The 55,034-nt window shown below is 62.8% G+C and carries 56 protein-coding genes and 1 riboswitch; of the genes, 28 read left to right on the top strand and 28 right to left on the bottom strand.

Features of this window, described 5'->3' with window-relative positions; all coding sequences use genetic code 11:
* Positions 1-173: 173 nt before the first annotated feature.
* Both ACQ5BM_RS21150 and ACQ5BM_RS21145 read right to left on the bottom strand, forming a co-directional pair.
* Entirely contained in the window at positions 174-692 is a 519-nt protein-coding gene (locus ACQ5BM_RS21150) for an acyloxyacyl hydrolase (RefSeq protein WP_429815474.1), read from the bottom strand.
* 155 nt (positions 693-847) lie between these two features.
* A complete protein-coding gene (locus tag ACQ5BM_RS21145; protein WP_429815471.1) occupies positions 848-2,266 on the bottom strand; it encodes a PLP-dependent aminotransferase family protein in 1,419 nt (472 codons plus the stop codon).
* Positions 2,267-2,348: 82 nt separating this feature from the next.
* Here ACQ5BM_RS21145 and ACQ5BM_RS21140 point away from each other — a divergent pair, with 82 nt between their 5' ends.
* A complete protein-coding gene (locus ACQ5BM_RS21140) occupies positions 2,349-2,603 on the top strand; it encodes a DUF1127 domain-containing protein (protein ID WP_429815469.1) in 255 nt (84 codons plus the stop codon).
* Between the two features lie 145 nt (positions 2,604-2,748).
* Here the strand turns inward: ACQ5BM_RS21140 and ACQ5BM_RS21135 are convergent, their stop codons facing one another.
* From ACQ5BM_RS21135 to purC, 4 genes are all read right to left on the bottom strand, one after another.
* Complete coding sequence (locus ACQ5BM_RS21135; protein WP_429815466.1) at positions 2,749-3,156, bottom strand: hypothetical protein; 408 nt, start codon at positions 3,154-3,156, stop codon at positions 2,749-2,751.
* Positions 3,157-3,211: 55 nt separating this feature from the next.
* A complete protein-coding gene (gene purQ, locus ACQ5BM_RS21130) occupies positions 3,212-3,883 on the bottom strand; it encodes a phosphoribosylformylglycinamidine synthase subunit PurQ (RefSeq protein ID WP_173516609.1) in 672 nt (223 codons plus the stop codon).
* 170 nt (positions 3,884-4,053) lie between these two features.
* Positions 4,054-4,296: a phosphoribosylformylglycinamidine synthase subunit PurS gene (gene purS / locus ACQ5BM_RS21125; RefSeq protein ID WP_034794427.1), complete on the bottom strand. Its 243-nt coding sequence runs from the start codon at positions 4,294-4,296 to the stop codon at positions 4,054-4,056.
* A 17-nt stretch (positions 4,297-4,313) separates the two neighbouring features.
* Positions 4,314-5,078: a phosphoribosylaminoimidazolesuccinocarboxamide synthase gene (gene purC, locus ACQ5BM_RS21120; protein WP_173516607.1), complete on the bottom strand. Its 765-nt coding sequence runs from the start codon at positions 5,076-5,078 to the stop codon at positions 4,314-4,316.
* A gap of 230 nt (positions 5,079-5,308) precedes the next feature.
* Here purC and ACQ5BM_RS21115 point away from each other — a divergent pair, with 230 nt between their 5' ends.
* Positions 5,309-5,623: a DUF1476 domain-containing protein gene (locus ACQ5BM_RS21115; RefSeq protein ID WP_429815461.1), complete on the top strand. Its 315-nt coding sequence runs from the start codon at positions 5,309-5,311 to the stop codon at positions 5,621-5,623.
* A gap of 43 nt (positions 5,624-5,666) precedes the next feature.
* Here the strand turns inward: ACQ5BM_RS21115 and ACQ5BM_RS21110 are convergent, their stop codons facing one another.
* Positions 5,667-8,201, bottom strand: a complete 2,535-nt coding sequence (locus ACQ5BM_RS21110; RefSeq protein WP_429815458.1) for an EAL domain-containing protein — start codon at positions 8,199-8,201, stop codon at positions 5,667-5,669.
* 204 nt (positions 8,202-8,405) lie between these two features.
* A complete protein-coding gene (locus tag ACQ5BM_RS21105; RefSeq protein ID WP_173516604.1) occupies positions 8,406-8,960 on the bottom strand; it encodes an RBBP9/YdeN family alpha/beta hydrolase in 555 nt (184 codons plus the stop codon).
* Between the two features lie 101 nt (positions 8,961-9,061).
* Between ACQ5BM_RS21105 and ACQ5BM_RS21100 the strand changes: the two genes are divergently transcribed.
* Together ACQ5BM_RS21100 and ACQ5BM_RS21095 are read left to right on the top strand one after the other, a co-directional pair.
* On the top strand, positions 9,062-9,223 hold the full coding sequence (locus ACQ5BM_RS21100; protein WP_429815455.1) for a hypothetical protein: 162 nt from the start codon (positions 9,062-9,064) through the stop codon (positions 9,221-9,223).
* Entirely contained in the window at positions 9,220-10,035 is an 816-nt protein-coding gene (locus ACQ5BM_RS21095; RefSeq protein WP_429815453.1) for a DUF2189 domain-containing protein, read from the top strand. Before ACQ5BM_RS21100 ends, ACQ5BM_RS21095 begins: the two co-directional genes overlap by 4 nt.
* Positions 10,036-10,141: 106 nt before the next feature.
* On the opposite strand, the gene ACQ5BM_RS21090 is transcribed toward ACQ5BM_RS21095, so the two are convergent.
* From ACQ5BM_RS21090 to ACQ5BM_RS21060, 7 genes are all read right to left on the bottom strand, one after another.
* Positions 10,142-10,447 carry a PilZ domain-containing protein gene (locus tag ACQ5BM_RS21090; RefSeq protein WP_429815452.1) on the bottom strand — a complete coding sequence of 102 codons (306 nt, stop codon included), beginning with the start codon at positions 10,445-10,447 and terminating at the stop codon, positions 10,142-10,144.
* A gap of 259 nt (positions 10,448-10,706) precedes the next feature.
* A complete protein-coding gene (purB, locus tag ACQ5BM_RS21085; protein ID WP_429815449.1) occupies positions 10,707-12,008 on the bottom strand; it encodes an adenylosuccinate lyase in 1,302 nt (433 codons plus the stop codon).
* Between the two features lie 62 nt (positions 12,009-12,070).
* On the bottom strand, positions 12,071-12,628 hold the full coding sequence (locus tag ACQ5BM_RS21080) for a hypothetical protein (RefSeq protein ID WP_429815447.1): 558 nt from the start codon (positions 12,626-12,628) through the stop codon (positions 12,071-12,073).
* Positions 12,625-13,368 carry a DUF2259 domain-containing protein gene (locus ACQ5BM_RS21075; protein ID WP_429815444.1) on the bottom strand — a complete coding sequence of 248 codons (744 nt, stop codon included), beginning with the start codon at positions 13,366-13,368 and terminating at the stop codon, positions 12,625-12,627. Before ACQ5BM_RS21075 ends, ACQ5BM_RS21080 begins: the two co-directional genes overlap by 4 nt.
* A complete protein-coding gene (rpe, locus tag ACQ5BM_RS21070) occupies positions 13,365-14,042 on the bottom strand; it encodes a ribulose-phosphate 3-epimerase (protein ID WP_429815442.1) in 678 nt (225 codons plus the stop codon). Before rpe ends, ACQ5BM_RS21075 begins: the two co-directional genes overlap by 4 nt.
* 75 nt (positions 14,043-14,117) lie before the next feature.
* Entirely contained in the window at positions 14,118-15,125 is a 1,008-nt protein-coding gene (locus ACQ5BM_RS21065; RefSeq protein WP_429815440.1) for a P1 family peptidase, read from the bottom strand.
* Positions 15,122-16,210: a branched-chain amino acid ABC transporter substrate-binding protein gene (locus tag ACQ5BM_RS21060; RefSeq protein WP_429815438.1), complete on the bottom strand. Its 1,089-nt coding sequence runs from the start codon at positions 16,208-16,210 to the stop codon at positions 15,122-15,124. Before ACQ5BM_RS21060 ends, ACQ5BM_RS21065 begins: the two co-directional genes overlap by 4 nt.
* A 330-nt stretch (positions 16,211-16,540) precedes the next feature.
* On the opposite strand from ACQ5BM_RS21060, the gene ACQ5BM_RS21055 reads away from it, so the two are divergent.
* The 7 genes from ACQ5BM_RS21055 (at position 16,541) to ACQ5BM_RS21025 (ending at position 22,306) form a co-directional block, all read left to right on the top strand.
* Positions 16,541-16,990, top strand: coding sequence for a flavin reductase family protein (locus ACQ5BM_RS21055; RefSeq protein WP_429815951.1), 450 nt, complete (start codon positions 16,541-16,543; stop codon positions 16,988-16,990).
* 127 nt (positions 16,991-17,117) lie between these two features.
* Positions 17,118-18,047 (top strand): AAA family ATPase, encoded by a 930-nt coding sequence (locus tag ACQ5BM_RS21050; RefSeq protein WP_429815435.1) that lies wholly within the window; start codon positions 17,118-17,120, stop codon positions 18,045-18,047.
* Between the two features lies 1 nt (position 18,048).
* Positions 18,049-19,305: a vWA domain-containing protein gene (locus tag ACQ5BM_RS21045; RefSeq protein WP_429815432.1), complete on the top strand. Its 1,257-nt coding sequence runs from the start codon at positions 18,049-18,051 to the stop codon at positions 19,303-19,305.
* Between the two features lie 23 nt (positions 19,306-19,328).
* Entirely contained in the window at positions 19,329-19,661 is a 333-nt protein-coding gene (locus tag ACQ5BM_RS21040; RefSeq protein ID WP_429815429.1) for an XdhC family protein, read from the top strand.
* Between the two features lie 2 nt (positions 19,662-19,663).
* On the top strand, positions 19,664-20,371 hold the full coding sequence (locus ACQ5BM_RS21035) for an XdhC family protein (RefSeq protein ID WP_429815427.1): 708 nt from the start codon (positions 19,664-19,666) through the stop codon (positions 20,369-20,371).
* A complete protein-coding gene (locus ACQ5BM_RS21030; protein WP_429815424.1) occupies positions 20,368-21,984 on the top strand; it encodes an NTP transferase domain-containing protein in 1,617 nt (538 codons plus the stop codon). Before ACQ5BM_RS21035 ends, ACQ5BM_RS21030 begins: the two co-directional genes overlap by 4 nt.
* Positions 21,985-21,988: 4 nt before the next feature.
* Positions 21,989-22,306, top strand: coding sequence for a TfoX/Sxy family protein (locus ACQ5BM_RS21025; protein WP_429815421.1), 318 nt, complete (start codon positions 21,989-21,991; stop codon positions 22,304-22,306).
* 67 nt (positions 22,307-22,373) lie between these two features.
* Here ACQ5BM_RS21025 and ACQ5BM_RS21020 read toward each other — a convergent pair whose 3' ends face one another.
* The 5 genes from ACQ5BM_RS21020 to ACQ5BM_RS21000 all read right to left on the bottom strand — a co-directional run bounded on the left by ACQ5BM_RS21020 (position 22,374) and on the right by ACQ5BM_RS21000 (position 27,263).
* The gene (locus ACQ5BM_RS21020; protein ID WP_429815419.1) at positions 22,374-22,805 is read right to left on the bottom strand and encodes an NUDIX domain-containing protein; all 432 of its coding nucleotides are present in this window, start codon (positions 22,803-22,805) and stop codon (positions 22,374-22,376) included.
* A gap of 8 nt (positions 22,806-22,813) precedes the next feature.
* The gene (locus tag ACQ5BM_RS21015; protein ID WP_429815416.1) at positions 22,814-24,322 is read right to left on the bottom strand and encodes a DEAD/DEAH box helicase; all 1,509 of its coding nucleotides are present in this window, start codon (positions 24,320-24,322) and stop codon (positions 22,814-22,816) included.
* A 200-nt stretch (positions 24,323-24,522) separates the two neighbouring features.
* Entirely contained in the window at positions 24,523-25,857 is a 1,335-nt protein-coding gene (locus tag ACQ5BM_RS21010; protein ID WP_429815414.1) for a M23 family metallopeptidase, read from the bottom strand.
* Between the two features lie 102 nt (positions 25,858-25,959).
* Complete coding sequence (locus ACQ5BM_RS21005) at positions 25,960-26,787, bottom strand: ferritin-like domain-containing protein (protein WP_429815412.1); 828 nt, start codon at positions 26,785-26,787, stop codon at positions 25,960-25,962.
* Positions 26,788-26,795: 8 nt separating this feature from the next.
* Positions 26,796-27,263, bottom strand: coding sequence for a peroxiredoxin (locus tag ACQ5BM_RS21000; RefSeq protein WP_429815409.1), 468 nt, complete (start codon positions 27,261-27,263; stop codon positions 26,796-26,798).
* A gap of 409 nt (positions 27,264-27,672) precedes the next feature.
* Between ACQ5BM_RS21000 and ACQ5BM_RS20995 the strand changes: the two genes are divergently transcribed.
* A complete protein-coding gene (locus ACQ5BM_RS20995; RefSeq protein WP_429815407.1) occupies positions 27,673-31,065 on the top strand; it encodes a DUF3971 domain-containing protein in 3,393 nt (1,130 codons plus the stop codon).
* Positions 31,066-31,218: 153 nt separating this feature from the next.
* Here ACQ5BM_RS20995 and tyrS read toward each other — a convergent pair whose 3' ends face one another.
* Positions 31,219-32,472, bottom strand: coding sequence for a tyrosine--tRNA ligase (gene tyrS / locus ACQ5BM_RS20990; RefSeq protein ID WP_429815405.1), 1,254 nt, complete (start codon positions 32,470-32,472; stop codon positions 31,219-31,221).
* 98 nt (positions 32,473-32,570) lie between these two features.
* Between tyrS and ACQ5BM_RS20985 the strand changes: the two genes are divergently transcribed.
* Together ACQ5BM_RS20985 and ACQ5BM_RS20980 are read left to right on the top strand one after the other, a co-directional pair.
* Positions 32,571-33,698, top strand: coding sequence for an anhydro-N-acetylmuramic acid kinase (locus ACQ5BM_RS20985; RefSeq protein WP_429815402.1), 1,128 nt, complete (start codon positions 32,571-32,573; stop codon positions 33,696-33,698).
* A gap of 137 nt (positions 33,699-33,835) precedes the next feature.
* A complete protein-coding gene (locus ACQ5BM_RS20980) occupies positions 33,836-35,041 on the top strand; it encodes a diguanylate cyclase (RefSeq protein WP_429815399.1) in 1,206 nt (401 codons plus the stop codon).
* Between the two features lie 65 nt (positions 35,042-35,106).
* Here ACQ5BM_RS20980 and ACQ5BM_RS20975 read toward each other — a convergent pair whose 3' ends face one another.
* Positions 35,107-35,784 (bottom strand): alpha/beta hydrolase, encoded by a 678-nt coding sequence (locus ACQ5BM_RS20975; protein ID WP_429815396.1) that lies wholly within the window; start codon positions 35,782-35,784, stop codon positions 35,107-35,109.
* A gap of 224 nt (positions 35,785-36,008) precedes the next feature.
* Between ACQ5BM_RS20975 and ACQ5BM_RS20970 the strand changes: the two genes are divergently transcribed.
* From ACQ5BM_RS20970 to ACQ5BM_RS20930, 9 genes are all read left to right on the top strand, one after another.
* Positions 36,009-37,175, top strand: a complete 1,167-nt coding sequence (locus ACQ5BM_RS20970) for a cysteine desulfurase family protein (protein WP_429815393.1) — start codon at positions 36,009-36,011, stop codon at positions 37,173-37,175.
* 152 nt (positions 37,176-37,327) lie between these two features.
* On the top strand, positions 37,328-38,797 hold the full coding sequence (gene sufB / locus ACQ5BM_RS20965) for a Fe-S cluster assembly protein SufB (protein WP_429815391.1): 1,470 nt from the start codon (positions 37,328-37,330) through the stop codon (positions 38,795-38,797).
* 78 nt (positions 38,798-38,875) lie between these two features.
* Positions 38,876-39,631 (top strand): Fe-S cluster assembly ATPase SufC, encoded by a 756-nt coding sequence (gene sufC, locus ACQ5BM_RS20960; protein ID WP_173516581.1) that lies wholly within the window; start codon positions 38,876-38,878, stop codon positions 39,629-39,631.
* Between the two features lie 22 nt (positions 39,632-39,653).
* Entirely contained in the window at positions 39,654-40,934 is a 1,281-nt protein-coding gene (sufD, locus tag ACQ5BM_RS20955) for a Fe-S cluster assembly protein SufD (RefSeq protein ID WP_429815388.1), read from the top strand.
* Positions 40,935-41,063: 129 nt separating this feature from the next.
* Positions 41,064-42,305 (top strand): cysteine desulfurase, encoded by a 1,242-nt coding sequence (locus ACQ5BM_RS20950; RefSeq protein ID WP_429815385.1) that lies wholly within the window; start codon positions 41,064-41,066, stop codon positions 42,303-42,305.
* Positions 42,306-42,374: 69 nt separating this feature from the next.
* Complete coding sequence (locus tag ACQ5BM_RS20945) at positions 42,375-42,755, top strand: SUF system Fe-S cluster assembly protein (RefSeq protein ID WP_173516578.1); 381 nt, start codon at positions 42,375-42,377, stop codon at positions 42,753-42,755.
* Positions 42,756-42,850: 95 nt separating this feature from the next.
* On the top strand, positions 42,851-43,243 hold the full coding sequence (sufA, locus tag ACQ5BM_RS20940) for a Fe-S cluster assembly scaffold SufA (RefSeq protein WP_429815383.1): 393 nt from the start codon (positions 42,851-42,853) through the stop codon (positions 43,241-43,243).
* A gap of 92 nt (positions 43,244-43,335) precedes the next feature.
* On the top strand, positions 43,336-44,841 hold the full coding sequence (locus ACQ5BM_RS20935) for a sensor histidine kinase (RefSeq protein WP_429815381.1): 1,506 nt from the start codon (positions 43,336-43,338) through the stop codon (positions 44,839-44,841).
* Between the two features lie 10 nt (positions 44,842-44,851).
* A complete protein-coding gene (locus tag ACQ5BM_RS20930) occupies positions 44,852-45,280 on the top strand; it encodes a response regulator (protein WP_429815378.1) in 429 nt (142 codons plus the stop codon).
* A gap of 163 nt (positions 45,281-45,443) precedes the next feature.
* Here the strand turns inward: ACQ5BM_RS20930 and gcvP are convergent, their stop codons facing one another.
* From gcvP to gcvT, 3 genes are read right to left on the bottom strand one after another with little or no spacing between them, the layout of a single operon-like run.
* The gene (gene gcvP / locus ACQ5BM_RS20925; protein WP_429815375.1) at positions 45,444-48,308 is read right to left on the bottom strand and encodes an aminomethyl-transferring glycine dehydrogenase; all 2,865 of its coding nucleotides are present in this window, start codon (positions 48,306-48,308) and stop codon (positions 45,444-45,446) included.
* The gene (gene gcvH, locus ACQ5BM_RS20920) at positions 48,308-48,670 is read right to left on the bottom strand and encodes a glycine cleavage system protein GcvH (RefSeq protein ID WP_429815373.1); all 363 of its coding nucleotides are present in this window, start codon (positions 48,668-48,670) and stop codon (positions 48,308-48,310) included. Before gcvH ends, gcvP begins: the two co-directional genes overlap by 1 nt.
* A gap of 16 nt (positions 48,671-48,686) precedes the next feature.
* Positions 48,687-49,826, bottom strand: a complete 1,140-nt coding sequence (gcvT, locus tag ACQ5BM_RS20915) for a glycine cleavage system aminomethyltransferase GcvT (protein WP_429815370.1) — start codon at positions 49,824-49,826, stop codon at positions 48,687-48,689.
* Between the two features lie 141 nt (positions 49,827-49,967).
* Positions 49,968-50,055: riboswitch (glycine riboswitch) on the bottom strand.
* Positions 50,056-50,277: 222 nt separating this feature from the next.
* Here gcvT and ACQ5BM_RS20910 point away from each other — a divergent pair.
* The gene (locus tag ACQ5BM_RS20910) at positions 50,278-50,667 is read left to right on the top strand and encodes a hypothetical protein (protein WP_429815368.1); all 390 of its coding nucleotides are present in this window, start codon (positions 50,278-50,280) and stop codon (positions 50,665-50,667) included.
* A 95-nt stretch (positions 50,668-50,762) separates the two neighbouring features.
* On the top strand, positions 50,763-51,749 hold the full coding sequence (locus ACQ5BM_RS20905; protein ID WP_429815366.1) for a DUF1775 domain-containing protein: 987 nt from the start codon (positions 50,763-50,765) through the stop codon (positions 51,747-51,749).
* 22 nt (positions 51,750-51,771) lie between these two features.
* On the opposite strand, the gene ACQ5BM_RS20900 is transcribed toward ACQ5BM_RS20905, so the two are convergent.
* Positions 51,772-52,128, bottom strand: a complete 357-nt coding sequence (locus tag ACQ5BM_RS20900) for a hypothetical protein (RefSeq protein ID WP_429815364.1) — start codon at positions 52,126-52,128, stop codon at positions 51,772-51,774.
* Between the two features lie 209 nt (positions 52,129-52,337).
* Between ACQ5BM_RS20900 and ACQ5BM_RS20895 the strand changes: the two genes are divergently transcribed.
* On the top strand, positions 52,338-52,790 hold the full coding sequence (locus tag ACQ5BM_RS20895; protein WP_429815361.1) for a nuclear transport factor 2 family protein: 453 nt from the start codon (positions 52,338-52,340) through the stop codon (positions 52,788-52,790).
* Here the strand turns inward: ACQ5BM_RS20895 and ACQ5BM_RS20890 are convergent.
* Positions 52,754-53,068, bottom strand: a complete 315-nt coding sequence (locus ACQ5BM_RS20890; RefSeq protein WP_429815359.1) for a chaperone modulator CbpM — start codon at positions 53,066-53,068, stop codon at positions 52,754-52,756. The two genes, ACQ5BM_RS20895 and ACQ5BM_RS20890, sit on opposite strands and share 37 nt — an antisense overlap.
* Positions 53,065-53,985, bottom strand: coding sequence for a DnaJ C-terminal domain-containing protein (locus ACQ5BM_RS20885; protein WP_429815356.1), 921 nt, complete (start codon positions 53,983-53,985; stop codon positions 53,065-53,067). The genes ACQ5BM_RS20890 and ACQ5BM_RS20885 overlap by 4 nt, the downstream gene beginning before the upstream one ends.
* Before the next feature lie 267 nt (positions 53,986-54,252).
* Between ACQ5BM_RS20885 and ACQ5BM_RS20880 the strand changes: the two genes are divergently transcribed.
* Both ACQ5BM_RS20880 and ACQ5BM_RS20875 read left to right on the top strand, forming a co-directional pair.
* Entirely contained in the window at positions 54,253-54,495 is a 243-nt protein-coding gene (locus ACQ5BM_RS20880; protein ID WP_429815353.1) for a hypothetical protein, read from the top strand.
* Between the two features lie 320 nt (positions 54,496-54,815).
* The gene (locus tag ACQ5BM_RS20875) at positions 54,816-54,941 is read left to right on the top strand and encodes a hypothetical protein (protein ID WP_429815351.1); all 126 of its coding nucleotides are present in this window, start codon (positions 54,816-54,818) and stop codon (positions 54,939-54,941) included.
* The last annotated feature ends 93 nt before the right edge of the window (positions 54,942-55,034 follow it).

The following is a 55,034-nucleotide window of genomic DNA, read 5'->3' as shown; positions in this document are numbered from 1 at the left end:
TTCGGGCGGCGCGCAATCCACTTACGAGGAATATGGCGCGTGCGAACCGCAACAGAAACAGGGGGCGCTTTGCGGCTTCTTTAGCCTATGCTGCGGCGCGGCGCGACAGAAAAATACGGGCGATCAACAGTGGCTGACGCCCGTAGAGGGAGCTTTCCGGAAGGCAGCCAGCGTCAGAACTTGTAGCCGAGCGCGAGGCCGGCACGTGTCAGGCCATTGTTCGGACCGTCGCACAGATTGGCATGCGAAGCATGTTCCACGGTCGCCGAGACGTTCCAGTGCTCATCGAGACGGACGCCGGCGGCGGCGTATTCGCGGAAGAGGAAGCGGCAGCCGAGCTGAGGACCGGAACCATTCGGATTGTCGAGGTCGCCATCATGAACCGTGCCGCCGGCGCCAAACTCGACGAAAAGGCGCTTCGTCATGTCGAAGGTCCAGCTCAACCCAGCATAGGCCTGATTGACACCGTTGGACGAGGTCGCAACCGCTGCGCCCGCATGGATGCGCGGCCGCAGCAGCTTATCGCCGAAGTCGGTCGCCCCATCGGCGTCAAACGGGTCGAAATAGACGGTGAACGACGGAAACACTCCGTCCTCCTGCTTGTCGCCGGCGGCGATCGACGTTGTGACGCCGAACCGCATTTCGTCGAAAACGCCGTCCGCGGCAAAGGCCGGAGCGGCGAAGGTCAACATGGTCGTAGCGAGAAGAAGATATGCAATGCGAGGCGACGAGGCGGGGCTGAACGGTAGCGGCATGCGGAATCCTTACAAGCGAATCATGTGCGCAAAACTGCTAAAGTAGTATGTTGCTCAACCTTGCCTGAAAGTCACCCCGTGGATTTCTATAGTCACTCGAAACTGTCGTAACCCGCGCGCCCGCTGTCGAGCAGCCGCTTCAGCGTCTGAAAACCCGCTCTCACCTGGGCCCGGTCCGGCGGTGATGAAAAGCCGATGCGAATGCGGTGGAAAACGCGGTCGGTGCGTCCGGCTTTGAACTCGTCCTCGTCATCGACGAGCACGCCTTCCTGCAGTGCCGCCTGCTTGAAGGTGCCGGAGAGCCACGGATCGGGCAACTTCATCCAGAGGAACGGAATGCAGGGGTGCGAGGTGAACTCGATGCCCTCGAAGAATTCGCGGGCCATCGCTTCGCGGGCGCGCACCTCTTCGATGCCCTTGCTCCGCAGGATTGCAGCCGAACCGGAAAGCACGAGCCGGGCGCAAAGCTCAGCCAGGATGAACGGCAGACCGCCACTCACCATCTTGTGCGCAATACGGATGCGCTGACTGAAATGCGGAGGGCAGGCGACCCAGCCGCCGCGAACACCGGCAGCCACCGACTTCGAAAGACCGCCGACCAGAAAGGTGCGTTCCGGCGCAAGCTCGGCCAAGAGCGGCGTCTGGTCACCGGTCATCGCGCCATAGAGATCATCCTCCACAAGCCAGACACCGTATTTGCGGGCGATGTCGGCGATCGCCTGGCGGCGGGCAAGCGGCATGACGGCGACGGTCGGGTTATGGGCGCTCGGCATCAGGAAGGCGAGCTTCGGATGCTGCTGCGCGCAGACGCGCTCGAAATCCTCGGGGATCATGCCGAACTCGTCGGATTCGACCAGCGTCGTGCGGCGGCCGACCAGGCCGGCGCTGCGGCTCACCTGCGAATAGGTGAGCGTCTCGAAGGCAATGCGGTCGCCGGGTGCCGTGACCGCAGTGATGACGGCGACGACGGCCGCATGGGCACCGAGCGTCGGCACGATGTTTTCCGGCTTCGGGCGGAAGCCGCCGCGCGCCAGCCACAGGCAACCCGCCTCGAACCAATGGTCCGGGAAGTTGCGTGCGTAGCTTGCGATGTCCGCATGGTGGTCGTTGCTGATCTCGCCGAGCACCTCACTCAAGACCGTGCCTTGGCCGATATCGGGTGCCGCCGTGCTGTCAAATCGCAATTTGCCGGCAGGTGCGACGAGCGGTCGGGTGCCGGCAAGCGAAGTCGTCAGCGGATCCGCCTGTTCCGGCGGGCGGCTCTCGGGATGATCAAGCACATAGGTGCCGCGTCCGACTTCGCCGCTCACCAGTCCGCGTTCGCGCACGATGTTGTAGGCGCGCCCAATCGTACCGATTGTCACGCCGATATCGTAGGCGAGGTTGCGCTGAGGTGGCAATTTGGCGCCGACGGGGAGGGCGCCACTGCCGATTGCGTGTTCGATCTGGTCGGCAATCCGCGCATAGAGCGGACCGTGACCCTGCTGAATGTCCGGAAGCCAATTTGTCATAGTGACAATTCTTTAGATTACAGCGCGAAATATGTCAATTATCACCAATGCAACGATAGCAATCGCTACATTGGGGTTATCAATGAGTACAATAGATACAATTTGTTTGTCCCGCCCGGGTGCGAAGTCCGTCGAGTGCAGCAGCGCATTGCTGGGCGGCGACTATCCGGAACAGCGCGAGAGCGTGCTGAAGCGGCTTTGGGGTCTTTATTGCGAGTTGGCGGCGAAGCGGCGCGGCCGTCTGGCGCTCGGGGAAATGAGCGACTGGCAACTTAGAGATATCGGCGTTTCCGCGAAGGATGCGCGCCAGCAGTCGATCGTGCCGTTCTGGCGCTGAGAATGTCGCGCGAACCTGCGAAGCGGTTTTGCGACAACGACGCGCGCTCCCCTATCGGATCGGAACCACTGCTCGGCGATACGCCAAGGGCCGGCGCCCACTGAGGACGGCGGCCCCTGGATCGATTCGACAATTCGGCTTGGAGCTACTTGCAGCCCTGTCCGCCGGCGGCCCAGCGCTTGATATCGGTGGCCATGCGCGTACCGACCGGTTCGCTCATCAACGGCCCGAAGGCCTGCAGGCGCGCCGGGTTGCCCTCGGCCTGGATGACCGCGAGCGGCCGGGCTTCCGGCGACTTGCGCGGCACGATCAGAACGCGAGGACGGCCGGAGAAGGAATTGAGCTCCGGCGCCAGGCGATAGGACTTGAACTCGGAATCGCCCGATTTGAACCAGCAGCTATTGGCGCCAAGCGCCACGCGCTCCATAGTCGGCAGCGCAGCCGTGTTCGGGCTTGGCGCCGGCGGCTTTGGCGATTGGCAGGATGCGAGTAGCGTCAGGCCAAACGTCGCGCAGGCGAGGCTGGTCAGGCGTCCAGGGAAGAATGAAGGCATCGACGGTCTCGCTCGCATTTGGGGATGGGTCGGATGCCTTCTATCAGCCGGATGGTTAAGCGGCGATTACTTCAAGCGCCGATGCGAAGAGACCGCGGCCGTCAGAGCCACCGTGTGCGGCTTCGATCAGGTTTTCCGGATGCGGCATCATGCCGAGCACGTTGCCTCCGGCATTCATCACGCCGGCGATATCGTTCATCGAGCCATTCGGGTTGGTGCCTTCGGCATAGCGGAACACCACCTGGCCGTTGCCTTCGATCGTCTTCAGCGTCTCGGCATCGGCAAAATAGTTGCCGTCATGGTGGGCGACCGGCGATCGGATGATCTGGCCCTTCGAATAGGCGCGGGTGAAATCGGTCTCGGCATTGACCACTTCGAGCTTGATCTCGCGGCAGACGAACTTGAGCGAGGCATTGCGCATCAGTGCGCCCGGCAGGAGGCCGGCTTCGACGAGGATCTGGAAGCCGTTGCAGACGCCGAGAACCTTGACGCCCTTTTCCGCCTTGGCCTTGATCGCCTGCATGACCGGCATGCGCGCCGCGATCGCGCCACAGCGCAGATAGTCGCCATAGGAGAAGCCGCCGGGAATGACGATCAGGTCGACATCCGGAATGTCGGTTTCCGTCTGCCAGACGGTGACCGGTGCCTTGCCGGAAATCTTGGTGAGGGCCGCGATCATGTCGCGGTCGCGATTGAGGCCCGGAAGCTGGACGACGGCTGACTTCATATCTCTGTCTCCGTTAGCGGCGAGATGTCATCTTGATGCCGCGCCCCAGAGAGCCAGGCACCTTCTCCGACGAAAACAGCAGCGCTCCCTGAGGCGCTCGTGCTGCTCCGGCGGTGCTTAACGTCTGGTTCCGCGCCTGAAAGCGCGGAACGATTTCGATGCCTGATCGATCAGGCGAACGAGATGCTGTAGTTCTCGATCACCGTGTTGGCGAGCAGCTTTTCGCACATGGCCTTGAGGTCTTCCTCGGCCTTGGCCTTGTCTGCGGATTCGATCTGCAGATCGAAGACCTTGCCCTGGCGAACCTGGCCGATGCCGTCGAAGCCGAGAGCGCCGAGAGCGCCTTCGATTGCCTTGCCCTGCGGATCGAGAACGCCGTTTTTCAGCGTCACGGTTACACGTGCCTTGATCACTTTGATTTTCCCCGAAGTTATTTCACCAGAACCGGACCGGTGCCGCGCACGGGTTCGTTCTCGTTCATGATGCCGAGACGGCGGGCGACTTCCTGGTAGGCCTCGACGAGGCCGCCGAGGTCGCGGCGGAAGCGGTCCTTGTCGAGCTTCTCGCGAGTCTCGATGTCCCAGAGGCGGCAGCTATCCGGCGAGATCTCGTCGGCAAGCACGATGCGCATCATGTCGCCCTCGAACAGGCGGCCGCATTCGATCTTGAAATCGACGAGCTGGATGCCGACGCCCAGGAACAGGCCCGAAAGGAAGTCGTTGATGCGGATGGCGAGCGCCATGATGTCATCAAGTTCCTGGGGGCTTGCCCAGCCGAAGGCGGTGATGTGCTCTTCGGAGACCATCGGGTCATCGAGCGCGTCGGCCTTGTAGTAGAACTCGATGATCGAGCGGGGCAGAACGGTGCCTTCCTCGATACCGAGGCGCTTGGCCAGCGAACCGGCGGCGACGTTGCGCACGACGATCTCGAGCGGGATGATCTCGACTTCCTTGATCAACTGCTCGCGCATGTTGAGCCGGCGGATGAAGTGCGTCGGAATGCCGATCTTGTTGAGATGCGTGAAGATGTACTCGGAAATACGGTTGTTCAGCACGCCCTTGCCGTCGATGACGTCATGCTTTTTCTTGTTGAAGGCGGTCGCGTCGTCCTTGAAGAACTGGATGAGCGTGCCCGGCTCCGGACCCTCATAGAGGATCTTGGCCTTGCCCTCGTAGATACGGCGGCGACGATTCATGGATTCTGTCTCTGTGGTTGTTGGCGCTCTTGGGTCGCGCTCGTGGAATATCTCCCGGGGTCCATAGCTGAAAAGAACGGATTTCACAATCGGCGTATCTTTCCGTCCCCCTGATTTGCAGAGGGTAGCATGAAAGTCGCGAAACCCGAAAAGAACGCAATTCAGTTTGACCTCCATTTTGGTTATGGCGATAACTATTTAAGGCACCGAATTCTCAGGGAGATCATTTGATGACCACTATGCAGGATCGCGAAAAAGCCTTTGAAGCGAAGTTTGCGCTGGACGAAGAACTGAAGTTCAAAGCCGAGGCGCGTGGCAACAGACTGCTTGGTCTCTGGGCTGCCGGCCTGCTCGGCAAGCCCGATGCCGAAGCCTATGCGACGGAAGTGGTGACCGCCGACTTCGAGCGTGCCGGTCACGAAAAGATCATCCGCAAGCTCAAAGCGGATTTTGACGCCGCGGGCGTTGCCCAAACGGAAGAGCAAATCCGCAAGCGGATGCTTGAGCTTCTCGCCGAAGCGATCCAACAGATACAGAACAGCTGATAGACAAGCGCGCCCGCGGCGACCGCACGGCCATGCGGCTGGGTTAATTGTCGGCTTTGCCGAAGACCGGCTTCCATCCGCGCCGCAGGCGCCGCTCAAGCTCCAGACGATCCATCGGTCGGGCCAGTGCATAACCCTGCAGCACATCGCAGCCGAGATCGCGCAGCATCGCTGCATGCTCCCAGGTCTCGACGCCTTCGCCGACGACCTCGATGTTGAGCGAGTGGCCAATGTCGATAATTGCGCGGACGAGCTTTGCCTGTTTCGCACTCTCCGTGATCGGTCCGACCAGCGCCCGGTCGATCTTGAGCCGCGCCGGGTTGAGATTGAGCAAGCCGATGATCGAGGCGTGTCCGGTGCCGAAGTCGTCGATCTCCACCTCGATGCCAAGAGCGCCGAGGGCCGAGATCGTCTCGGCGATTTCATCCTCCGGATCGTCGAGGAAAATGGATTCGAGCAATTCGAACGAGAGCACGCCAGGCGGAATCCGCAGATCCCGCAGGTCGGCGATCAGACCGGGATCGCGCAGGCGCGGCGACGACATGTTGACCGAAATCTTGGGAACGGCGAAGCCGGACTGCCGCCAGGACTGAAAGTCGGCATAGGCAAGCTCCACGACCTTGCGGTCGATGGCCGGCAGGACATTGATCTCCTCCGCGACCTTCAGGAAGTGGAAGGGCGTGAGCACGCCGCGTTCGGGATGGTTCCACCGCACCAGCGCCTCAACGCCGGTGATCTCCAGCGAATTCGCATCGAACTGTGGCTGGTAGTAAACCGTGAACTGCCCTTCCTCGATCGCCAGGCGGATGTCGTCGCCGATCCGTTTGGCCGTCAGGATCTGTGTCTGGATCTGCTCGGAGAAGACTTCGACACGGTCGCGGCCGAGGCTCTTTGCCCGGTAGAGTGCGATATCGGCATTCATCAACAACTGCTTCGCATCGAAATCGTCGTGCCCTTTCCAGGCAATGCCGATGCTGGCGCCGAGGCGGCAGAGCTGGCCCTCATAGGGAATGGGGCGACGGAAGGCGTGAACGATGCGCTCGGCAAGCTCGGAGAGCTGCGGCAGGTTACGGCCGCGGCGGCACAGAATGACGAACTCGTCGCCGCCGATGCGGGCAATGAAATCGTCGTGGCGCGCATGCGCACGCAGGATGGCGGCCGCGTGGGTCAGCATGGCATCGCCGGCCTGGTGCCCGAGTGTGTCGTTGATCTGCTTGAAACGATCGAGATCGATATGCAGGATGGCGTTGACCGCGACATTCTCAGCCAGCATCTGATCGAGGTAGCGCCGGTTGGGCAGATCCGTCAGGTAGTCGTGCAGGGCGTTGTATTCGATCCTTGTCCGTGCCTGCTCGAGCTCGCGGTTGCGCGCCTCGGCGGAGGCCTGAGCCTGGCGCAACTCCTCCTGCAAGGCGATGTCTTCGGTGACATCCCAGTTCGCCCCGATGAGCTTTCGCGTTCCGAGATGATCGACATAGGTCGCGGCATTGGAGCGGATATGCCGGATCGAGCCGTCCGGCCGCACGATGCGAAAGGCATTGCTGTAGCGCTTGCCGGAGGCGATACCTTCGATCGTCCGAGCGATGACCTTGTCGCGGTCATCGGGATGCAGCATGTTTTCCCAGGCCTCGGAGCTCGGCGGCCCGTCACCTGGATCGAGGCCGTAGATCTCGAACATGCGCTCGTCCCAGTCATCACGCTCAGCGTCGAGGTTGAAGTCGAACACGCCGATCTTCGAGACGTCGAGCGCGAGCCTCAGGCGGCGCGAGACCTCTTCGAGCCGCGCCTCCGCCTCCTTGCGGGCGGTAATGTCCGTGTCGGTGCCGATGATGCGGCTGGGCCTGCCGTCCGGCCAATAGGCAACGGACGCACCGCGGCTCTCGATCCAGACCCAATGCCCGTCCGCGTGGCGCTCGCGGTACTCGAAAGTGTTGTATACCGCCTCGCCGGAATCCTGCCGCTCGATTGCGGCCCGCACGCGCGCGCGGTCGTCGGGGTGAACGTTCTGGATCCAGGTCTCAAGAGTCCCGTCGACCTCGGCATCGTCAGGCAGGCCACGAATCCGCTTCCAGGTGGTGGAGTAAAACAGGTTCCCGGTTTCGAAGTCGTGGTCCCATACGCCTTCAAGCGCGCTGTCGAGCGCATATTTCCAGCGGGTCTCGTCATTGCGCAGGCCGGCGATTTCGTCGACGAGATCATGGACCGGGAGCATCAGCAGGAGAAAGGCGTCCTGTCCGGCGAAAAGCACGGGCGACCAGGAGACGAGCATCGGCAGCGGGCCGGAGAGGCTTTTGAAGCGGAGCGTCATGGACGAGGTGGCCGCCGGCGGCAACACATCCCGGCCCGGCAACAGGGGCCGGTCTTCATCCAGCACGAGATCTCCGAGGAGGGCTTTCCGCAGCGAAGCCGGCGTCCTTAGCAGCAGTTCGCCGGCGCGCGCGTTGGTCGTTACGATCCGCCCCAGCTCATTGGCAATGATTGCCCCGGCTGGCAAGCGCTCCAGGGCGGCCTGCGTGAGGACATCCAAATTCGCCGGCGCACCACGCGCACCTTTGGTGAGACCTTCGTTGACGGCCACTTATCCCATATCCAGCCTTTGCGGCCGCAAATTCCAAGGCGGTGAGACCCGGAAATCAGGCTGCAAATCAAGATTCGACAACGCTCGACGCTCCTTCGAGGACGAGTCGCGCTGCCATGCCGACCGATGATGACGGCGGACAATGAACGTCGGATTAATGGGAAGTTGCAGGATTAAGGGCCGTCAACCAGTTCGCCTGAAGAATCAAGGCTTCAGGCGGCTCAGGAACTGGGCAAACACCATCGTCCCCTCCGGCCACGGGCCATGCCCGGACTCGGTGTTGATATGGCCGGATTCGCCGGCGTCGACGAGCAGCGAACCCCAGGCATTGGCAATATCGTCGGCGTGATCGTAGGAGCCGAAAGGATCGTTGCGGCTCGCGACCATCAGCGACGGGAACGGCAAGGGATCACGCGGATAGGGGCCGAACGTCATCAGATGTTTCGGGCGGATCGTCGGATTGGCCACATCCGGAGGTGCGACGAGGAAGGCGCCGGCGATCGGCTTGTTGATATGGGGCAGGGCGTGCACCGCAGTTGCGACGCCAAGTGAATGGGCGACGATGACGACCGGCTTCTCGGCGGCGTTGACCTCTTCGACCATGCGCGCCACCCAATCCTCGCGCACGGGCTTTGCCCACTCCGCCTGCTCGACGCGGCGCGCGGTGGACATCTTGCGCTCCCAGCGGGTCTGCCAATGCTCCGGTCCGGAGTTGGTGTAGCCGGGGACGATGAGGATATGGGCGTCGGATACTTTCATGGTGGCCGCGATGTGGCGCTGAAAGCGGCCGAAGTCAAGGCCTGCAACGCCGCGTGCCTTTTGAGAGGCGCTATAGCCGCAGCAAGATTTCGAAATGCTGCATGCTTGATCCCGAAATCGGCGACGATCCGACGAAACATGCGGCAGGCGACAGCGCCTTCATTTTCTGTATAATCGGCATGACGGTCGCGGTTGGTGCGACTTTGTTCCGTCGCATCGCTGTTCCGTGGCCGCTCTGGTTCGTTGAGGAGTGTGAGCCATGACAACATTCCATGTTCTGTCGGGGCCGGACGCGAGTGTCGCCCACCCCGGGATAAAGAAAATCGGCGTCTCGGATGTGTTCGATGCCTTGCGTCTCGGATTCGAAGATTTTCGCGAGAAGCCGTCGCATTACGTCTTCCTTTGCCTGATATACCCGATTGCCGGCGCGGTGCTGATCACCTGGAGCGCGGGCGCGAACATGTTACCGCTGCTTTATCCGCTGGTCTCGGGCTTTGCCCTCATAGGCCCCGTCGCGGCGATCGGCCTTTACGAAATCAGCCGACGGCGTGAACTCGGCATGGACTATTCATGGCCGCATGCGCTTCGCTTGCATCGCTCCCCGGCCTTACCATCGATCATGGCCGTCGCTGCCATGCTCTTCGTGATCTTCATCGTTTGGCTGCTGGTAGCCCAGGCGCTCTACGTACAAATCTTCGGAGCCGAACCGCCGGCTTCGATCGTCGCCTTCTGGAATGGCATCATCGGTACCGAGCCGGGTTGGAACCTTATCCTCGTTGGCAATGCCGTCGGCTTCGTCTTCGCCGTCATCGTGCTGTCGACGACGGTCGTATCCTTCCCGTTGCTGATCGATCGTGACGTCGGAGCCGTCGCGGCAGTCGAGACGTCGATCCGCGCTACCCTGGTCAATCCGGTACCCGTTGCCCTCTGGGGCTTCATCATCGCGGCAGGCCTGGTGATCGGATCCATCCCGATCTTCGTCGGCCTCGCCGTCATCATGCCGATCTTCGGCCATGCCACATGGCACCTCTATCGCAAGATGGTGGAACCCGGTCCGCGCGCCCGTACACGATAGGCCCGGCGCCGCCCGGCGAAGGCCGGCGCGACCTCTCAAAGCGAAAAGCGCCGCAGGTCAATTGACCTGCGGCGCTTGACGGCGCTGGCGTTGACCGGTCTCCGGTCTAGCGAAAGTGCTTGTAGTAGGAGGATATCTGGGCCGCCGTGTTGGACGACAGGTTGAGCTTGATGCCGATCTTGTCGCCGCGGTACCAGCGTACCATGCCGGTCAGGAAGCCCAGTTCTTCGCTTCGGATCGTCACTTCCTGCCCGGTTTTGGCGCCGATGTCGAAATAGAGCTGGAAGCAGATGCCTTCGTCCGAAAGGTCCTTGACGACGCCGTTACTGGACCCGGTCTTGCAGGTGACCATGCCGGTGATCTTCGTCTGTGTGCGTATACCCGTACGCTCGGTGCCGTCCTTGTAGGCCATGTGATCCTCGGAGCCGGTTTGACAGGCCTACAGCGCCGCGCGTCTTATCAGACGCGCAAAGGTCGCTGTAGCACTTTGATTTTCTGCATGTCTTCGTCCCCAAATCGAGATCGATTTAACGACGAAGACATGCAGGAGATCGTCACACACGATCACTGAACGTCGCGCTAAAAGAAATGCCCGCATTCGAGCGATCTGCGCCAAATGCGGGCATATTCATCAGATGCAACGCGGGCGCGTGACCCGGGAGCTGTCAGGCTCAGCCGAAGACGCGCTTGAAAATCGTGTCGACGTGCTTGGTGTGGTAGCCAAGATCGAACTTCTCGCGGATATCCTCCTCGGAGAGCGCCGCACGGACTTCCGTATCGGCCAGCAGTTCTTCAAGGAAGTCCTTGCCCTGTTCCCAAACCTTCATGGCGTTGCGCTGCACGAGGCGGTAGGCATCCTCACGCGAAACACCGGCCTGGGTCAGCGCCAGCAGCACCCGCTGCGAATGGACGAGACCACGGAACTTGTTCATGTTCTTGATCATGTTCTCGGGGTAGACGAGCAACTTGTCGATCACGCCGGTCAGGCGAGCAAGCGCGAAGTCGAGCGTCACCGTCGCGTCCGGTCCGATCATGCGCTCGACGGAGGAGTGCGAGATGTCGCGCTCGTGCCAGAGGGCAACGTTTTCCATGGCGGGTACCGAGAAGGCGCGGACCATGCGGGCAAGACCCGTCAGGTTCTCGGTCAGGACCGGGTTACGCTTGTGCGGCATTGCCGACGAACCCTTCTGGCCCGGCGAGAAATACTCTTCGGCTTCGAGCACCTCGGTGCGCTGCAGGTGACGGATTTCCGTCGCCAGGCGCTCGATCGACGAGGCGATGACGCCAAGGGTCGCGAAGTACATGGCATGACGGTCGCGCGGGATGACCTGGGTCGAAACCGGCTCCGGCTTCAGGCCGAGCGCCTTGGCGACGTGTTCTTCCACGCGCGGGTCGATGTTGGCGAAGGTGCCGACGGCGCCGGAGATCGCACAGGTGGCGACTTCCTCGCGCGCGGCCAGCAGGCGCTGCTTGCAGCGGTCGAACTCGGCATAGGCCAGCGCCAGCTTGACGCCGAAGGTGGTCGGCTCGGCATGGATGCCGTGCGAGCGGCCGATCGTCACCGTGTCCTTGTGTTCGAAGGCGCGGCGCTTCAGCGCTTCGAGCAGCTTGTCGAGATCGGAAAGCAGCAGATCGGTCGCACGGACGAGCTGCACGTTGAAGCAGGTGTCGAGCACGTCGGACGACGTCATGCCCTGGTGGATGAAGCGGCTGTCCGGGCCGACGAATTCGGCAAGGTGCGTCAGGAAGGCGATGACGTCATGCTTGGTGACGGCTTCGATCTCATCGATGCGCGCCACGTCGAAGGTGGCCGCGCCGCCCTTTTCCCAGATCGTGCGGGCTGCATCCTTCGGGATCACGCCGATTTCGGCAAGTGCATCGCAGGCATGGGCCTCGATCTCGAACCAGATGCGGAACTTGGTTTCCGGCGACCAGATGGCCACCATTTCCGGACGGGAGTAGCGCGGGATCATGGGCTTTAGCTTTCGTCGTCAGTGGAGGATGGCCGTGCCTCTAGCAAAGATAGCCGTGAAGCTCAACGCCATTGGCGCCGGCCTTTTGCCAGCCACAGGCTGACGCCGACGAGTATAGCACCGCCGAGGGGCAGATAGAGGCGAAGCCCCAGCACCAGAAACTGGTAGAACGCGATGAGCGAGGTGAAGGCGAACTGGAAAAACCAGATCCTGCTGCCGGCAGGCGCATGCCATTGGGTATAGAACTGCCGGTAGTCGAGGGCATAGAGCATTGCCGTCATCGCGACGGTGCCGAGCGACAGGAAGAAGAGGTAGGCCGCAAAACGTGTTTCGGCCCGGCGCCCTAGGGCTGCCAGTCGGGCCAGCAACAGCGATGGCGCCCAGGCCAGAAGCGCCCCGGAGCCGAAGATCAGCAGCAGTTCGGACAGATGAAACGTGAGGGCACGCTCGCGCAGCCAGAGGCCGAACCAGGCCGAAAGCACCATGGCGGCGCCCCAGAGCGGCGCACCGATGACAAGCTCCCGCATTGTCGGAAGGGATTGCGCGAGCCGGCCTCGCTGCAGGGCGCCTCGCGGCACCAGATCTGCTTTTGCCTCGACGCCGGCGGCCGCGTCGTTCATTTCGCGATCCGGGTCGGGATCGCGATCCAGCGCCCATCGGTCGTGCCTTCGAAGCCGAGCGACTTGACGAGAACCATGACGACATGGGTCTCGGAGCCGTCGTCATTCCTGTGGGTGACGGCGCCGCCGACTTGATAGCCGGTCGGGCAACGGCGGCTCTCCGGTATGCGGCTATCGTCCTGCAGGACGTCGGTCGCCGGCGTGCCCGCCTTCATCGTCATCGACAGACGAAAACCTTTGACCTCCTTGAGGAAATCCTTGCAGATGCCTTCCGGCTCGAAGGTCTTCTCTTCGAGCGCCACCGAATAGGTCTCGCGGAACCCTTCGTCGGCCGCAAAGGAATCGTAGGTCAGTTCCAGCGGCTTGGCGTTCGCCTCGGTGATCGGATTGAAGGCAGCGAGCAATCCGGGTGCGTCGGCCAGGCGATAGGCGTCGATCAAGGGTGCCGCGCGGCGGCGGGCCTCGTGACGCGCCTTGGAGAGCGGACTGCCATCCTCGCGGCCGACGGCACGCACCGGCGCACCCGGCAAGAAGCTGTCGTTGCGCGTGTCGATCACATAGATGGTCGAATAGGGAAAGCCGGAGCCGTCCTGAACACCGTATTCTTCGAAGGCGAAGACATTGCCGTCGGCCGAAAAGCCGATCAGCTGGAGCGCGGCATAATCGCCCGCTAAAGCCGGCGCTGCGACTGCCGCAGCGCCCGCGAAAAGCACGCCGGATACTGCCGCGCGTGTCTTCATCGATAGACCTTCTCTGCCGGCGTGCGGATCGCCTCGATCGCGGTGCGATAGGCTTCGACGGAGCCGCCCTTGAAGATCGCCGAACCGGCGACGAGGACGTTGGCGCCGGCGCCGGTGGCAATGGCCGCCGTATCAGGCGCGATGCCGCCATCGACTTCGATCTCGATCGGACGGTCGCCGATCATCGCCTTGATGCGGCGGATCTTCTCAGCCGTGGCGTCGATGAACTTCTGTCCGCCAAAGCCCGGGTTGACGGTCATGACGAGGATGAGATCGACCTGATCGAGCACGTATTCGATCGCGCTTTCCGGCGTTGCCGGGTTGAGCGAGACGCCAGCCTTCTTGCCGAGCGAGCGAACCGTCTGCAGCGAGCGATGAAGATGCGGGCCCGCTTCGGCATGCACGGTCAGGATATCGCAGCCCGCCTTGGCGAAGGCTTCGAGGAACGGGTCCGCAGGCGAAATCATCAGGTGGCAATCGAAGGTCGCGTCGGTGTAGCGGCGCAGCGACTTGATCACATCGGGCCCGAAGGTGATGTTCGGCACGAAATGACCGTCCATGACGTCGAGGTGGATCCAGTCGGCGCCGGCATCGACGACGTCGCGGACTTCCTGTCCGAGCTTAGAGAAATCGGCCGCCAGGATCGACGGGGCAATGCGGATAGGATGGGTCATGGCGCACTCCAGCGTGTTTTCCGCGCAATAGCACCGGCGGGCCGCACAAACAACATGTCGGCGATCAAAGCCGCGTCAGGCGCCTTGCGACCAGGAGCGCATGAGGTCGTTTTCCGCCGGCGTCGCATCGTGCACGCCACGGGCGATGGCGCGTGCCATGGTCGACGCCGCTATCGCGCCGAGGTCGATGAAATCCTCAAGCGTCGGGGTCTTGCCGCTGGCGCCGGTGGCAAGCGCGAAGATCAGATCGCCGTCGAGCGGCGTGTGCGCCGGCCAGAGGCCCCGGGAAAAGCCGTCATGGGCGGCGATTGCCAGGCGTTTCGCTTCGGCCTTGGTGAGCACGGCATCCGTCGCGATCACGGCGATGGTCGTATTCGCCGCCGCGGACTGTCGGTCGCGGAACTTGATGCGGATGTCGGCGGCATCGGCGGGCAGGGGATGCGGCAGGCCGAGCGCACCCAATTCGCCGTCCATCTCGAAGGGCGCGGACCAGAAGTGCCTGCTGTCACCGACGGTTGCCGAGCCGAGAGCGTTGACGGCGACGAGCGCGCCGATGGTGATCCCGTTGGGCAGAACGGTCGATGCCGAGCCGAGACCGCCCTTGAAGGTGGCGGTCAGGGCGCCGGTTCCAGCGCCCGCGGTCCCGGTTGCGAACTTGGGGCCGGCGCGACGAACCGCCTCGAAGCCGAGCTCGCGATAGGGCGGGTAGCGTCCCCAATCCTTGTCGCCGCCATTGATCAGGTCGAACAGGATGGCGGTCGGCACGATCGGTATCCGGTGCGGACCGACGGCAAAGCCACGGCCCATTTCTCTGAGCGCCGCCTGGGCCCCGGACGCGGCGTCGAGGCCAAAGGCCGAACCACCCGAGAGCACGAGAGCGTCGACCGTCTGCACCGTATTGTGCGGGTCGAGCAGATCGGTCTCGCGCGTTCCCGGCGCACCGCCCAGGACCTGAACCGCAGCTGTCGCCGGCGGGTCGCAGACGATGGCGGTGACGCCGGATTTCAGCCGGTGATCCTCGGCATTGCCGACCGTCAGGCCCGCGACGTCGGTAATCAGGTTCAGCGGTCCGGTACGCATCATTGGGCGGTTCCTTCGGCAGGCGCCAGCACGAAGCGGCCGCCTTGCCACTGCATCAGGCGATAGGGATTTACGGCGCGCTCGTGCTGCGCGTTGAAGGCAATGGGGCCGAGCACGGTCGGGTAGGGTCCCTTGGCGAATGCGTCGAGCAGGGGCTTGTCGTCCTTCTCCGCCTGGTCCTTGGCCTGCTCAAGCAGGGAGACGGCGGCAAAGGCCGGCAAGACGTAGCCATCCGGCTCGGTTCCGGCGGCGCGGAGCGCATCCGCGACCGGCTTGCCCTCCGGCGACTGCGATGCGTCCGGCAGGGTTACGGCGAGAACGCCATCGGCGAGCGGCACCGTCAGATCGGCGGCGTTCAGCGCGTCGCCGCCGAGCAGAGTGAGGTTCGCGCCTTCGCCCTGCGCATCGCGCGCGATCACCGCCGTGTCCTGTCTATCGCCACCGGTGAAGACATGTGTCGCGCCGCTCTTCACCAGTCGCCGCACCAGGCTGATCTGCTGCTCCTGAGCGGGCCTATAGGTGTCGGTGAAGACCGGGGTCAGCCCTATGTCGCCGAGCGCGGAACGGACGCTCTCGACCAGTTCCCTGCTGTGGATCGTGCCGTCGTCGATCAATGCGATCGGCTTGCCCTTCCAACGTTGAACGATGACGTCGACGATGCTCGAAGCCTCGGCGTTACCGCTCGGCGCAAGGCGGAAGAGCGGCCATTTCTTCTTCAAAGCATCTTCCATCAGGATGTCGGAACGCACGCTGAGAGTGATGGCGGGAAGGCCCGCTTCGGCGAGTGCCGGAAGCGTGGCGTCCAGGCTTTCGGTGCAGAGGAACCCGATCGCCGCTTCGGCGCCGGCCGCAAGCAGCGCCTTCGTCAGCGCTTCGTTGCCGGCGGTATCGCAGGTCTCGGGAATGACGACGATCTCACTGCCGCGATCACCGGCCTGGAACGCGGCACCATCGATGATCTGCTTGCCGAGAAGCGCAAACGGACCTTCAACCGGCGCGACGACCGCTACCTTGATACCGGCTGCCGCGGCAGGTGCGGCCTGTACCAGTCCGGCCACGACAAGGCTGGCGACGATCGATCGAAGCATTCACTTTCTCCGCTGCCGCATTTTCCCGGATCGGGAGGGATCCTGAACCCACGGCGAGCCCAAATATTGCCTTGTCCGTGCCGGTTACCATGGGCGCGCGGTACGGTAGTGGCCGCATGTTTTAAGGATGTGCCCTGCCGCGTCAAAGGAAAAGATGTGACTTCGGATACAGATGGCACTATCCGCGTCGCAACCATGTCGCAGATCTGCAAGATTCTCCTTGCAGCGGGTTTCATATTTCCCGGTACTGTCTATGTATGTGGCTGACTTCGCTCGGAGAAAGAAGTGTTGGACAAGACCAGGCTGGACCCCATCAGTTTCCGCGACGCGATGAGTCGCCTGGCCGGTCACGTGCAGATCATTACCGTGGCCGACGGCGCCGAGCGGCGTGGTGTCACCGTCACCGCATCCTGCTCCGTGTCCGACAGTCCGCCGACGGTTCTCGCCTGCCTGAACGGCGCCAACCCGCGCAACGAGATCTTCACGCGCAGCGACAGTTTCGCGCTCAACCTGCTTGGCGACGAGCATCGCGCCGTGGCACACGCCTTTTCCGGCCGTGACCAGCTCGACATGGAACTGCGCTTTGCCCTTGGGCGGTGGACCAAGCTGACGACAGGCTCTCCGATCCTCGCCAACGCGATCGCTTCGTTCGATTGCCGGCTCATCGAAGTGAAGACGATCGCCACGCATCTGGTGCTCTTCGGCGAGGTCGTCGATGTCGCGATCGGGCCGCCGCGGCCACCGCTCATTTATGTGGACCGCGGATACCACTCGCTATAAGTTTTACGTGGCGAGATTTCGTGCCCCATCGAGACATGAGAAGATCGCCGTAAGTCTTTGAGTTGGCCGGGCGAATTCATTCGCTCGCCAACATCGATCGATCGATTCGAGCCGTCGTGGAGGAGACATGGCGACACAGGCGACAACAGGTCTGCCGCAGTCCATCGAAGAGACGATGACGCTTCTGGAGGCGCACGACTATCTCGCCGGCACGGCGCTTGCGACCGTGCTGTTTCTCGCGCTCAGGATGAAGCGTCCGCTGTTTCTCGAGGGCGAGGCCGGCGTCGGCAAGACCGAGATCGCCAAGGTTCTGGCAAAGGCGCTCGATCGGCCGCTGATCCGGCTGCAATGCTACGAGGGCCTCGACGTCGCCTCAGCCGTCTACGAATGGAATTATCCGGCACAGATGCTGGAGATCCGCCTGTCGGAAGCAGCCGGCAAAGTCGACCGCAAGCGCGTCGAAAGCGATATCTTTTCCGAACGCTTCCTGATCCGCCGCCCGGTTCTCCAGGCAATTTCCTCCAATGCGGGCCGCGCACCAGTCTTCCTCATCGACGAGCTCGACCGGACAGATGAAGCCTTCGAAGCCTTCTTGCTGGAAGTTTTGTCCGATTTCCAGGTCACGATACCGGAACTCGGCACGATCCGGGCGGACGAACCGCCTGTTGTCATCATCACGACCAACCGCACGCGCGAAATCCATGACGCGCTCAAGCGGCGCTGCCTCTATCATTGGGTCGATTACCCCAAGGCAGCGCAGGAGCTGGAGATCATCCGCCGCAAGGTTCCCGGCTGTAACGCGACACTCTCGCGGGAAGTCATCGCCTATGTGCAGCGGCTGCGCACGGTCGATCTTTTCAAGAACCCGGGCGTCGCCGAAACCATCGATTGGGCAACGGCACTGACGGAGCTCGACCGGCTGGCGCTGGATCCGGAGACGATCGCCGATACGCTCGGAACGTTGCTCAAGTACCAGGACGACATCACCAGGATAGAGGGGGCCGAAGGGCGCAAGCTGCTCGCCGAAGTCAAGGCGGAATTGCTGGCGGCGGGCTGACATGGAAGAGCGGGAGCAGTACAGGGATGGCGCCATTCTCCCGCCGATGGGGGGAGGCGACGGGCGGCTCGCCGACAACATCGTCTTCTTTGCGCGGGCGCTGCGTCGCGCCGGCATCAAGATCGGACCCGGCGCGATTGCCGATGCCATCGATGCGGTGGCGCTGATCGGCATCGGCGACCGCGACGCCTTCTACGCCGCGCTGCAATGTGTCTTCGTGAAGCGCCACGAGGACCAGCCGGTGTTCGACGAAGCTTTTCGGCTGTTCTGGCGCTCACGTGGCCTCGTCGAGAAGATGATCGCGATGATGTCGCCGCTGGCGCCGGAGCGTGAGAGCGAGCGGCAACAGCGGCGGGCTGGTGAGACCCGCGTCAGCGATGCGCTGCTTTCCGGGCACGAGGTGGATCGGCCACCGCGTGACGAGCCCGAAATCGATATCGACGCGCGCTTCACGGTTTCGGGCCGCGAACTGTTGCGGAGGGCCGATTTCGCCCAGATGAGCGCCGCCGAGCTCGCCGAGGCGAAGCGCGCGCTTGCCGCGCTGACCCTGCCGATGGACAGGGTCGTCACGCGCCGCTTTCGTCCGTCGACGCGGCAGATCCGCATCGACCCGCGCACCACCATGCGCGACGCCATGCGTTTTGGCGGGGAACTGATCTTGCCGCGCTTCCGGGAGAGGCGTGTCGTGCACCCGCCGCTCGTCGTGCTCGCGGATATCTCCGGCTCGATGAGCCAGTACACCCGCATCTTTCTGCATTTCCTGCACGCGCTGACCGAGGAGCGGCGGCGGGTGCACACCTTCCTGTTCGGCACAAGGCTGACGAACGTCACCCGCCAGTTGCGCAATCGCGATCCCGATGCCGCGATCGACGACTGCGTTGCCGCAGTCAGGGACTGGTCCGGCGGCACGCGCATCGGCGAAACGCTGCATGAGTTCAACAGACGCTGGTCGCGGCGTGTGCTTGGGCAAGGCGCCATCGTGCTGATGATCACCGACGGCCTCGAGCGTGACGACGTCGGCGATCTTGAAGTCGAAATCGACCGGCTGCACCGGTCCTGCCGACGGCTGATCTGGCTCAATCCGCTGCTGCGTTTTGACGGCTTCGAGGCCCGTGCCCGTGGCGTCAGAGCGATGTTGCCGCATGTTGACGAATTCCGGGCGGTGCACAATCTTGAATCGATTGGGGAACTGGTGAAGGCGCTTTCCGGGCGAAGCTCCCGGCAGGCAGACCCGCGGCGGTTCCTTGGATCACGGTGATCGGTCCGGCGGGAGTATGCAATATGCTGGCAGCTGCAAATGTTCTGGATCCCCTCGATGTCGCCGAGGCCTGGGTGAAGGAGGGGCGCAAGGTGGCGATTGCGACCGTGATCGAAACCTGGGGTTCGGCCCCGCGTCCCGTCGGCAGCCATTTGGTGATCGACGGTGACGGTAATTTTCAGGGTTCGGTTTCCGGCGGCTGCGTCGAAGGCGCCGTCATCACCGAAGCGGCAGACGTGATTGCTTCGGGCGCGCCGAAGGTTCTCGACTTCGGCGTCGCCGATGAGACCGCCTGGCGCGTCGGGCTTTCCTGCGGCGGCCGAATCCGGGTCCTTGTCGAACGGGTCGATGGTTAGCAATGGAACGGAAGATACTCGAGGCACTCAATGCGGCGCGTTCGGCGCGTCGGGCCGCCGTTACCGTCAGCGACCTCGCCGGCGGCAGCAGCCAGATCTATCATGAGGGCGATGACTGTCCCGACGCCTGGCGCGCCGCAGTCGGGCAAGCTCTGCAATCCGGCAAAGCCGGGATCGTGGAGACGGAGCAGGGCTCCTTCTTTCTCAACGTCTATTTGCCGCCGCCACGCATTCTCGTCATCGGCGCCGTCCACATTTCGCAAGCCTTGGCGCAACTGGCGCCGGTTGCCGGTTTCGACCTCACGATCATCGATCCGCGCACTGCCTTCGCAACGCCGGAACGCTTCGCAGGCGTCGAACTCATTGCCGAATGGCCCGAGGATGCGTTGAAGGAAAGGCCGCTTGATCGCTTCACCGCGCTCGTGGCCGTCACCCACGATCCGAAGATAGACGACGAGCCGATCCGCGCCGCCCTTGCAGCGGGCTGTTTCTACGTCGGCGCGCTCGGCAGCCGGAAAACCCATGCGGCACGGGTCGAGCGGTTGCGGCAGGCCGGTGTTTCCGATGCCGACATCGGCCGCATCCGTGCGCCGATCGGCCTCGATATCGCGGCGGCGAGCCCGGCCGAGATCGCTGTCGCAATTCTCGCCGAGATCATCGAAGCGCTACGGCGCCGTGATACCAGCCAGATCAAAGGAGCGATTGCGTGAGGTTCGGGCCGGTCAAGACCAGCGAAGCGGAAGGAGCCATCCTGGCGCATGCGGTGAAGACTGATGAATCCCGGCTGGCAAAGGGCCACCGGCTTTCGTCCGCCGATGTCGCCACCTTGACCGCTTGCGGCGCGCTGGACGTGGTCGTCGCGCGCCTAGATCCCGGCGACCTCATGGAAGACGAGGCCGCCACGCGCATTGCAGCGGCAATCGCACCCGATCACCTGCGTTTTTCCCCGGCGGCTACCGGGCGAGTGAACGTCTACTCCCGGGTTGCGGGCCTTTTCGTCGCCACACGCGAGACCGTCGACCGCTTGAACCGCATCGATCCGGCGATCACGCTTGCCTGCCTTGCCGACCATGTGCCGGTGCAGGCCGGCGACATGGTTGCGACGATCAAGATCATTCCGCTCGCCGTCGCCGGTCGTTTCGTCGAGGAAGCGCAGAAGCTGCTGCGGAACAATGCGGCCTTCGAGGTGAAACCCTTCGCGGCGCGGCGTGCCGCCCTGATAGCAACTCAGTTGCCGACTCTGAAGCCTCAGGTGATGGACAAGACGAAAGCCATCCTGGCGGCTCGCCTGCGGCAATCCGGCAGCGAGCTTCTGACCGAGCGGCGCGTCGCCCATACCGAGAGCGCGGTCGCCGCGGCAATCGACGAGCTGCAGTCGGATCATGACCTGCTGGTGGTCTTCGGCGCTTCCGCTGTCGCCGATCCGCAAGATGTCATTCCCGAAGCCGTCCGGCGGGCCGGCGGCATCGTCGATCACGTCGGCATGCCCGTCGATCCGGGCAATCTTCTCGTGCTTGGCCGCGTCGGCGAGATCCCGGTGATCGGCGCGCCCGGATGCGCCCGCAGCCCGCGTGAAAACGGTTTCGACTGGATTCTCGACCGCATTCTCGCAGGCGAGTGGCCGAGTTTCGACGACATCACCGGCCTCGGCGTCGGTGGCCTGCTCAGCGAAATCCCGACCCGACCGCAACCGCGCGAAAAAGCAACGGAGTTGCCATCAGGGCCGGTCGAGATCGTGGTTCTGGCCGCCGGCCGCGCCAGCCGCATGGGAGCGGACGGTGGACACAAACTGCTGGCGACCTTTGACGGCGTGCCGCTGGTGCGCCGCAGCGTCGAGGCGGCAATCGCAGCGGCACCCGGCAGGGTTATCGTGGTCACCGGCCACCGTGAACCCGATATCCGCGCCGCGCTGGAGGACCTGCCGGCGAAGCTCGTCTCGAATCCCGACTACCTATCCGGAATGGCCTCGTCGCTGACGGCCGGACTTTCGGCGATCGACGAGCGGGGCGCCGGCATGTTGGTGATGCTTGCCGACATGCCTGATGTCACCACCGACGACCTGCGCAAACTCCTCGATCGTTTTTCTGCGGAAGGCGGCCGTGCCGTCATTCGGGCAACCGCCGCCGGGCAACGCGGCAATCCGGTCATCCTGCCGAGACAAACCTTCTCCGCCGTCAGGCAGTTGGTTGGAGACGTTGGCGCAAGGCACATCATCGAGAAATGCGGCCTGCCGGTCATCGATGTCGAGCTGGGTCCGGCCGCCCGCCTAGATCTCGACACGCCGGAGCAGATCGTGGCTGCGGGCGGTATCCTGGAGGAATGAACGCGTGGACAATGCTGCGATCGAGGAGATGTTCGAGACGCTGGGGCCGGTGACCATCAAACGGATGTTTGGCGGCAAGGGCATCTATTGCCAAGGCGTGATCTTCGCCCTCGAAGTCGATGGTGAAATCCTGCTGAAGGGCGACGAGCAGACGGCCCCAACCTTCGAAGCGGCCGGTTCCCGGCAATGGGCCTATGAAGGCAAGGGGAAGCCGGTGAAGATGCCCTATTGGAGCATCCCGGACGACGCCTTCGACGATCCCGACGAAATCGCCCGCTGGGCGCGGCTTGCCTATGACGCGGCGCTACGGTCGAAAAAGTAGAGCGATCAGCCGCGGCCCACGCTTGCGGTCCGGTTCCAGGAAAACCATTGGCTCTGACAACATCCGGCTAGGCGGTGGTGCCGCGTTCCGTCGTCCGCAGCGCTTCGACCGCGTCAGCCGCAAAACGTGACAGCGGCTGGGGCAGGGCATCAAGATCGAACCAGCCGAGAGCGGAGAGCTTGTGCGGCTCGGTAAGTTCAGGCTCGCCGGCAAAATCCCGGGACACGTAGATCATCGAAATCCAGTGCTGGCGGTCAGCCTCGATCACCTGTTCGCTGAGGCACAGGAACTCGCTCGAACGGATCTTGAGGCCGCTTTCCTCTTCGGCCTCGCGCCGCGCGGCGACATCCGAGCGCTCCATGTGATCGACCTTGCCGCCGACGATGTTCCAATGCTCGGCTTCCGGCGCGTTAACGCGCTTGTAAAGCAGGATCTTGCCGGCGCGCACGATCGCAAGTCCGCAGCCGAAACCCGGAAAATCGATGCCCGGCAGGCCCATAGCTTTGATCAGGCCTTGCCGGCAATCAGCATGAAGGCGGGGATTTCGTCGCCGAATCCGACCGGGGTCGGGCCGTCGTCATAGTCGCGGCGGTGACGGTTGCGGCGGTCGCGATTATCGTCATTGGCAGGGTTCGTTGCGCGCACCGGACGATCGGCGCGGTTGTTCTGTCCCTGCTTGTTTTCTGCGCTGCGTGCCGGTTTCACCGATTCCGCCCTTTCCGCGACTGTTTCAATTTCGGCCTCACTATCGGCACGCACGGTATCGGATTTATGATCGGGACGGCTTCTCGAGCCGCGATCCCCATCTTTTTTCCGGTCCCTGCGACCATCGCGGCCGCGATCACGCCGGCCGGTGTCGTGGCTTTCCATCGGCTCGGGCAGATTGGAAAGGTCGCCGTTCAGCCATTCGACCTTCTGGCCGATCAGCTTTTCGATGGCGTCGGAGAACTTCGTGTCGCGCTTCGTCACCAGCGTGAAGGAGGCGCCCGAACGACCGGCACGGCCGGTCCGGCCGATGCGGTGAACGTAGTCTTCCGCATGAATCGGAACGTCGAAATTGAAGACGTGGCTGACATCGGGGATATCGAGACCGCGCGCTGCGACGTCGGAGGCAACCAGCAGCTTGATGTTGCCGTCCTTGAAGTTCGCGAGCATCGTCATGCGCGAACGCTGGTCCATGTCGCCATGAAGCGCGCCGACGGAGAAGCCGTGGCGGTCGAGCGAACGGAAGAGGTCGGCGACGTCCTTCTTGCGGTTGCAGAAGATGATCGCGTTCTTGAGCTCGTCCTGGGCGCGAATCAGATCACGCAGCACGGCACGCTTCTCATAGTCCTTGGCATGCGCGGCAACGAAGCGCTGCGTCACCGTCTGCGCCGTCGAGGCCGGGCGGGCGACTTCGACGCGCTCCGGGTTCTGCAGGAAGCGATCGGCGAGCTTCTGGATTTCCGGCGGCATGGTCGCCGAGAAGAACAGCGTCTGACGCGTGAACGGAATGAGCTTGGCGATGCGCTCGATATCGGGAATGAAGCCCATGTCGAGCATGCGGTCGGCTTCATCGATGACCAGGATTTCGACGCCGGTCATCAGGAGCTTGCCGCGTTCGAAATGATCAAGCAGCCGGCCGGGCGTGCAGATCAGCACATCGGCGCCGCGCTCGAGCTTGCGATCCTGCTCGTCGAACGAAACGCCGCCGATCAGAAGCGCGATGTTGAGCTTGTGGTTCTTGCCGTACTTGTCGAAGTTCTCTGCGACCTGGGCGGCGAGCTCGCGGGTTGGCTCCAGGATGAGCGTGCGCGGCATGCGGGCGCGAGCGCGGCCCTTTTCGAGCAGCGTCAGCATAGGCAGCACGAACGAAGCCGTCTTGCCCGTACCCGTCTGGGCGATGCCCAGAATGTCACGACGCTGCAGGGCCGGCGGGATAGCGCCAGCCTGGATCGGGGTCGGGATTGTGTAGCCCGCATCGGTGACAGCGGAGAGAACTTTTTGGCTCAGGCCAAGGTCAGCAAAATTGGTCAAAGGGAAATCTGTTTCCGTTCCGGTTCAATAGAACACTGATCGATCGATGGAAAACGCACGAGCACGTGGCCGCGCTCATAAGCTGAACGTCGCTGAAAGTCAAGAAATCCAGCACGTTGAAGCAGCAAAAGGTAAATAGTGGCGAATCTGTCGCATTTCTTGTCAAGCCGCGCAAGACCCGCGCACAGCGAAACGAGCGGTCAGTTCATGTAGGAGGCGAGCTTCCGGCTGGCGTCGAGAAACCGCATGGGATCCACCGCCTCGCCATTCAGGCGGATTTCATAGTGCAGGTGCGGACCGGTGGAGCGACCCGTGTTGCCGGACTTGGCAATGACCTCGCCTTCCGTCACCTTGTCGCCGACCTTCACCAGGATCGTGGAGAGGTGTGCATAGCGGCTCGACACGCCGTTACCGTGGTCGATCTCGACCATGTTTCCATAACCACCGGTCAAGCCGGCATTCGTGACGGTGCCGGGCGCGGCCGAGCGGATGCGCGTGCCGACCGTCGCGCGGAAGTCGATGCCGGCATGGAGCGCCAGGCGACCGAGAAACGGATCGAGGCGGTTACCGAAGTCGCTGGTGATGTCGCTCGCCGGCGAAGGATTGCCGAACGGCAGAGCGCGGACCTGCGCCCGCGTCCGCTCCAGTTCCAGAAGCGCCGTATCCAGGGCAGCCAGGGAACGGCCGAATTCGTCATCGGTTGCCGGTTCGACGAAGGGGCCGCCAATGCCTGTCTCGGAAGAGCCGGAGGACGCGGACGCCGGGACCATTTCCGCGACGTCGCTGACGGGCAGATCGACGCCGGTCCTCCCGACGATCGAGCGAATCGCGTCCGACGTCCGTGCCGCGCCATCCGTCAGTTGCTTCAGCCGCGCCATCTGCTCCAGTTCGACGTCCTTCAACGAGAGCGTCACCTTCGAGAAGATCCGGTCGGCACGATCGGAGGTCGATTCGCCCGCGTCGGGCGCCGCATAGGCGAGGGGGGTGGCACGAGCGGTGGCGGAGACCGAGGCGCTGTTCAGCCCCATCAGCTTCTCGATCGCCTTCACACCGCCGCTGCTCGCCTCGGCTCGTTTCTCATAGGCGAGAGGTTCGATCTCCGGAGTGTCGCTGCTTTCCGTCGTCAGGCCGGAATTTTCGGCCCTTTCGACCAGGGCGCCGAGCTTTCCGTTGCGCGAGGTCAATGCCATCTGCTGGCGCAGCAGCTTCTCGACTTTCTCCTCGACCACTTGCTGGTCGAGCAACTGACGGCTGGTGACGCGATCGACCTGCGCCCTAAGCGCCGTGATTCGATCCTCGTATTCGTGCTGCATGCGCGCCTGGCGCGCAATCGTGCCGCCAATGAGATCGTCGCGCAGGACGAGGTAGGATGTGGCCGCGAGGTAGCCGATGCTGCAGACGCCGGCGAAGGATACGGCAATTGCCGCCATCCAGGGACGAACCGTCATATGGCGGACCTTGTCGCCACTGGCCAAAATCAGAACGTGATGTTCCTTACGTTTTCCGAAGGCACGATTTGCCGAACGTCCAGACACCCGTTCTCTCCCGCCATGTGCGCGTTGCCTCGCATCACCTGCAGATCATTACACTTCGTTAGGGTTAACAATTGGTTAGACTGAGTGCAGCGTGCGATGCGGCTATCGGTTGGTCGAGGCGGTCATCGAGCGATAGAAGGACGGCGTCAGTCCGGCCTCGGCGCGGGCAATGTCGTTGAACGGCGCCTTCAATGGCCCACGGAAATTGGCGCGCACCAGCGCCTGGAAAGTCGCCGCCGGGTCCTTCTTCTCTCGGGCGCAGAGAAAGCGGAACCATTTGGCGCCGACGGCGACGTGGCCCTTTTCGTCCTCATAGATGACATCGAGCACCGCGGCACTTTCGAAGTCACCGGTTTCACGCATCTTCGCCTGCAGCGCTGGGGTCACGTCGAGACCACGCGCTTCGAGAATGAGCGGCACGACGGCAAGGCGCGCCGTCAGGTCATTGCGGGTGTCGTGCGCCGCCTGCCAGAGCCCGTCATGGGCAGGCAGGTCGCCATAGTCCGCACCGAGATCGTTCAGTCGCTGGCGGACCAGCCGGAAGTGCTTGGCCTCTTCGAAGGCAACCCGCATCCAGCCGTCGAAGAAGGAATTGGGCACCGGCTCCGTGGCAAAGCGGGCAACGATATCGAGGGCAAGGTCGACGGCGTTCAATTCGATATGGGCGATCGAGTGCAGCAGGGCGATGCGTCCCTTGAGGGAACCGAGCGATCGCCGTTTCACCTGGGTCGGCGGGGTCAGCGCCGGCTTGTCCGGACGCCCGGGGCGAACCGGCACCGGTCGGTCGAGCGGCGAGCGCAGCGACAGGGTGCGACGCTGCCAGCGCCTGGCCGCCTCCTGCGCGAGTGCCGTCTTGACCTCGAGGTCTGCCGCGCGAATCGCTTCGACGGCACCGCCCCGCAGGCTGTGAAACACGGGCAATTCGGTCATGGCTTTCCTCAGAGGGCCTTTGCCGCGGCCAGGACCTCCTGGGCATGGCCATCGACCTTCACCTTTTCCCACACCCTGACGACGACGCCGTCGGCGCCGATCAGGAAAGTGCTGCGTTCGACGCCCATATATTTCCTGCCGTACATCATCTTTTCCACCCAGACGCCGTAGGCGTTCACGACCGCCTTTTCCTCGTCGGCGGCGAGCGTCACCGTCAGGTTGTGCTTCTTGGCGAAGCGGTCGTGCTTCTTCACCGAATCAGGCGAGAGCCCGATCAGCGTGATGCCGGCCGCGGCAAACTCGTCGGCAAGCTCGGAAAACGAGATCGCTTCCAGCGTGCAGGCCTGGGTATCGTCCTTCGGATAGAAGAACAGCACGACGGGGCGACCGCGAAAGGCGGAAAGCGAAATTGTACCGCCGCCATCACGCGGCAAGGTGAAGTCGGGAGCAACATCTCCGGGAGCGGGTCTTGCCATGATTAAACCTTCCTTCTGCCAAGTTTTGCAGACAATCGCGCGCTACTGCATGCTTGCCTTGGCCGTCGCCGGCGAATGGGCAAAACATGCGGTAACTCAAAGCGCTGCAGCGACCTTTGCACGTCTCTCAAGGACGTGCGGCGCTTAAGGGCATATCGAAAATCGTCGACTGCCGTCCAGCGCATTTGTGCTAGATTCGACAGCTTTCGGACGGCACAGGCCGCTACGAAACGTTGCTGTCGCCCGCACGCGCGATTCCCGTTGTGGTAGCTTTCCACAGCAACTCCCGCGTCGCTTGGTGACTCGGCACGAGGACATGTGGTCTACAGGAAGCGAGAAGCGGCTGTCCCGAACACGAGACAAAGAGGACGGCGAACACGCTCGTATCGAACGGAGGACGTCCGCGCTGATGAGTGAGATCCGCGGCGAAAAAGTCGGCTTTCGCAAGAAAGACATCGTCGCGCTGCATGCGTTGCCTTCGGCGCAGGCTCACGATCCGATTATCGTGCACGCACCGCGCAAGGGTTCTCCCTTGCGTCTGTGTGCCAAGATTGCCCTGTCCATATCGCTGCTTGCCTTCATCCTGGGTGCGATCCTCGTAACCGGGATCGAAAGCGGGATGATGGACAGCACGCTGAACGCGCGTGCCCGGACCGCCCTCAATGCCGCGCTCGGCAGCGCCTACCGCGCCGACGTCGGCAGCACGGTGGTGCGCATGACGGCAAGCGGCGCGATTGCGCTCAAGGCTCGGGAGGTGGCCCTCAGCGAAACGGCAACCGGTCAACCCGTCGCAAAGCTTCGTTCGATCTCGATCGCACTCGACCCGCTGTCACTGATGACGGGCCACATCGCCGTCTCCCGCCTGGAAGCGGAAGGTGGCGATTTCGATACTGGCCTGCTTCCACGGGGCGAACCGCTCGATCTTACCAAGATCCGGATCGCCGATGTTGGTGATGCTCTCGAGGCCCTGTTTTCCCATGTCGACCGTATGTCGCAGATGGCTGCAGGGAGAGGCAGCCAGACCGTAACGCTCTCCGACTTCAGCTTCTCCGTCGTCGGCGCCCGCAACCACGTCGTTCCGGTCGTGGCCTCCGCGCTCGAATTCAGCCGGGACGCAAGCGGCTCCATGAGCGTGCAGGGCAGCGCCACCGTCGATGGCGTTGCCGTCGATATCAATGCCGATGCCCTTGGCCAAAAGGGGCACGTGACGGGCTTTGACGCGGCGATCACCAACCTGCCGCTCGCGCCGTTCTTCTATCACGGCAAGTCGGGTGCGGAGCAGGCCTTTGGCATCGACGCAACGGCAGGGCTGACGCTGAAGGCGACACGGGCAGCCGGGGAGGCGAAGCCGGATCTGCGCGTGGCGGTGCGGACCTCCAAGGGTACATTCCATGCGGGCGGCCTCGTCTCGACGCTCAATCCGTCGCAGATGGACATCGCCTATGATTTCGGGCGCGCCTCGGTCGAAATCCTGCCGTCGGTGGTCAAGATCGGTCGGTCGACCTTTCCGTTTACCGGCGCCGTCATGGACCTCGACAAACTTGCCGGCGTCACGGACAAGGGCTTCGCGATCGATCTTCTTCTGAAGAACGCCAGCTCGGCTCCGGAAGACGTCGCCGAGCAGCCGCTGACCTTCGATGCCAAGGCAAGCGGCCGGTTCACCTCGGATACTCACCGGCTGATCTTCGACCAGCTCGCCGTGTCGAGCCCTCTCGGCTCGATGTACGGTTCGCTTTCGGTCGCTTTCGGCAACACCTCGCCGCAGATCAGCTTTGCCGCGGTCAGCGATCGCATGGAAGCAACGGCGGTCAAGCAATTGTGGCCGTGGTGGCTCGCGAAAGGCGCGCGCCGCTGGGCAATCGGCAACCTCTTCGGCGGCATCGTCACCAATGCGCGCATCGAAGTGTCGGTTGCCGAAGGACGAATTGCCAATAACGAAGGGGAGTTGAAGCTCAACGAGCAGGAGCTCAACATCAACTTCGACATCGACGACACCCGCATCAACATCACCGGCGAGATACCGCCGCTGCGCGACACCTCCGGCAAGTTCAAGCTGAGCGGCCAGCGCATGACGGTCGAGATCGGGCAGGGCACCGCTTATTTCCCGTCTGGACGGTCCGTGGCACTGAAAGGCGGCGATTTCATCCTTCCCGATGTCTACACCAAGCCGCTGATGGCGGAGATGAAGATCGAGGTTGGGGGTGCCGCGGACGCGATTGCCGAGCTCGTCACCTACAAACCGATCCAGGCATTGCAAAAGACATCATTGCTGCCCGACGACTTCAGCGGTCCTCTCACCGCGCTTGTCGGCGCGCGCTTCGGCCTGATCTCGGACCAGCACCCACCCAAGCCGCTGTGGCAGGTGGAGATGCAACTGGACAAGGTCAGCGTCAGCAGGGCGTTCTACGGCCGGCCCGTTTCCGACCTCGTCGGGACGTTCCGGGTCGATAACCAGCAGGCCGTGCTCGATGCCGACGCGCGCCTGGAGGGCGCGAAGGTCAGCATCGCCTTGACGGAGCCGGTCGACAGCGATTCGAAGGTCAAACGCTCGCGTCAAATTTCGGGCATCCTGGACCAGGACGTCTGGCAGAAGCTGGCGCCGGGCCTGTCGAAGATCGTGTCCGGGCCGATCAGCGCCGACGTGACGATTGGCGATCAGGATCGGGTCGAGGCGAAGATCGGGCTCGCAAAGGCCGCTCTGTCCCTGCCATGGATCGGCTGGAGCAAGGGAGCCGGAATCCCGGCGGAAGCGCGCTTCACGGCGAGCAAATCCGACGACACCGTTGTCATCGACGATTTTGCCGTCGCCGGAGACGGATTCGGGGCACGGGGTGGCCTGCAGGTGGATGGCGGCGGACTGGTCTCCGCCCGCCTCGACAACGTCCGCCTGGCCCAGGGCGACGATTTCAGGGTCTCGGTCGACCGCCGCAAGGGTGGCTATACGGCGACGCTCAGCGGCGCGGCGGCGGACATCAGGCCGATCCTTGCGCAGATGAAAGCGGGGAGCGACCAGGGCCAGGGCGGAGGCGATGACATCACGATCAAGGCCCAACTCGATCGCGTTACCGGCTTCAACGGCGAGGCGCTGTCGAACGTGAACCTGGTCTACGCCGAGCGCGGCAGCCAGATCGAGGATGTCAACCTTTCGGCGGTTACCGGCAGCGGCCAGGCCCTCGTCGCCCGGCTCGCCAAGGCCGGCGCCGACAACACGCTCGAGCTGACCGCTGGCGACGCCGGGGCGCTGGCGCGCTTCGCCGATATCTACCAGAACATGCGCGGCGGCCTGCTCAATCTGAAACTGCGTGATCGTGGGGGACGCTCCTGGCGCGGCAGCGTCGATATCCGCAAGTTCCAGCTCGTCGGCGAGCAACGCCTGCAATCGATGGTGTCGACGCCGACGGGCGCCGACGGGCGAAGCCTCAACCAGGCCGTTCGCCGCGACATCGACGTGAGTTCGGCCCGCTTCGAGCGAGGCTTTGCCCAGCTCGCCCTCGACCGCGGCGCGATCCGCGTCGATGGCGGCGTGTTGCGCGGGACCGATGTCGGTGCGACGTTCCAGGGAACGGTGCGCGACAATAACGGCATCATGGACATGACCGGCACCTTCATGCCCGCCTACGGCTTGAACCGCATCTTCGGCGAACTGCCGCTGATCGGCGTTTTGCTCGGCAATGGCCGCGACCGTGGCCTGCTCGGCATCACCTTCAAGCTCAACGGTCCCTTCAATCAGCCGAAGCTGACGATCAACCCCCTGTCGATCATCGCGCCGGGTGTCTTCCGCAGCATCTTCGAGTTCCAATGAAAAAGGCCGGCGCACTGCATGTTCCTTAAATCGTCGCCGATTTAAGGACAAAACATGCAGCACTTCAAAGTGCTACAGCGACCTTTGCGCGTCTTACAAAGACGCGCGGCGCTGTAGGGCCGGCCCTTTGGATCGATCGTGGGATGCCTCGGCTTAAGCCGGGCGCACGAGGATGTGCTTCTTCTTGCCAAGCGACAGCTTGACGACATTGTCGGCGGTCACATCGCCGGTGCCGATCACGCGGCGCTCATCGCTGACAGCCTCGTCGTTGATCCTGATGGCGCCGCCCTGCACATGGCGACGGGCCTCACCATTGGACGCGGCGAGGCCGGCACGCACGATCAGCGTCAGCAGGCCCAGGCCCGCTTCCAGCTCGGCGGTCGGGATCTCGACCGAAGGCAGGTTTTCGGCCAGCGCACCTTCCTCGAAGGTCTTGCGGGCGGTTTCCGCGGCCTGCTCGGCGGCCGGGCGGCCGTGCAGCATGGCGGTGATTTCCGTCGCCAGGATCTTCTTGACCTCGTTGATCTCGGATCCGCCGAGCTTCGAAAGGCGCTCGATCTCGGCCATCGGCAGGGTCGTGTAGAGCTTCAGGAACCGCGTGACGTCGGCATCTTCGGTGTTGCGCCAGTACTGCCAGAAGTCATAGGCAGACAGCATATCCGGGTTCAGCCAGATCGCTCCGTTGACCGACTTGCCCATCTTGGCGCCCGACGAGGTCGTCAGCAGCGGCGAGGTCAGCGCATAGAGCTGCTCAGTGCCCATGCGGTGGCCGAGGTCGATACCGTTGACGATGTTGCCCCATTGGTCCGAACCGCCCATCTGCAGGCGGCAGCCGGTGCGCTTGTAGAGCTCGACGAAGTCGTAGGCCTGCAGGATCATGTAGTTGAACTCGAGGAACGACAGCGACTGTTCGCGATCGAGCCGCATCTTGACGCTGTCGAAGGACAGCATGCGGTTGACCGAGAAGTGACGGCCGACGTCGCGCAGGAATTCGAGGTAGTTGATGCCGAGCAGCCAGTCGGCGTTGTTGATCATCAACGCGTCCTTCGGGCCATCGCCGTAGGTCAGGTAGTTGGAGAAGACCGTCTTGATGCTGGCGATGTTGGCTTCGATCGTCGTGGGCGTCATCAGTTGCCGCGCCTCGTCCTTGAAGGACGGGTCGCCGACCATGCCGGTGCCGCCGCCCATCAGCGAGATCGGGCGATGGCCGGTCGCCTGCATCCAGTGCAGCATCATGATCTGGATGAGACCGCCGGCATGCAGACTCGGAGCGGTCGGGTCGAAGCCGATATAGGCCGTCACGGTTTCCTTCCGGAACAGTTCATCCAGACCAGACTCGTCGGAGATCTGGTGGATGAAGCCACGCTCGCTGAGGGTGTGAAGGAAATCGGACTTGAAACCGGACATAATCTGTCTCTCTTGCGGGGAAGTTTTTGAACGAACGGGCGTTTAGCACTGTTTCCGCGCATAATCACTCCAAAAGTGATTCTGGAAATGTTGACGGCATGGCACGGACAAGAACGGCAATCGGCCTGATGAGCGGCACGAGCATGGACGGCATCGACGTCGCGCTGCTGAGGACCGACGGCGACACCATCGTCGAGCGCGGCCCCTCTGCCGGCTTTGCCTATGACGCCCGCTTTCGCGATCGGCTGAAGCAGGGATTGGTCGACGCGAAAACGATCACGCAACGGGACCAAAGACCCGGCGCGCTGTCGGAGCTCGAGCGCGACCTGACGCTGCGGCATGCCGAAGCGGTCAAAGCCTTCCTGCAGCAAAACAATCTGCCGCCGGCGGATATCGACGTGATCGGTTTCCACGGCCAAACCGTGCTGCATCGCCCTGACGAGGCCCTGACGGTGCAGATCGGTGACGGGCCGCTGCTTGCCCGCGAGACCGGTATCGACGTCGTTTACGACATGCGCGCCAACGACATGGTGCATGGCGGGCAGGGTGCGCCGCTGATCCCCGCCTATCACGCCGCTCTGGCGCGTGGCGCAGCCGGCCTTGCGGCGCCGGTCGTCTTCGTCAACATCGGCGGTATCTCCAACCTGACCTTCATCGGTGCCGGCGAGACGCTCGTCGCCTATGACAGCGGCCCGGGCAATACGTTGATCGATCAATGGGTCGAAGCCCATGCCGGCATTCCCTTTGACCAGGGCGGCATGGTCGCGAGCGAGGGGGCCGTTCTTCCCGATCTTGCAGAGCGCTACCTCGCCAATCCTTTTTTCACCGCGAAACAGCGCCGCTCGCTCGACCGAAACGATTTCGTGCCGCCGGCGGGAAGCGACGCGGGCCTTGCCGACGGCGCCCGGACGCTTGCCCATGTGACCGCGGCCGCGATCCTCAAGTCGGCCGGACACCTGCCGCAGCGGCCATCCACCTACATCGTCTGCGGCGGGGGCCGCCTTAATCCGGTGATCATGCGCGATCTCGCGGCGCTCGCCGAGGCTGAGGGCGCTACGGTTCTGCCGGCGGAGGACGCCGGCTTCAATGGTGATTCCATGGAGGCAGAGGCCTGGGCGTACCTTGCCGTCCGCTCGCTGCAAGGGCTGCCGCTGACCTATCCGGGAACGACCGGTGTCCGCCAGCCGGTCACGGGTGGAAAACAAGTCGCCAGACCTCTTCGCTGAGAGGTCCGAAACAGTGTTTAGGCTATCCACCGAACGGATTAATCAAATTTTCGCATCGGCCAATTAGCATCGGCAGCCGCTACCGTCGGAGGTGGCGAAGGCGGCTTGCTCGCAATACGAAGGTTTCGGGTTCTTCGATGGGTGGTGCGATTTCTCTGCTGGCTGTGAATTTCATCATTGCGCAGATTTACACGGTCGCATTCCTCACCATCGCCGTGAAGAGCCGTCAGCGTTCCGCGGCACTGTGGTGTGCGGCCGGTTTTGCCGTCGCCTCGCTTTCGGCCGTTTGTGAAGCGATCATTCCCTTCTCGTCCACGCCACGGCTCTTCGCCATCGGTGCTTTCGCCTCTGTGCTCGGCGGCTTCTGCCTTCTGCGTTTTGGTCTGGGCCGGTTTTATGGGCTTCCGGTGCGCTGGACCGTGCTTGGCGCGTGTTTCCTCGCCGGCGTCGCGCTGGACGTGGCAATCTACGACCTGCCGCGCGGCACCTGGCAGCACGCCATCCCCTACCAGATGCCTTTCTTTCTGATCCAGGCGTGGACCGCATCCGTGGTAATCCGCTCGGGACGCCGCTCCTTTTTCGACCGGGTGCTCTTCGGGCTGTTGGCGTTGTCCGCGGCCTATTATCTCGTGAAGATCTATGCCGCCGTTGCCGCCGGCTCGGGCGCCACCGCCCAGGATTATGTTTCGAGCTCGTTTGCGCTCATTTCCCAGGCACTTGGTGCGATGCTGATCGTTGGGGCGGGCCTGGCCATGCTCGGCGTCATGGTCAAGGACATCGTCGACGACGCGCAGGCCCGCTCGGAAATCGATCTTCTTTCGGGGCTCTACAATCGTCGCGGCTTCATGGACCGCGTCATACCGCTCTTGCATGCACGCGAGACCCAGACGCCGGGCACGCTGATCCTCGCCGACCTCGATCGCTTCAAGCTGGTCAACGACACCTACGGCCACCTTGCCGGCGACGAAGTGATCCGCCATTTCGCGCGGGTGCTGATGGACGTCATGCCGAACCGTGCCGTGGCTGGCCGCCTCGGCGGTGAGGAGTTCGCGGTGTTTCTGCCCTGTACGGAGCTGTCGGAAGCGCGTGTCGTCGCCCATGGCATGCGCGCCGCCATCATGTCCCAGCAGATCGCTGGCCTGCCCGAGGCGGCGCGCGTGACGGCAAGCTTCGGCGTCACGGCCGCCGGCAGCGGCGAGGCGCTGGATCCCGTGATGCAGCGCGCCGACAAGGCGCTCTACGCGGCCAAGGCAAACGGGCGCAACCGGGTCGAATGCGGCGAGACGCCGACCACGGTCGTCAATCCGTCCGTACCGCAGTGGGTCTGCCGCCCGCAAGGCTGACCTGAAACGAAAAGGGCCGCGCGTTCCGAAGAACGCGCGGCCCTATTGTTCAATCTCTCAAGCGATCAGCGAATGCGCTTGGCGGCCGGTTCCGGCGTCAATTCGCCATTCAGGCGACGGTCGAGGTAGTCCTCGCATTCCGACATCAGGCCTTCGACCTGGCCGTTGAAGAAGTGGTTAGCGCCGGGAACGGTGCGGTGGGTGATGAGAATGCCCTTCTGGGCTTTAAGCTTCTCGACGAGACCGTTCACGTCCTTCTCCGGCGCGACCTTGTCGGAATCGCCGTTGATGATCAGGCCGGACGACGGGCAGGGCGCCAGGAACGAGAAGTCGTAGATGTTCGGCTGCGGCGCCACGGCCATGAAACCCTCGATTTCCGGACGGCGCATCAGGAGCTGCATGCCGATCCACGCGCCGAAAGAATAGCCGGCAACCCAGCAACTCTTCGAATCCGGATGGAGGCTCTGCACCCAGTCTAGCGCGGACGCCGCATCCGACAGTTCGCCGGCGCCGTGGTCGAATTCACCCTGGCTGCGCCCGATGCCACGAAAGTTGAAACGGAGGGTGGTGAAGCCGCGCTTCTGGAACATATAGAAGAGCTGGTAGACGATCTGGTTGTTCATCGTGCCGCCGAACTGCGGATGCGGGTGCAGGATGATGGCGATCGGCGCGCTCTTTTGCTTCGAAGGCTGATAGCGGCCTTCTAGGCGGCCAGCGGGTCCGTTGAAGATGATTTCGGGCATTGGCTCTCCGGGAGTGTTCCTGGTTCGAATCTTGGTTTCAGATCGCGATCAGTCTTGACGAAAGCAGTCAGCTTTTCTAAAACCTAGTTTAGAACCGTTCAAAACTTCTGTGCGGGCATTCCGCCTTGTGCTTCGTCTCATAAGGCAAGCGACGCGGAAAATTCAAGGAAAATGCATCGCCAGAGGTTGCCGGCTCGCAGCCTGTTGTTCTAGCGAAGGAAATCATGTCGGGTTCGCGCATCTACATGGACTGGAACGCCACGGCGCCGCTTCTCACCGAAGCGCGCGAGGCCTGCCTGTCGGCGCTCGACCTCGTCGGCAACCCTTCTTCCGTCCATGGCGAAGGCCGCGCGCTGCGAACGCTGATCGAAAACGCCCGCCGCGATGTGGCCGCCCTTTGCGGGGCAAAAGCGGCAAGCGTCATCTTCACCAGCGGCGCGACGGAAGCGGCCAACCTGGTGCTGACGCCCGATTTCCGCATGGGCCGCACGCCGCTCAAGATCGGCCGGCTCTATCGATCGGCGATCGAACACCCGGCAGTGCGCGAAGGCGGACGCTTTCCGCCCGAAGCCGTTTGCGAAATCCCGGTGACGCCTGCCGGCATTGTCGATCTCCAGGCGCTTCGTGAATTGTTGACGGCACATGACCGCCAGCTCGGCCTGCCGATGGTTGCCGTCATGCTGGTCAACAACGAGACCGGCATCATCCAGCCGATCGCCGAAGTCGCCGAGATCGTTCGCGCCCATGGCGGCGTTCTCGTCGTAGACGCGGTGCAGGCTGCCGGCCGCGTGCCGCTTGCTATCGAAGAGACCGGAGCTGATTTCCTCATTCTCTCCTCGCACAAGCTCGGTGGCCCGAAGGGCGCCGGCGCGTTGGTGGCGCGCGGCGAGGTTATGATGCCCGCACCGCTGATCCGCGGCGGTGGGCAGGAGAAGGGACACCGTTCCGGCACCGAAAATTCGGTGGCGATCGCCGGCTTTGCCGCAGCCGCCCGGAAGGCCGGCGAAGGTGTCGGCCAGCGGATGAGCGCGATTGCCGCGTTGCGCGACAAGCTTGAAAGCGAGATGCTGGCGGCGGCTGCCGATGTGGTCATTCACGGCCGTGACATTTCGCGCGTTGGCAACACGATCTTCTTCACACTTCCTGGCCTGAAGGCAGAGACGGGGCAGATCGCTTTCGACCTCGAAGGCGTCGCGCTTTCGGCGGGATCGGCATGTTCGTCCGGCAAGGTGGGGCAAAGCCACGTGCTGACGGCGATGGGCTACGATCCGCGCCAGGGGGCGCTCAGAATTTCGATCGGCGAAACGACGACGGCGGCTGAAATCGAACGTTGCGCCGCCGCTTTCGCAAAGGTAGCAGCAAGACGCCGGGCGCCGGGACAGGCGGCTTGAGGCGGGACGATGGGACGAAATTGCGGAAAAGCAATTTTCCGCTTGGCAAACAGGGTGAAAAGCGCCTTTTAGCCATTACATAAGCGGTGCGCCACGTTCGCATCGTGTTGACAAGCTGCCGGACCTTGGATCCGGCGAGATTGGAGAACGACATGCCTGCCGTGCAGGAAACCATTGATCAGGTCCGTCAGATCGACGTCGACCAGTACAAATACGGCTTCGAGACGCATATCGAGGTCGAGAAGGCGCCGAAGGGCCTTTCGGAAGAGATCATTCGCTTCATTTCGGCGAAGAAGAACGAGCCGGAATGGATGCTCGAGTGGCGTCTTGGTGCCTATCGCCGTTGGCTGACGCTCGAAGAGCCGACCTGGGCCCGTGTCAGCTATCCGAAGATCGACTTCAACGAGATCTACTACTATGCCGCCCCGAAGGGCACGACGGGTCCGAAGTCGCTCGACGAAGTCGATCCCGAAATCCTCAAGGTCTACGAGAAGCTCGGCATTCCGCTGAAGGAACAGGAAATCCTCGCGGGCGTGCAGAAGTCGAAGATCGCCGTCGACGCCGTCTTCGATAGCGTCTCCGTCGTCACCACCTTCAAGGAAGAGCTGAAGAAGGCCGGCGTGATCTTCATGTCGATCTCCGAGGCGATCCGTGAACATCCAGACCTCGTGCAGAAGTATCTCGGCTCCGTCGTTCCGACGACCGACAACTACTATGCGACGCTGAACTCCGCGGTCTTCACCGACGGTTCCTTTGTCTACGTGCCGAAGGGCGTGCGTTGCCCGATGGAACTTTCGACTTACTTCCGCATCAACGAGAAGAACACCGGCCAGTTCGAGCGTACGCTGATCATCGCCGACGAGGGCGCCTATGTGTCCTACCTCGAAGGCTGCACCGCACCGCAGCGCGACGAGAACCAGCTTCACGCGGCCGTCGTCGAGCTCGTCGCGCTCGATGATGCCGAGATCAAGTATTCGACGGTGCAGAACTGGTATCCGGGCGACAAGGACGGCAAGGGCGGCATCTACAACTTCGTCACCAAGCGTGGCGATTGCCGCGGCAAGAACTCCAAGATTTCCTGGACGCAGGTTGAAACCGGTTCGGCGATCACCTGGAAATATCCGTCCTGCATCCTGCGCGGCGACAATTCGCGCGGCGAGTTCTATTCGATCGCGGTCTCGAACGGCCACCAGCAGATCGACTCGGGCACCAAGATGATCCACCTCGGCAAGAACACGTCGAGCCGCATCATCTCCAAGGGTATCGCTGCCGGCGTCTCGGAAAACACCTATCGCGGCCAGGTTTCGGCCCACCGCAAGGCCGAGAACGCCCGCAACTTCACCCAGTGCGACTCCTTGTTGATTGGCGACAAGTGCGGCGCGCATACCGTGCCCTATATCGAGGCGAAGAACTCGACGGCACAGTTCGAGCACGAGGCGACCACGTCGAAAATTTCCGAGGACCAGCTTTTCTACTGCCTGCAGCGCGGCATTCCGGAGGAGGCGGCGATCGCACTGATCGTCAACGGCTTCGTCAAGGAAGTGATCCAGGAGCTGCCGATGGAGTTTGCGGTCGAGGCGCAGAAGCTGATCGGCATCTCGCTCGAAGGCTCGGTCGGCTAAGGCCTTGAACTGAATATTGAATGGCGCGCACCGCGTTTGCGCGCGAACAGACATTCGCTTCCCAAGAGGACGATAGAAATGCTTGAAATCAAGAACCTGCACGCCCGTATCGCCGAAGACGGCACCGAAATCATCCGTGGCCTGAACCTGACCGTGAAGGCCGGCGAAGTCGCTGCCATCATGGGCCCGAACGGCTCCGGCAAGTCGACGCTTTCCTATATCCTCTCGGGCCGCGAAGACTATGAAGTCACCGAAGGCGACATCCTCTATAACGGCGAGAGCATCCTGGAGCTCGACGCATCCGAGCGTGCGGCCAAGGGCATCTTCCTCGCCTTCCAGTATCCGGTCGAAATCCCCGGCGTTGCCACCATGCAGTTCCTCAAGGTGGCGATGAACGAGCAGCGCAAATATCGCGGCGAAGACGAACTGACTACGCCGGAATTCATGCGTCGCGTCAAGGAAGCGGCAGCCGAGCTGAAGATCGCTCCGGAAATGCTGCGCCGTCCGCTGAACGTCGGCTTCTCCGGTGGTGAAAAGAAGCGCGCCGAGATCCTGCAGATGTCGCTGCTCGAGCCGAAGCTGTGCGTGCTCGACGAAACCGACTCCGGCCTCGACATCGACGCGCTGAAGGTCGTCGCCGACGGCGTCAACGCGCTGCGTTCGCCGGACCGCGCCGTCGTGGTCATCACCCACTACCAGCGCCTGCTCGACTACATCGTTCCCGACACCGTGCACGTGCTCTACAAGGGCCAGGTCATCAAGTCGGGCGACAAGACGCTGGCGCACGAACTCGAAGCCAACGGCTACGCGGACATCATCGGGGCCGCGGCCTGACGCCTGTTGAAGGAGTGTTCGAATGAATATGCAACAGGCAATCAAGATGACGGCTGCCGAAACGGCGCTCGTCGATGCCTATACGACGCAGATCGGCGATCTGCCGGGTGACGGCTCGGTGCTTTCGGTGCGCGACACGCTGGTGCACGAACTCAAGACCGCCGGTCTGCCGACCCGCCGGGTCGAATCCTGGCACTATACCGACCTGCGGACGCTGCTGCGCGCCGTCCCGGACGCCGATCCGACGGCCTTTGCCGATCGCGTCGACGCGCTGGTTCCGGGCTCGACCGTGCTTTCCGTCCGCAACGGCCGCGCCGAGGTCAAGGGCAGCCTGCCTGAAGGTGTGACCGTGCGTTCCTATGTCGACAGCCTGCTCGACGGTTCGGCGGCAGCCGGCCTCGCCGTGCTCGGCCTTGACGACGCGATCGGCCGCATCAATGGCGGCCTCGTTCGCGGTGGTCTCGAAATCGACGTCGCCGCTGAAACGGCACTCGAGGACCCGCTGGAAATCCAGCTGGTGCAGAGCCTCGGCCAGGCGCATACGCGCTTCCCGGTCGCTTTCGGTGCCAACTCCAAGGCAACGGTGATCGAGCGCCATCTTTCGACTGATGACGCCGAGAGCTTCGTCTCGTCGGTCAGCGACGTGACACTTGCCGAAGGTGCCGATGTCATCTGGATCATCCTGCAGCAGCAGGGCGCTGCCGATACCCATCTCGGCCAGATCCGCTTCGATCTCGGCAAGAATGCCAAGCTGCATCTCTTCATCATCAACGCCGGCGGCAAGCTGGTGCGTCAGGAGATCCACGGCAAGACGAGCGGCGAGGGCGCGGATCTCAAGTTGCGCGGCATCAACCTGCTCGGCGGCGAAAGCCACACGGACGTGACCTTCACGCTCGGCCACAACGTGCCGCACACGACCTCGACCGAGATCATCCGCAACGTCGTCTTCGACCGCGCCAAGGGCGTGTTCCAGGGCAAGATCCTGGTCGCCAAGGACGCCCAGAAGACCGACGCGAAGATGGCGTGCAACACGCTGCTTCTCTCCGACGATGCCGACCTGTCGGCGAAGCCGGAGCTGGAGATCTTCGCGGACGACGTTCAGTGCGGTCACGGGGCAACGGTTGCCGACATCGATCACACCCAGCTCTTCTACCTGATGGCGCGCGGTGTGCCGGAGAACAAGGCACGGGCGATGCTCGTCAACGCCTTCGTCGCCGAGATCGTCGAAGAGCTGGAAGACCACGAAGCGGTGGTCGAGGCACTCGAAGACGTCATTTCGACCTGGCTCGACAAGCACGCCTGAGCGGCTCCTGCGTAATTCCTTAATTCGGCATCGATTTAAGGATAAAATTATGCAGCGGTTCAACAAGTTACAGCGAGCTGGCGCGTCCTGGAAGACGCGCGGCGCTGTAGGGCAATTGGATTGAAAGACATGGAACACTCTGTACCGGTGCCCGCCTACGACGTCGAAGCGATCCGCAAGGATTTTCCGATCCTGTCGCGAACCGTCTACGGCAAGCCGCTTGTCTATCTCGACAACGGCGCATCGGCGCAGAAACCGCAGGTGGTGATCGATGCGGTGGCCCATGCCTATGCCAACGAATATGCCAACGTGCATCGTGGCCTGCATTTCCTGTCGAATGCCGCGACGGAAGCCTATGAGGCAGCGCGCGAGAAGGTGCGTCGCTTCCTGAACGCCCCTTCGCCCGACAACATCATCTTCACCAAATCCTCGACGGAAGCGATCAACACCGTCGCCTATGGCTACGGCATGCCAAAGCTCGGCGAGGGCGACGAGATCGTACTGTCGATCATGGAGCACCACTCCAACATCGTTCCCTGGCACTTCATCCGCGAGCGGCAGGGCGCCAAGCTCGTCTGGGCGCCGGTGGACGACAACGGCGCGTTCCACCTCGAAGATTTCGTCAAGTGCCTGACGGACCGCACCAAGCTCATCGCCATCACCCATATGTCGAATGCCCTTGGCACCGTGGTTCCGGTCAAAGAGATTTGCCGCATCGCCCGCGAACGCGGCATCCCGGTTCTGGTCGACGGCAGTCAGGGCGCCGTTCACATGCCCGTCGATGTCCAGGATATCGATTGCGACTGGTACGTGATGACCGGCCACAAGCTGTACGGTCCGTCCGGCGTCGGCGTGCTCTACGGCAAGATGGATCGGCTGAAGGAGATGCGGCCGTTTCTCGGCGGCGGCGAGATGATCGAGGTGGTGACCGAGGACTACGTCACCTACAACGATCCGCCGCATCGCTTTGAGGCCGGCACGCCGCCGATCGTGCAGGCGATCGGTCTCGGATACGCGCTGGACTACATGGACAAGCTCGGCCGCGCAGCGATCCAGGCACACGAGGCCGACCTGACCGCCTATGCGCGCGAGCGTCTTTCGGCCGTCAATTCGCTGCGGGTCTTCGGCAATGCGCCTGACAAGGGCAGCATCTTTGCCTTCGAGATTGCCGGCATCCATTCGCACGACGTATCGATGGTGATCGACCGCGCAGGCGTCGCGGTTCGCGCCGGCACGCATTGCGCCCAGCCGCTCTTGAAACGCTTCGGTGTTACCTCCACATGCCGTGCATCTTTCGGCCTCTATAATACAAGGGCCGAAGTGGACGCGCTGGCGGACGCGCTGGAGCATGCGCGCAAATTCTTCGACTAAGAAATTGATAAAAGGTTCAAAGAGTTCTCGGAATTTTCTGAACCAAAAGAGAAAGCCCAGGAGGCCGATATGAGCCTTGATGCTACGGAAGAAAAGGTCGATGTTCGCGAGGGCATCGTGCATTCGGCAATCCCGGCCGAGGAACTGGCGCGTCTCAGCGACGATATCATCGCCGCACTGAAGACCGTCTACGACCCGGAAATCCCGGCCGACATCTTCGAACTCGGCCTCGTCTACAAGATCGACATCGAGGATGACCGGATGGTCAAGATCGACATGACGCTGACCGCGCCGGGCTGCCCGGTGGCCGGCGAAATGCCGGGCTGGGTCGAGAATGCCGTCGGCGCCGTCGAGGGCGTATCGGGCGTCGAAGTCTCGATGACCTTCGATCCGCCGTGGACACCGGACCGCATGTCCGAGGAGGCACAGGTCGCGGTCGGTTGGTACTGAGCCGGCTGCGTATTGATCCGTCAAGGCACGGATACTACATTTGATTCTGTAAGGCGCCGGGCCTTTACCCCGGTGACGACAAGGAGAATGAGCCCATGGGCTTTGCCGTTATGAGCCTGACCGATGCTGCCGCCGACCGCGTCCGTTCGATTGTCGAAGGCGCCGGCGCCGATGCCAAGGGCATTCGCGTCAGCATCAAGAAGGGCGGTTGCGCAGGCATGGAGTATGCCGTCGATCTGGTTACCGAGCCCAATGCGAAGGACGACCTGATCGAACATCAGGGCGCCAGGGTCTGGGTCGCGCCGGAAGCCGTGCTCTACCTGCTGGGTACGCAGATGGATTTCGAAGTCACGACGCTGCGTTCCGGTTTCACCTTCAACAACCCGAACCAGACATCCGCCTGCGGCTGCGGCGAATCGGTCGAGTTGAAGCCCGCCGACCTCGCGGCACTCGCCGCGCGCGGTGACGCCGTGGTGCGTGCCAACTAAGTTTCTCTGTTCCTTCAAACGGATAGGTCGGCCCGGTTTTCGCCGGGCCTTTTTTCTGCTGAGATGCGCGGACATGGAACAGGGGATTGGGCATGGCGGCGTTCAATGAGGATCTCGTCTTCAAGGCGCTCTACGAGGCCTTTCCCGATCCCGTGATCATCGTCGACGCCGAACGGATTATCCGCTCCGCAAACAATGCCGCCTTTCGCCAATTCGGTTATCCCGCCGAAGAGTTCATCGACCGCTCGGTGCGGCTGATCTACGCCAATGACGCGGAATATGAGAAGCGCCTGCGCAACCGCGCGGCGCGCGTCGATGAAACCGCCGCCCGGACGTCGAACTATCTCTATGTCAGGCGCGACGGATCAACCTTTTCCGGCCACCTCCGCACAACGCCGCTGCTCGACGACCAGGGCGAGGAACTGGCGCTCATCGGCATCATCCGCGACGTTTCGGATTTGACCGAGGCTGTAGGCGAGCGGCAGAAGGCTTCCGAGATGCTCAATGCAGCGCTGGAAGCGATGCCCGAGGGCTTTGCCATCTTCGACCGGCAGGAGCGGCTGGTCGTCTATAACAGGGCCTATCAGGCCATCTGCGGGCCGGCAGGAGCTGCGCTGAAGCCCGGCATTACCGCCGAGGAGATTCTGCTTCTGGGGCGACAGGGCGGCCACTATCCCGATGCCTTGCCGGGCACCCGCGAAGGCGACGAGTGGATTGCTTCGCGCCTGCGCGATTTTCGTCACCCCGATGGTCGCCCCAAAATCTACCGCTATGCCGAAGATCGTTGGCTGCGCGTGGAGAACATCAAGGCGAAGGACGGCAACACCGTCGTCGCGCGCGTCGACGTCACGGATCTCAAGCGCGCCGAGCTGGCGCTCGAACGCCAGCGGCAGGAACTCGAACACAAGAATGAGGCGCTCGATCAGTTTACGGCTACGGTCTCTCACGACCTGAAGGCGCCGCTAAGACACATCTCCATGTTCTCGGAGATGATCGAGGACGATCTGGCAGCAGGCGACCAGGCCGAACTCGCCGAGAATGCGCGTCATCTGCGCGACAGCGTGAAGCGGATGAACAGGGTGATCGACAGCCTGCTCGACTATGCGCAGATCGCGCACCGGATCAGCCAATGGACAAAGGTGCGGCTGGCGGACATCGTCGCCGAGACGCTGACGATGCTTGCCGGCGACGTGCAGGAAGCGCAGGCAACCTTCGAGATCGGCGACCTGCCGGAGGTGGATGGGGATCCGGAGCTGCTTCGCCGCCTGGTCCAGAACCTGATCGGCAATGCGGTCAAGTATCGGCACGCCGACCGCCAGCCGGTGATCCGCATTCAGGGCGGCGTCGCCGATCAGATCGTCGAACTGGTGGTCGAAGACAATGGCATCGGCATCGATCCGCGCTTTTCGACACGGATATTCGAGGTGTTCCAGCGGCTGCACAAGGATGAATCGGTCTATGGCGGCACGGGGATCGGTCTGGCTCTGGCCAAACGGATAGCCGAAAGCCACGACGGCTCGATCCGGCTTGACACCACCTTCCGCGAAGGCGCACGTTTCATCGTGCTTCTTCCGAGGCGGCTACGGAAGGCAAACTAGGGCGGAACAGGTGGTCTCGACGCCAAAGCGACTGCTCTTGGTGGAGGACGACGCGCATGACGCGCGCTTCGTGACGCGTGCCTTCGCGCAGGTGGACGAGACGATCGACCTGGTGCTGGCGGCAGATGCAGACGAAGCGATCGCCCAGCTTGCTCAAACCCATTTCGACTATGTGCTCCTGGATATCAAGCTGCCCGGCAGCGACGGTATCGAGCTTCTGCGGCGCATCCGCAGGGGACAGGCAACCGTCCTTGTTCCCATCATCGTGTTGACATCGTCCAGCAATCCGACCGACGTGCTCCATTGCTATCGCGCCGGCGCCAATGCCTATGTGGCCAAACCTGCCTCGGTCGCCGGCTACCGGCACTTTGCCGAGGCCTTCGTCCGCTTCTGGATCGAAAATACCATCCCGCCTCCCGGAATGAGCTCGCGTCGGTAAGTGCGCGGTCCGCAAAGACGCAGGCAGGCGAAGGCTTCACGTCCTTGTGCCGGTCTTTGTCGATTTCGGAGTTGAATCTGGATGGGGGCGCGGGGCGCGCTGTCACGGTCGCCGGATGGAGCGGGAGAAACCGGCGGAGCGAGCCCCGCCGGTTCGTTTGACGTTACTCTGCCGCTTCCGCGTAGCTTTCCAGCGGCGGGCAGGTGCAGACGAGGTTGCGGTCGCCATAGACGTTGTCGACGCGGTTGACCGGCGACCAATACTTGTCGACACGGAAGGCGCCCGGCGGGAAGCAGGCCTGCTCGCGCGAATAGGGACGATCCCAATCGCCGACCAGGTCTTCGACCGTGTGCGGAGCGTTCTTCAGCGGATTGTTGACCTTGTCCATGCGACCTTCCTCAATGGCGCGGGCTTCCTCACGGATCGCCAGCATCGCATCGCAGAAGCGGTCGATTTCAGCCTTGGTCTCCGACTCGGTAGGCTCGATCATCAGCGTTCCGGCAACCGGCCAGCTCATGGTCGGCGCATGGAAGCCGCAGTCGATCAGGCGCTTTGCCACATCGTCCACCGTGACGCCGGCGCTTTCGACCAGCGGACGGGTGTCGATGATGCACTCATGCGCGACACGCCCCTTCGACGACTTGTAGAGCACTTCATAGGCGCCCTTCAGCCGGGCGGCGATGTAGTTGGCGTTGAGGATCGCCACCTTCGTCGCCTGGGTCAGGCCTTCGCCGCCCATCATCAGGCAGTAGCTCCAGGAGATCGGCAGGATCGAAGCCGAGCCGAAGGGAGCCGCCGAGACCGCGCCCTCATGTCCGTCCGTTTCCGGATGGCCGGGCAGGTAAGGGGCCAGATGCGCCTTGACGCCGATCGGACCCATTCCGGGACCGCCGCCGCCATGCGGGATGCAGAAGGTTTTGTGCAGGTTCAGGTGGCTGACGTCGGAGCCGATGTCGCCGGGGCGGGCAAGGCCGACCATGGCGTTCATGTTGGCGCCGTCCATGTAGACCTGGCCGCCGTGCTTGTGGACGATCTCGCAGACCTCGCGCACGTTCTCCTCGAACACGCCATGGGTCGAGGGATAGGTAATCATGCAGCACGAGAGGTTTTCCGCGTACTGTTCTGCTTTCGGACGGAAATCGTCCATGTCGATGTCGCCGTTGTCGCTGACCTTGACGACGACGACCTTCATGCCGGCCATCTGGGCCGAAGCAGGATTGGTGCCATGCGCGGAGGTCGGGATCAGGCAGACGTCGCGATGGCCGTTGCCATTGGCGATGTGATAGGCGCGGATCGTGAGGAGACCGGCATATTCGCCCTGGGCGCCTGAGTTCGGCTGCATCGAGATCGCGTCATAGCCAGTGACGGCGCAGAGCTTTTCCGACAGATCCTCGATCATGTGCTGGTAGCCAGCCGCCTGATCCTTCGGCACGAAGGGATGGATCTCAGAGAATTCCGGCCAGGTGATCGGCAGCATTTCCGCGGTCGCGTTCAGCTTCATCGTGCACGAGCCGAGCGGGATCATCGCCCGGTCGAGCGCGAGGTCACGGTCCGACAGACGGCGGATGTAGCGCGTCATCTCGCTTTCGGCGCGGTTCATGTGGAAGATCGGATGCGTCAGGTACTCGCTGGTGCGTAGCAGCGCTTCCGGCAGACGGTAGTCCGGGTCGAACTGCTCGACCTTGAAGTCGCCGCCGAAGGCGCGCCAGACCGCCTCGAGCGTAACCGGGCGCGAACGCTCGTCGAGGCTGATGCCGATCTTGGTGTCGCCGATCTTGCGCAAGTTGACTTCCTCGGCGACCGCGGTCTTGAGGATGATACCCTGCAGCTTGCCGACTTCGACGGTGATCGTGTCGAAGAACACGTCGGGCTCGACGGTGTAGCCGAGCTTTTCGAGGCCCATGGCGAGACGGACGGTCTTCTGGTGAACGCTCTGAGCGATCGCCTTGATGCCCTTCGGGCCGTGGAAGACGGCATACATCGAGGCCATGACGGCGAGCAGCACCTGCGCCGTGCAGATGTTCGACGTCGCCTTTTCGCGGCGAATATGCTGTTCGCGGGTCTGCAGCGACAGCCGGTAGGCGCGGTTGCCGCGCGCATCGACCGATACGCCGACAAGACGGCCGGGCATGGAACGCTTGTGGGCGTCCTTGACCGCCATATAGGCGGCATGCGGACCACCGTAACCGACCGGGACACCGAAACGCTGGGTGCAGCCGATGGCAATGTCTGCGCCCATTTCGCCCGGCGATTTCAGGAGCGCCAGGGCCAACGGATCGGCGGCGACGGTGGCGACCGCCCCGGTCTGGTGCAGACGGGCGATCAGCCCGGTGAAATCATGCACGTGGCCGTATGTGCCCGGGTACTGGAAGATGGCGCCGAAAACGTCGACCGGATCGAGGTCGGTGAACGGATTACCGACGACGATCTGCCAGCCGAGCGGCTCGGCGCGCGTCTTCAAGAGAGCGATCGTCTGCGGGTGGCAGTTCTCGTCGACGAAGAAGGTCTTGGCCTTCGACTTCGAGACGCGCTCGGCCATGGCCATGGCTTCAGCGGCGGCGGTCGCTTCATCGAGCAGCGAAGCATTGGCAACGTCGAGGCCGGTCAGGTCGCAGACCATGGTCTGGTAGTTGAGCAGCGCTTCGAGACGGCCCTGGCTGATTTCCGGCTGGTAGGGCGTATAGGCCGTGTACCAGGCCGGGTTTTCCAGGATGTTGCGCTGGATGACCGGCGGCGTGATCGTGCCATAGTAGCCCTGACCGATCAGCGAGACGAGCTTCTGGTTGCGGTTGGCCGTTTCGCGCATCTTGTCGAGCGCTTCGCGCTCGGTCATCGGCGCACCCCAGGAGAGCGGGGTCTTCTGGCGGATCGACGGCGGGACAGTGTCGTCGATCAATGCATCGAGCGTCGGATAGCCGACGACCTTCAGCATCTCGTCCATTTCGGCCGGCGACGGGCCGATATGACGCCGATTGGCGAAGTCATACGGCTTGTAGTCAGTAAAGGTGAAATCCTTGGGCATGCTCATCAGGCGACGAGCTCCTTATAGGCCGCTTCATCGAGAAGGGCGTCGGCATCGCCGGGATTGGCGAGCTTGAGCTTGAAGAACCAGGCAGCCCCTTGCGGGTCGCTGTTGACCAGCGACGGATCGTCGACGATCGCCTGGTTCACTTCGACGATTTCGCCGTCAAGCGGACAATAGACGTCGGAAGCTGCCTTGACGGACTCGACGGTGGCAGCGGAATCGCCCTTCGAGAAGGTCGAGCCGGTTTCCGGCAGTTCAACGAAGACGAGGTCGCCAAGCTGGCCGGCGGCGTGCTCGGTGATGCCGACGGTCGCGACACCAGCTTCGATCTTCAGCCACTCGTGTTCCTCAGTGAACTTCAACATGTGCGCTCTCTCCTGATCAGCGTTTGTAGGTTTGTTTGACAAAGGGCAGGGCGGCGACCGCGACAGGCAGGTACTTGCCGCGCACTTCCGCAAAAAGGGTGGTGCCGTTTTCGGCGTGGCCGACGTCGACGTAGCCCATGGCAACCGGACCATCGACGGAGGGGCCGAAACCACCCGAGGTCACCTGGCCGACCGAGGTCTTGCCCTCGGCGTCGGCGAAGAGCTTGGCGCCGCCGCGAACCGGCGCGCGTCCCTCCGGCTTCAGCCCGACGCGACGGCGCGAAGCGCCATCGGTCAACTGGCCGAGGATGCGACCGGCGCCCGGGAAGCCGCCTTCGCGGGCGCCACCGGCGCGGCGCGCCTTCTGCATCGCCCATTCGAGCGCTGCTTCCACCGGGGTCGTAGTCGTGTCGATGTCGTTTCCGTAGAGACAAAGGCCGGCTTCGAGGCGCAGCGAATCGCGGGCGCCGAGGCCGATCGGCTTGACGTCGGGATGTTCCAGAAGGCGCTGGCTCACATCGACGGCGGAGGCGACGGGAATGGAGATCTCGAAGCCATCTTCGCCGGTGTAGCCCGAGCGGGAGATAATGCAGGTGACGTCGTGCAGGTCCGCCTCGGCAACGTCCATGAAGCGCATGTCGGAGACATCGGCCCAGAGTTCGCCAAGAACAGCTTCGGCACGCGGCCCCTGAAGCGCGATCAGCGCCCGATCCTCGATCATCGTCACGTCGCAGGTATCGGAAAGGCCTTTCTGCAGCAGGTCGAAGTCGGCGTCCTTGCAGGCGGCGTTGACGACGAGGAACAGATGGTCGCCGCGATTGGTGATCATCAGGTCGTCGAGGATGCCACCTTCGGCATTGGTGAAGAGGCCATAACGCTGGCGTCCTTCGGCGAGGCCGAGCACATCGACCGGTACCAGCTTTTCGAGCGCCAGCGCCGCGTCTTCGATCTTGCCGGACTTCGGCCGGACGATGACCTGGCCCATGTGCGAGACATCGAAGAGACCGGCGGCAACCCGGGTGTGCTGGTGTTCCTTCATCACGCCATCAGGGTACTGCACCGGCATTTCGTAGCCGGCAAAGGGCACCATGCGCGCGCCCAGAGAAAGGTGCAGCGCATGCAGCGGCGTATGTTTCAAATGAGGATTGTCTTCCAAATCCGGCCTCCAGGTCTGGCGCTCTCGCGCCGGCTCACACTTCCGGCGTCAATCGCCGTCGATTCGAGCCCCCTCTGTCCCTTTGCCTGAGATTGTTATCCCTTCGGCGAGCGCAAAAGCGCTTCTCTCCAGAGTCCTACCGGCACCTTGCTGGTCCTTTGGCCTGAGAGTTTCCGGGGCGGTTGCTCCTTCGGCACCGGAGTGAACCGGTTTCTCCCAACAAGATCGTCTCCAGATAACGGCGAAGGCGGGAGCTTGGCAAGGGGGCGGTGTCGCGGTGAAACACATTTTTGTCGCATGACCAAAAGACGCAGCCGAGGCCACTGCGGCAATTCTGCCTTTGCTTTCTTCTCCGGTTGAGGATAACCCAAGATCGATACGAGAGCGGGGATGGGAAAAATCTGTGCGGTTTTCCATCCGCATCCCGCTCTAACCCACAAGAGTCGATCGGATGACAGGGCGCGAAGGCAAATTCGGGATAGCAGTGCGGCTGATCGCCGTATTTGCGCTCGTTTTCCTGACCTTTGCCCACAAGCCGCTCAGCGCCAAGACGCTGACACCGGCCGAGATCGCCGCCTATCAACTGCCTGACGGTACGCTCGCCGAAATCTGCTTCGGCACGGACGGCGTCGACCACCAAAGCGGCAAGGGCCAGTCCATGGCCCCGGTCTGCGAAGCATGCCGTCTTTCGAGCGCGATCCTTCTGCCGGTTCCACCCGTGGAAAGCGTTCGCGCCGATACAGGCACATGGCTCGTTTCGCCCATCCTGATAGAAAACGATGCTGCCCATCAGCATCTGCGCCTCCTGCCGCCTTCGCGCGGGCCGCCGGCGCATTCGTAATCCTCCGCTCGCATCCCATTCAATACGCCGCCGCCAAGCGGCTTGGACCACCGGCAACCGGGCAAGGGCCCGGCGCGTGGTCAGGAGATTACGATATGACAAAGACCAGGATCGCTTCACTTTCGCTCGGCCTTACCCTTGCCGCAAGCGGCATTGCCCACGCGCACGCCACGTTTGAAAACAACACGGCGCCGGTTGAAAGCACCTTCAAGGCGGTGCTGCAGGTGCCGCATGGCTGCGACGGCAAGCCGACGACGGAAGTGCAGATCAAGCTGCCGGAAGGATTTGTCCTCGCTCAACCGCAGCCGAAGCCCGGTTGGGAAATCGAAATCATCAAAGGCGACTACCAGAAGACCTACGACAATCACGGCAAGAAGGTCTCGTCCGGCCCCCTGGAAATCCGCTGGAAGGGCGGCAGCCTGCCGGACGAATATTACGACACCTTCGTCGTCCGCGGCAAAGTATCGGGCTTCGACAAGGAGACCGTGCTTGCATTCCCGACCACGCAGCTTTGCGGGACCGACGGCAAGGTCGTCTGGGACCAGGTCGCTGCCGAGGGCCAGAATGCGCATGACCTGAAGAGCCCGGCGCCGACCGTGACGGTAACGATGGCCGATGCAGCCGATCCCCATGCCGGCCATGGCGGGCATATGGCTGCTGCCGACGGGTCGGCAAAGATTGGCGATCTCGAGATTTCGGGCGGGTCGCTGAAAGCGATGCTGCCCGGCGCCAAGGTCGGTGGCGGCTTCCTGACGATCAAGAATGGGGGGGCAAGCGAAGACCGGCTGGTCGCCGTCGAAAGCCCTGCGGCTGCGCGCGTCGAGATCCACGAGATGAAGATGGAAAACGACGTGATGAAGATGCGCAAGCTCGAGGACGGCGTTGCCTTGCCGGCTGGAGAAACGGTCGAGCTCAAGGCCGGCGGCCTGCACCTGATGTTCATGGACGTGAAGACGCCGTTCAAGGAAGGCGATGCCGTTCCCGTCACGCTCATCTTCGAAAAGGCCGGCAAGGTCGATACAATGTTCCCGGTTGGCTCCGCCAAGGGCGGCGAAGCGGCCGGCGGCCACAAACATCAGTGACCAAGAGTCTGCGACGCGCGCCTCAGGCGGCGTCGCTTTCATCCTGTTGGCCGGCGGGGTCCTCCTGCCGGCCTTCGTCTTCCTGCTCTTCGAAACCATCGTCGCCATCGCGCATGAATTCGAGATAGCGGCGCAGGGCTTCGGCTTCCGAGCGTTCCGGCAAACGGCCGTCGGCGCTTGCCAGCATGAAGGAGAGGGGCAGGGCACCCTTGGTCTTGGGTATCAAGACCGGCGCCAATGCTGGCTCCTCGGGGCGCTTGATCGAAAGCAGCGTGATCGCTTCATCGGTCGGGCCATCACCACTTACGCGTGCCGACGGCTTCAGCGCTTCCGCCGCATAGGCCGCCGTCGTCGCGGATACTGTGACGACCTGTGTCACGTCTTTCCTGCCTTCCGTTGTCAATCCTTTCTTGTCGCTCAATTCCACTTGCAGGCGTGTAAAAACCAACGCCTGCCTTTTAATAAAATCCTAATGATGACCACATTGGCGGCGCTTACGGCAAAAGAATCCCGGAGCGCGGGCCTTTACTTGCGCTATTGCTAAAGTGCGCGCACACTCGCCCAGATAGAAAAACGGGGAGGCTTCCCATGACCGAGCGAAGCGTGCTGGAAAGCAGAGTGCAGGCCCTATACAGCGCCCGCAATGTCAATGACCTCGATACCATAATGGCGCTGCTCGATCCCGACTTCAGCTTCCGCATCGTCGGAAGCGCCAGGCTCGGCACGATGGCCCTCGCGGTCAACACGCCCGAGACCGTGCGCGGCAGTTTCCAGGCGCTCATAGAGAGCTGGGACTTGAGCGGGATGGAGATGGTCGGCGCCTATGCTGACGGCGACACCATCGTCGTTCACCGTGCCGGTGTCGTTTGCTTCGTTCCCTCGCAAACCCGCGAACGGACCGAAATCATCGACAAGTTCACGTTCCGCAACGGCCGGATCGTCGATCTGACGGAGTTCGTCGACACCTTGTTCGTCGCCGAAACGGTCGGGCTGCTGGACAGGGACTATTCGCCCTCAACGCTCGACAGGATGAGCCTTTGAACCTCCGGGTCCTGGGAGCGGATGGCGTTCATCAACTCGGCAAGGCGGCCGCGCAGGCCGTGGATCTGGTCGAGCAGCCGCATCGCGACGTCGACACCGTCGTCGTTGACACCCATCGGGCCGGTCAGATCCTGGATCAGCCGGGCGCGGGCGAGGTCAGCCTCCTCGAAAAGCCAGCCGGCTTCCGCCTCGCGCGGCATCAGCCAGCGCTGCTCGACCCAGACGCGCAGGACCTTCACCTCGATGTCCAGGTTTTCGCAGAATTCACGGTCGTTCATGCGTGCCCTCCCATGCCTTTGCGCGGGTCTTCCATCTTTCCGGCTGCCCAGCTTTCGACGAAAGCGGACAACGCCGGATCCGGGGTCTGCGGCAGCACGATCTTCAGGCTGACATAGGCATCGCCATGGCCGCCGCCCGGTTTGTGCAGGCCCTTGCCCTTCAACCGCAGGGTCTTGCCGGTGTTGGAATGCGGCGGGATCGTGACATTGACTGCCCCGTCGATCGTCGGAACCCGAATCTTGCCGCCCAGCACCGCTTCACTGAGCGAGATCGGCACCTCGTAGCGGACGTCGTCGCCATCGGCTGCAAACAGAGGATGGGGCCTGACGCGAATATCGATCAGCGCATCGCCCGCCGGCGCGCCGTTAAACCCGGGCTCACCCTTGCCACGCAGCCGCAGCGTCTGGCCGTCGCGCGTGCCGGGCGGGATGGTGAGATCGAGCGCCGGTCCGCCGCCCGGCAGGCTGATCTCGGTCTTGGTACCGTTAGCCGCATCGAGAAAGCCGATCTCCATGGAAAAACGGTGATCGCGGCCGCGCTGGCCTCGCTGCTGGCCGCCGCTGCGACGGGAAAAGAAACTCGAGAAGATATCGTCCGCGTCCGCGAAATCCGAGAAGCCATGTGCGCTCTCGTAGCGTCCCGCCGTATCCCCGGACGCGGCATAGTCGCGGTAGTAGTGACGGCTCGCGGTCTCCGCACCCGTCTCGTCGATTTCGCCCCGATCATATTTGCCGCGTTTTTCCTCGTCACTGAGGAGAGCGTAGGCCGCCGAAATCGCCTTGAAGCGGTCCTCCGCTCCTTTGTCTCCCGGGTTTAGGTCCGGATGCAATTTCTTGGCGAGCTTGCGATAGGCGCTCTGAATGTCCTTCAGTGTCGCATCGCGGCTGACGCCGAGCGCTTCGTATGGGTTCGTCATGCGATCTCCTCAGACGGCAACTGTTGCAGGCACATCACCGACGCCTGCATGCGCTGCGATCAGACACCTTCAACCACTCGCCTAAGAGCATAGGGCGGATTTTCGCGTGCGACAGGGGCGGCGCACGATGCGTGACGCATTGTCGCCCGTGCGGCCCGTTGCGGCTCTGCGCCCAGCGCCATTTCGCGCATTCGCGATCCCTGGTACAATCAGCGTCGGGAATTGCGTTCGAGGCGCGATGTGGCCTCGAAGCTCGGGGAGGCCGAAATGTCCGTCCGCCTGCAACTCGCCATCATGGTCGGCTTGATGATCAATGCCATTCTGTTCGGGATCGGCATCGTGACAGTTTTGTTGATCCCGGTCCTCGCCGACAACGCCAAATATGCGATCCCGGTGCTGGTCGTTGCCTGCTTTGTCACGACACCGTTCGTCGCCTGGATCATGGCGCCGCGGCTTCGCCTCAGATACTGGCAGGAGCGCGAACAGGCGAACAGGCATCAGCCGATCTAGAGCGCCGTGCGTTCAGATGAACGCACTAAGGTCGCTCTAGCACTTTTGATTCCAGAGCATCTTTCCGCTTTCGAGTGTTTCCACTTGAAAGCGGGATGCTCTAGCCCGCGCGCTCATCGATCATTGACCACGTTTCACGTTCATCCATGAATTTCCAGGTGCGCGAGGCGCCAAGCGGACGCCGGCATAATTTACATCTTCAACGATCAAGTGTTTTGTTATACCACCGACTGGATGCCGCTTGTCCTGTGCGATAGTCCTTATATACCCACTAGTCTCAAGGACATAGCCGCTGTTAAGGCCCGAAAGGAATCGACTTCATGAGAACGATCGTATTGCTGCTCGCACTCGCCACTCTGGCCGCTTGCTCGCAGACCGGCGGCGGTGGCCCGCGCTTTGTTGGCGGTGATGGCGATTACTACCAGGGCATCGTCGCCCCCCGCTAAGGCGATCGTCTCCGTCGATCATTCGGCGAGTGCGGGCGGGCTTTCGCGACAGGGACGAGCTGTCCGGGGAACCGCCGCCGGGCTGGCCCCGAA

Source organism: Ensifer sp. B1-9 (assembly GCF_050474445.1).
Lineage (GTDB): Bacteria > Pseudomonadota > Alphaproteobacteria > Rhizobiales > Rhizobiaceae > Ensifer.
The sequence above is the reverse complement of the archived record's forward strand: the minus strand, read 5'-3'. Positions and strand labels throughout refer to the sequence as shown.

Excerpts from the sequence above, each read along its gene's own strand:
- ACQ5BM_RS21150 (WP_429815474.1), bottom strand. The coding sequence starts at position 692 with ATGTTGACCTTCGCCGCTCCGGCCTTTGCCGCGGACGGCGTTTTCGAC.
- ACQ5BM_RS21145 (WP_429815471.1), bottom strand. The coding sequence starts at position 2,266 with ATGACAAATTGGCTTCCGGACATTCAGCAGGGTCACGGTCCGCTCTAT.
- ACQ5BM_RS21140 (WP_429815469.1), top strand. The coding sequence starts at position 2,349 with ATGAGTACAATAGATACAATTTGTTTGTCCCGCCCGGGTGCGAAGTCC.
- ACQ5BM_RS21135 (WP_429815466.1), bottom strand. The coding sequence starts at position 3,156 with ATGCCTTCATTCTTCCCTGGACGCCTGACCAGCCTCGCCTGCGCGACG.
- purQ (WP_173516609.1), bottom strand. The coding sequence starts at position 3,883 with ATGAAGTCAGCCGTCGTCCAGCTTCCGGGCCTCAATCGCGACCGCGAC.
- purC (WP_173516607.1), bottom strand. The coding sequence starts at position 5,078 with ATGAATCGTCGCCGCCGTATCTACGAGGGCAAGGCCAAGATCCTCTAT.
- ACQ5BM_RS21115 (WP_429815461.1), top strand. The coding sequence starts at position 5,309 with ATGACCACTATGCAGGATCGCGAAAAAGCCTTTGAAGCGAAGTTTGCG.
- ACQ5BM_RS21105 (WP_173516604.1), bottom strand. The coding sequence starts at position 8,960 with ATGAAAGTATCCGACGCCCATATCCTCATCGTCCCCGGCTACACCAAC.
- ACQ5BM_RS21100 (WP_429815455.1), top strand. The coding sequence starts at position 9,062 with ATGCTTGATCCCGAAATCGGCGACGATCCGACGAAACATGCGGCAGGC.
- ACQ5BM_RS21095 (WP_429815453.1), top strand. The coding sequence starts at position 9,220 with ATGACAACATTCCATGTTCTGTCGGGGCCGGACGCGAGTGTCGCCCAC.
- ACQ5BM_RS21090 (WP_429815452.1), bottom strand. The coding sequence starts at position 10,447 with ATGGCCTACAAGGACGGCACCGAGCGTACGGGTATACGCACACAGACG.
- purB (WP_429815449.1), bottom strand. The coding sequence starts at position 12,008 with ATGATCCCGCGCTACTCCCGTCCGGAAATGGTGGCCATCTGGTCGCCG.
- ACQ5BM_RS21080 (WP_429815447.1), bottom strand. The coding sequence starts at position 12,628 with ATGAACGACGCGGCCGCCGGCGTCGAGGCAAAAGCAGATCTGGTGCCG.
- ACQ5BM_RS21075 (WP_429815444.1), bottom strand. The coding sequence starts at position 13,368 with ATGAAGACACGCGCGGCAGTATCCGGCGTGCTTTTCGCGGGCGCTGCG.
- rpe (WP_429815442.1), bottom strand. The coding sequence starts at position 14,042 with ATGACCCATCCTATCCGCATTGCCCCGTCGATCCTGGCGGCCGATTTC.
- ACQ5BM_RS21065 (WP_429815440.1), bottom strand. The coding sequence starts at position 15,125 with ATGATGCGTACCGGACCGCTGAACCTGATTACCGACGTCGCGGGCCTG.
- ACQ5BM_RS21060 (WP_429815438.1), bottom strand. The coding sequence starts at position 16,210 with ATGCTTCGATCGATCGTCGCCAGCCTTGTCGTGGCCGGACTGGTACAG.
- ACQ5BM_RS21055 (WP_429815951.1), top strand. The coding sequence starts at position 16,541 with ATGAGTCGCCTGGCCGGTCACGTGCAGATCATTACCGTGGCCGACGGC.
- ACQ5BM_RS21050 (WP_429815435.1), top strand. The coding sequence starts at position 17,118 with ATGGCGACACAGGCGACAACAGGTCTGCCGCAGTCCATCGAAGAGACG.
- ACQ5BM_RS21045 (WP_429815432.1), top strand. The coding sequence starts at position 18,049 with ATGGAAGAGCGGGAGCAGTACAGGGATGGCGCCATTCTCCCGCCGATG.
- ACQ5BM_RS21040 (WP_429815429.1), top strand. The coding sequence starts at position 19,329 with ATGCTGGCAGCTGCAAATGTTCTGGATCCCCTCGATGTCGCCGAGGCC.
- ACQ5BM_RS21035 (WP_429815427.1), top strand. The coding sequence starts at position 19,664 with ATGGAACGGAAGATACTCGAGGCACTCAATGCGGCGCGTTCGGCGCGT.
- ACQ5BM_RS21020 (WP_429815419.1), bottom strand. The coding sequence starts at position 22,805 with ATGGGCCTGCCGGGCATCGATTTTCCGGGTTTCGGCTGCGGACTTGCG.
- ACQ5BM_RS21005 (WP_429815412.1), bottom strand. The coding sequence starts at position 26,787 with ATGACCGAATTGCCCGTGTTTCACAGCCTGCGGGGCGGTGCCGTCGAA.
- ACQ5BM_RS21000 (WP_429815409.1), bottom strand. The coding sequence starts at position 27,263 with ATGGCAAGACCCGCTCCCGGAGATGTTGCTCCCGACTTCACCTTGCCG.
- ACQ5BM_RS20995 (WP_429815407.1), top strand. The coding sequence starts at position 27,673 with ATGAGTGAGATCCGCGGCGAAAAAGTCGGCTTTCGCAAGAAAGACATC.
- tyrS (WP_429815405.1), bottom strand. The coding sequence starts at position 32,472 with ATGTCCGGTTTCAAGTCCGATTTCCTTCACACCCTCAGCGAGCGTGGC.
- ACQ5BM_RS20985 (WP_429815402.1), top strand. The coding sequence starts at position 32,571 with ATGGCACGGACAAGAACGGCAATCGGCCTGATGAGCGGCACGAGCATG.
- ACQ5BM_RS20980 (WP_429815399.1), top strand. The coding sequence starts at position 33,836 with ATGGGTGGTGCGATTTCTCTGCTGGCTGTGAATTTCATCATTGCGCAG.
- ACQ5BM_RS20975 (WP_429815396.1), bottom strand. The coding sequence starts at position 35,784 with ATGCCCGAAATCATCTTCAACGGACCCGCTGGCCGCCTAGAAGGCCGC.
- ACQ5BM_RS20970 (WP_429815393.1), top strand. The coding sequence starts at position 36,009 with ATGTCGGGTTCGCGCATCTACATGGACTGGAACGCCACGGCGCCGCTT.
- sufB (WP_429815391.1), top strand. The coding sequence starts at position 37,328 with ATGCCTGCCGTGCAGGAAACCATTGATCAGGTCCGTCAGATCGACGTC.
- sufC (WP_173516581.1), top strand. The coding sequence starts at position 38,876 with ATGCTTGAAATCAAGAACCTGCACGCCCGTATCGCCGAAGACGGCACC.
- sufD (WP_429815388.1), top strand. The coding sequence starts at position 39,654 with ATGAATATGCAACAGGCAATCAAGATGACGGCTGCCGAAACGGCGCTC.
- ACQ5BM_RS20950 (WP_429815385.1), top strand. The coding sequence starts at position 41,064 with ATGGAACACTCTGTACCGGTGCCCGCCTACGACGTCGAAGCGATCCGC.
- ACQ5BM_RS20945 (WP_173516578.1), top strand. The coding sequence starts at position 42,375 with ATGAGCCTTGATGCTACGGAAGAAAAGGTCGATGTTCGCGAGGGCATC.
- sufA (WP_429815383.1), top strand. The coding sequence starts at position 42,851 with ATGGGCTTTGCCGTTATGAGCCTGACCGATGCTGCCGCCGACCGCGTC.
- ACQ5BM_RS20935 (WP_429815381.1), top strand. The coding sequence starts at position 43,336 with ATGGCGGCGTTCAATGAGGATCTCGTCTTCAAGGCGCTCTACGAGGCC.
- gcvP (WP_429815375.1), bottom strand. The coding sequence starts at position 48,308 with ATGAGCATGCCCAAGGATTTCACCTTTACTGACTACAAGCCGTATGAC.
- gcvH (WP_429815373.1), bottom strand. The coding sequence starts at position 48,670 with ATGTTGAAGTTCACTGAGGAACACGAGTGGCTGAAGATCGAAGCTGGT.
- ACQ5BM_RS20910 (WP_429815368.1), top strand. The coding sequence starts at position 50,278 with ATGACAGGGCGCGAAGGCAAATTCGGGATAGCAGTGCGGCTGATCGCC.
- ACQ5BM_RS20905 (WP_429815366.1), top strand. The coding sequence starts at position 50,763 with ATGACAAAGACCAGGATCGCTTCACTTTCGCTCGGCCTTACCCTTGCC.
- ACQ5BM_RS20895 (WP_429815361.1), top strand. The coding sequence starts at position 52,338 with ATGACCGAGCGAAGCGTGCTGGAAAGCAGAGTGCAGGCCCTATACAGC.
- ACQ5BM_RS20890 (WP_429815359.1), bottom strand. The coding sequence starts at position 53,068 with ATGAACGACCGTGAATTCTGCGAAAACCTGGACATCGAGGTGAAGGTC.
- ACQ5BM_RS20885 (WP_429815356.1), bottom strand. The coding sequence starts at position 53,985 with ATGACGAACCCATACGAAGCGCTCGGCGTCAGCCGCGATGCGACACTG.
- ACQ5BM_RS20880 (WP_429815353.1), top strand. The coding sequence starts at position 54,253 with ATGTCCGTCCGCCTGCAACTCGCCATCATGGTCGGCTTGATGATCAAT.
- ACQ5BM_RS20875 (WP_429815351.1), top strand. The coding sequence starts at position 54,816 with ATGAGAACGATCGTATTGCTGCTCGCACTCGCCACTCTGGCCGCTTGC.